Source organism: Vogesella sp. AC12 (genome assembly GCF_024437575.1).
In the GTDB taxonomy this organism is placed as follows: domain Bacteria; phylum Pseudomonadota; class Gammaproteobacteria; order Burkholderiales; family Chromobacteriaceae; genus Vogesella; species Vogesella indigofera.
Genome location: NZ_JANFNU010000006.1, coordinates 154,527 through 195,641 on the forward strand (window position 1 = coordinate 154,527; position 41,115 = coordinate 195,641).

The 41,115-nt window shown below is 64.1% G+C and carries 37 protein-coding genes; 18 read left to right on the forward strand and 19 right to left on the reverse strand.

What is annotated here, in order from left to right; genetic code table 11:
• The first annotated feature begins 121 nt into the window (after positions 1–121).
• Positions 122–1,789 carry an energy-dependent translational throttle protein EttA gene (gene ettA / locus NOM55_RS11480; RefSeq protein WP_047966222.1) on the forward strand — a complete coding sequence of 556 codons (1,668 nt, stop codon included), beginning with the start codon at positions 122–124 and terminating at the stop codon, positions 1,787–1,789.
• A 71-nt stretch (positions 1,790–1,860) separates the two neighbouring features.
• Here the strand turns inward: ettA and NOM55_RS11485 are convergent, their stop codons facing one another.
• Together NOM55_RS11485 and NOM55_RS11490 are read right to left on the reverse strand one after the other, a co-directional pair.
• The gene (locus NOM55_RS11485) at positions 1,861–2,232 is read right to left on the reverse strand and encodes a hypothetical protein (RefSeq protein WP_255908668.1); all 372 of its coding nucleotides are present in this window, start codon (positions 2,230–2,232) and stop codon (positions 1,861–1,863) included.
• Positions 2,233–3,055: 823 nt separating this feature from the next.
• Positions 3,056–3,628: a phasin family protein gene (locus NOM55_RS11490; RefSeq protein WP_047966224.1), complete on the reverse strand. Its 573-nt coding sequence runs from the start codon at positions 3,626–3,628 to the stop codon at positions 3,056–3,058.
• 372 nt (positions 3,629–4,000) lie between these two features.
• Here NOM55_RS11490 and minC point away from each other — a divergent pair, with 372 nt between their 5' ends.
• Genes minC through NOM55_RS11510 form a run of 4 tightly spaced genes read left to right on the forward strand, consistent with a single transcriptional unit; the run spans position 4,001 to position 6,750 of the window.
• Entirely contained in the window at positions 4,001–4,711 is a 711-nt protein-coding gene (minC, locus tag NOM55_RS11495; RefSeq protein WP_255908669.1) for a septum site-determining protein MinC, read from the forward strand.
• 29 nt (positions 4,712–4,740) lie between these two features.
• Positions 4,741–5,553 (forward strand): septum site-determining protein MinD, encoded by an 813-nt coding sequence (minD, locus tag NOM55_RS11500; protein ID WP_047966226.1) that lies wholly within the window; start codon positions 4,741–4,743, stop codon positions 5,551–5,553.
• A 2-nt stretch (positions 5,554–5,555) separates the two neighbouring features.
• Positions 5,556–5,816 (forward strand): cell division topological specificity factor MinE, encoded by a 261-nt coding sequence (minE, locus tag NOM55_RS11505; RefSeq protein WP_047966227.1) that lies wholly within the window; start codon positions 5,556–5,558, stop codon positions 5,814–5,816.
• A 4-nt stretch (positions 5,817–5,820) separates the two neighbouring features.
• Positions 5,821–6,750, forward strand: a complete 930-nt coding sequence (locus NOM55_RS11510) for a LysR substrate-binding domain-containing protein (RefSeq protein ID WP_120812156.1) — start codon at positions 5,821–5,823, stop codon at positions 6,748–6,750.
• Between the two features lie 93 nt (positions 6,751–6,843).
• Here NOM55_RS11510 and fabG read toward each other — a convergent pair whose 3' ends face one another.
• Positions 6,844–7,584, reverse strand: a complete 741-nt coding sequence (gene fabG, locus NOM55_RS11515; RefSeq protein ID WP_120812159.1) for a 3-oxoacyl-ACP reductase FabG — start codon at positions 7,582–7,584, stop codon at positions 6,844–6,846.
• Positions 7,585–7,881: 297 nt separating this feature from the next.
• Positions 7,882–9,513: an ABC-F family ATPase gene (locus NOM55_RS11520; RefSeq protein WP_047966230.1), complete on the reverse strand. Its 1,632-nt coding sequence runs from the start codon at positions 9,511–9,513 to the stop codon at positions 7,882–7,884.
• Between the two features lie 170 nt (positions 9,514–9,683).
• On the opposite strand from NOM55_RS11520, the gene dapA reads away from it, so the two are divergent.
• Both dapA and bamC read left to right on the forward strand, forming a co-directional pair.
• A complete protein-coding gene (gene dapA / locus NOM55_RS11525; protein ID WP_120812162.1) occupies positions 9,684–10,559 on the forward strand; it encodes a 4-hydroxy-tetrahydrodipicolinate synthase in 876 nt (291 codons plus the stop codon).
• 12 nt (positions 10,560–10,571) lie between these two features.
• The gene (gene bamC / locus NOM55_RS11530; RefSeq protein ID WP_255908671.1) at positions 10,572–11,714 is read left to right on the forward strand and encodes an outer membrane protein assembly factor BamC; all 1,143 of its coding nucleotides are present in this window, start codon (positions 10,572–10,574) and stop codon (positions 11,712–11,714) included.
• Between the two features lie 123 nt (positions 11,715–11,837).
• On the opposite strand, the gene NOM55_RS11535 is transcribed toward bamC, so the two are convergent.
• Complete coding sequence (locus NOM55_RS11535) at positions 11,838–12,032, reverse strand: hypothetical protein (protein WP_082133648.1); 195 nt, start codon at positions 12,030–12,032, stop codon at positions 11,838–11,840.
• Positions 12,033–12,295: 263 nt separating this feature from the next.
• Positions 12,296–13,423, reverse strand: a complete 1,128-nt coding sequence (locus NOM55_RS11540) for a cupin domain-containing protein (RefSeq protein WP_255908672.1) — start codon at positions 13,421–13,423, stop codon at positions 12,296–12,298.
• Between the two features lie 128 nt (positions 13,424–13,551).
• On the opposite strand from NOM55_RS11540, the gene NOM55_RS11545 reads away from it, so the two are divergent.
• Complete coding sequence (locus NOM55_RS11545; protein WP_047966234.1) at positions 13,552–14,031, forward strand: peptidylprolyl isomerase; 480 nt, start codon at positions 13,552–13,554, stop codon at positions 14,029–14,031.
• 31 nt (positions 14,032–14,062) lie between these two features.
• On the opposite strand, the gene NOM55_RS11550 is transcribed toward NOM55_RS11545, so the two are convergent.
• From NOM55_RS11550 to NOM55_RS11575, 6 genes are all read right to left on the reverse strand, one after another.
• Positions 14,063–14,767: a phosphatase PAP2 family protein gene (locus NOM55_RS11550; protein ID WP_255908673.1), complete on the reverse strand. Its 705-nt coding sequence runs from the start codon at positions 14,765–14,767 to the stop codon at positions 14,063–14,065.
• 29 nt (positions 14,768–14,796) lie between these two features.
• Positions 14,797–15,612 (reverse strand): peptide chain release factor N(5)-glutamine methyltransferase, encoded by an 816-nt coding sequence (gene prmC, locus NOM55_RS11555; protein ID WP_255908674.1) that lies wholly within the window; start codon positions 15,610–15,612, stop codon positions 14,797–14,799.
• 3 nt (positions 15,613–15,615) lie between these two features.
• Positions 15,616–17,058: a magnesium transporter gene (gene mgtE, locus NOM55_RS11560; protein ID WP_047966236.1), complete on the reverse strand. Its 1,443-nt coding sequence runs from the start codon at positions 17,056–17,058 to the stop codon at positions 15,616–15,618.
• A 205-nt stretch (positions 17,059–17,263) separates the two neighbouring features.
• The gene (gene mtgA / locus NOM55_RS11565) at positions 17,264–17,947 is read right to left on the reverse strand and encodes a monofunctional biosynthetic peptidoglycan transglycosylase (protein ID WP_120812173.1); all 684 of its coding nucleotides are present in this window, start codon (positions 17,945–17,947) and stop codon (positions 17,264–17,266) included.
• 3 nt (positions 17,948–17,950) lie between these two features.
• Positions 17,951–18,772 (reverse strand): shikimate dehydrogenase, encoded by an 822-nt coding sequence (gene aroE / locus NOM55_RS11570; protein ID WP_255908675.1) that lies wholly within the window; start codon positions 18,770–18,772, stop codon positions 17,951–17,953.
• 100 nt (positions 18,773–18,872) lie between these two features.
• Positions 18,873–19,322: a rhodanese-like domain-containing protein gene (locus NOM55_RS11575; RefSeq protein ID WP_047966239.1), complete on the reverse strand. Its 450-nt coding sequence runs from the start codon at positions 19,320–19,322 to the stop codon at positions 18,873–18,875.
• A gap of 316 nt (positions 19,323–19,638) precedes the next feature.
• Between NOM55_RS11575 and glnA the strand changes: the two genes are divergently transcribed.
• From glnA to NOM55_RS11600, 5 genes are all read left to right on the forward strand, one after another.
• Positions 19,639–21,057, forward strand: a complete 1,419-nt coding sequence (gene glnA, locus NOM55_RS11580) for a type I glutamate--ammonia ligase (RefSeq protein WP_047966240.1) — start codon at positions 19,639–19,641, stop codon at positions 21,055–21,057.
• A 266-nt stretch (positions 21,058–21,323) separates the two neighbouring features.
• Entirely contained in the window at positions 21,324–21,791 is a 468-nt protein-coding gene (locus NOM55_RS11585) for a DUF4124 domain-containing protein (protein ID WP_255908676.1), read from the forward strand.
• Between the two features lie 120 nt (positions 21,792–21,911).
• Entirely contained in the window at positions 21,912–22,976 is a 1,065-nt protein-coding gene (glnL, locus tag NOM55_RS11590) for a nitrogen regulation protein NR(II) (RefSeq protein ID WP_255908677.1), read from the forward strand.
• 22 nt (positions 22,977–22,998) lie between these two features.
• Complete coding sequence (gene ntrC, locus NOM55_RS11595; protein ID WP_255908679.1) at positions 22,999–24,450, forward strand: nitrogen regulation protein NR(I); 1,452 nt, start codon at positions 22,999–23,001, stop codon at positions 24,448–24,450.
• The gene (locus NOM55_RS11600) at positions 24,447–24,959 is read left to right on the forward strand and encodes a GNAT family N-acetyltransferase (RefSeq protein ID WP_255908680.1); all 513 of its coding nucleotides are present in this window, start codon (positions 24,447–24,449) and stop codon (positions 24,957–24,959) included. The genes ntrC and NOM55_RS11600 overlap by 4 nt, the downstream gene beginning before the upstream one ends.
• A gap of 71 nt (positions 24,960–25,030) precedes the next feature.
• Here NOM55_RS11600 and NOM55_RS11605 read toward each other — a convergent pair whose 3' ends face one another.
• Positions 25,031–25,876 carry a universal stress protein gene (locus tag NOM55_RS11605; protein ID WP_255908681.1) on the reverse strand — a complete coding sequence of 282 codons (846 nt, stop codon included), beginning with the start codon at positions 25,874–25,876 and terminating at the stop codon, positions 25,031–25,033.
• 218 nt (positions 25,877–26,094) lie between these two features.
• Between NOM55_RS11605 and NOM55_RS11610 the strand changes: the two genes are divergently transcribed.
• A complete protein-coding gene (locus NOM55_RS11610) occupies positions 26,095–28,779 on the forward strand; it encodes a cation-transporting P-type ATPase (protein ID WP_255908683.1) in 2,685 nt (894 codons plus the stop codon).
• Positions 28,780–28,846: 67 nt separating this feature from the next.
• Here the strand turns inward: NOM55_RS11610 and NOM55_RS11615 are convergent, their stop codons facing one another.
• Positions 28,847–29,773: a LysR family transcriptional regulator gene (locus NOM55_RS11615; protein ID WP_305118907.1), complete on the reverse strand. Its 927-nt coding sequence runs from the start codon at positions 29,771–29,773 to the stop codon at positions 28,847–28,849.
• Positions 29,774–29,870: 97 nt separating this feature from the next.
• Here NOM55_RS11615 and metE point away from each other — a divergent pair, with 97 nt between their 5' ends.
• Positions 29,871–32,156, forward strand: coding sequence for a 5-methyltetrahydropteroyltriglutamate--homocysteine S-methyltransferase (gene metE / locus NOM55_RS11620; RefSeq protein WP_255908684.1), 2,286 nt, complete (start codon positions 29,871–29,873; stop codon positions 32,154–32,156).
• Between the two features lie 13 nt (positions 32,157–32,169).
• On the opposite strand, the gene NOM55_RS11625 is transcribed toward metE, so the two are convergent.
• The 5 genes from NOM55_RS11625 to NOM55_RS11645 form a co-directional block, all read right to left on the reverse strand.
• Positions 32,170–33,387, reverse strand: a complete 1,218-nt coding sequence (locus tag NOM55_RS11625) for a 6-phosphofructokinase (RefSeq protein WP_255908685.1) — start codon at positions 33,385–33,387, stop codon at positions 32,170–32,172.
• A gap of 144 nt (positions 33,388–33,531) precedes the next feature.
• A complete protein-coding gene (parE, locus tag NOM55_RS11630) occupies positions 33,532–35,499 on the reverse strand; it encodes a DNA topoisomerase IV subunit B (protein ID WP_255908686.1) in 1,968 nt (655 codons plus the stop codon).
• A 19-nt stretch (positions 35,500–35,518) separates the two neighbouring features.
• Complete coding sequence (locus NOM55_RS11635) at positions 35,519–36,097, reverse strand: DUF2238 domain-containing protein (RefSeq protein WP_255908687.1); 579 nt, start codon at positions 36,095–36,097, stop codon at positions 35,519–35,521.
• Positions 36,098–36,145: 48 nt separating this feature from the next.
• On the reverse strand, positions 36,146–36,685 hold the full coding sequence (locus NOM55_RS11640) for an RNA pyrophosphohydrolase (RefSeq protein ID WP_047968362.1): 540 nt from the start codon (positions 36,683–36,685) through the stop codon (positions 36,146–36,148).
• Positions 36,686–36,704: 19 nt separating this feature from the next.
• A complete protein-coding gene (locus tag NOM55_RS11645; RefSeq protein WP_255908688.1) occupies positions 36,705–37,004 on the reverse strand; it encodes a hypothetical protein in 300 nt (99 codons plus the stop codon).
• Here NOM55_RS11645 and NOM55_RS11650 point away from each other — a divergent pair.
• The 3 genes from NOM55_RS11650 to pssA all read left to right on the forward strand — a co-directional run bounded on the left by NOM55_RS11650 (position 37,003) and on the right by pssA (position 40,952).
• Entirely contained in the window at positions 37,003–38,295 is a 1,293-nt protein-coding gene (locus NOM55_RS11650) for a glutamine synthetase family protein (protein ID WP_255908689.1), read from the forward strand. The two genes, NOM55_RS11645 and NOM55_RS11650, sit on opposite strands and share 2 nt — an antisense overlap.
• Before the next feature lie 131 nt (positions 38,296–38,426).
• Positions 38,427–39,524 carry a polyamine ABC transporter substrate-binding protein gene (locus tag NOM55_RS11655; RefSeq protein ID WP_255908690.1) on the forward strand — a complete coding sequence of 366 codons (1,098 nt, stop codon included), beginning with the start codon at positions 38,427–38,429 and terminating at the stop codon, positions 39,522–39,524.
• 87 nt (positions 39,525–39,611) lie between these two features.
• Entirely contained in the window at positions 39,612–40,952 is a 1,341-nt protein-coding gene (pssA, locus tag NOM55_RS11660) for a CDP-diacylglycerol--serine O-phosphatidyltransferase (protein ID WP_255908691.1), read from the forward strand.
• Positions 40,953–41,115: the final 163 nt, after the last annotated feature.

Sequence of the window (41,115 nt, forward strand, 5' to 3'; positions counted from 1 at the left end):
GGGGCGCTGGTGTAGGGCGCCGGGGCGCCCAAGGGGCCCCCCACGGCACGGACACGCCGAATTTGCTACACTTCCCCGGTTAATCTCCCTATCGCAATCCAGCAGGAATCAAGCACACCCTATGGCTCAATACGTGATGTCCATGCTCCGCGTGAGCAAGATCGTTCCCCCGAAACGCCAGATCATCAAGGACATTTCGCTGTCCTTCTTCCCCGGTGCCAAGATCGGCCTGCTCGGCCTCAACGGCGCCGGCAAATCCACCGTGCTGCGTATCATGGCCGGTGTCGACAAAGAATACGACGGCGAGGTGCAGCATCTGGCCGGCGTCAAGATCGGCTACCTGGAGCAGGAACCGAAGCTCGACCCTGACAAGACCGTGCGCGAAGAAGTGGAAAGCGGCATGGGCGACGTGATGGGCGCGCAGAAGCGGCTGGAAGAGGTATACGCCGCCTACGCCGAAGAAGATGCCGATTTCGACGCACTGGCCGAAGAACAGGCCAAGCTGGAAGCCATCATCTCCGCCGGCGCCGGCGACAACGTGCAGCTGCAGCTGGAACTGGCTGCCGACGCGCTGCGCCTGCCGCCGTGGGATGCCAAGATCGGCCCGCTGTCCGGCGGTGAAAAACGCCGCGTGGCACTGTGCAAGCTGCTGCTGTCGCAGCCGGACATGCTGCTGCTGGACGAACCGACCAACCACCTCGACGCCGAATCGGTGGAGTGGCTGGAGCAGTTCCTGGTGCGCTTCCCCGGCACCGTGGTCGCCGTCACCCACGACCGCTACTTCCTCGACAACGCCGCCGAATGGATCCTGGAGCTGGACCGCGGCGAAGGCATCCCGTGGAAAGGCAACTACTCCAGCTGGCTGGAGCAGAAGGAAGCGCGCCTGGAACTGGAAAGCAAGCAGGAAGGCGCGCGCATGAAGGCGATGAAGCAGGAGCTGGAGTGGGTACGCCAGAACCAGAAAGGTCGCCAGGCCAAATCCAAGGCCCGTCTGGCCCGCTTCGAAGAGCTGTCCAGCTTTGAACACCAGAAGCGCAACGAGACCCAGGAAATCTTCATCCCGGTGGCCGAACGCCTCGGTAACGAAGTGATCGAATTCGACGGCGTGTCGAAAGGCTTCGGCGACCGCCTGCTGATCGACAACCTGTCGTTCAAGGCGCCACCGGGTGCCATTGTCGGCATCATCGGCCCCAACGGCGCCGGTAAGTCGACGCTGTTCAAGATGATTGCCGGCAAGGAACAGCCGGACAGCGGCACGGTGAAGATCGGCCAGACGGTGCAGATGGCCTTCGTCGAGCAGCATCGCGACACGCTGGAAGGCGACAAGACGGTGTTCGACGACGTCTCCGGCGGCCTCGACATCCTCAACGTTGGCCGCTTCGAGATGTCCAGCCGCGCCTACCTCGGCCGCTTCAACTTCAAGGGCGGCGACCAGCAGAAGAAGGTCGGCATGCTGTCCGGCGGCGAACGCGGCCGCCTGCACCTGGCCAAGACCCTGCTCAAGGGCGGCAACGTACTGCTACTCGACGAACCGTCCAACGACCTGGACGTGGAAACCCTGCGCGCGCTGGAAGACGCGCTGCTGGAATTCGCCGGCACCGTGTTCGTGATCTCCCACGACCGCTGGTTCCTCGACCGTATCGCTACCCACATCCTGGCAGCCGAAGGCGAATCGCAGTGGACCTTCTTTGACGGCAACTATCAGGAATACGAAGCCGACAAGAAGAAACGCCTCGGCGAAGAAGGTGCCAAGCCGAAGCGCATCCGCTACAAGCCTATCGTGCGCTAAGCGCGATTTCGGCTGGCAGCAGTCGCAAAAAAACCCCGGTTGCAACAACCGGGGTTTTTTCATGTTGTGGCTTACGCCACCATGTACGGTGCATCACCACCTTCGCGACGCGCCACCATGTACGGGGCGTCACCGCCTTCACGACGGGCCACCATGTACGGGGCGTCACCACCTTCACGACGGGCCACCATGTACGGTGCGTCACCACCTTCGCGACGAGCCACCATGTACGGGGCGTCACCGCCTTCGCGACGAGCCACCATGTACGGGGCGTCACCACCTTCGCGACGCGCCACCATGTACGGGGCATCACCGCCTTCGCGACGGGCCACCATGTACGGGGCGTCACCACCTTCGCGACGCGCCACCATGTACGGGGCGTCACCGCCTTCTCGACCTGCAATCATGTATGGAGCATCGCCGCCATCACGTTTCGCAGTCATCTCTACATCTTGCTGCTGCACAGCAGCAGGGGCAGCGTAAACCGGAGCAACAACACTAGCCAGCACAACAGCGATAGAGGTAATTAGCAGCTTTTTCATGATCAATATCCTTTTATTTAAATTGGTAGCTTTGATTGTTTCAGCATTTGATTCGAATAATTTGTACAGCTATTTTGTGGTGCTAGTAACAACGGGCTTCAGGTCAACCAGCAACGGCAACGACAACAGAAGCAATGCTGTAACTATACGACTGGTCTAATTCGATTAATAGCGAAGTAAACTGAATGTCTTGTTCAGATTTTGCGAACTAGTCGGATCTGGCATCAGCAGGCAGCAGTGGCCCGCTTTGCAATGCAGCAACGATGATATTAAGGAAGACGGTAGAAGTAGCTGGGCGAGTGCTTGCCGTCGCGTCGGATACGCGAAACCGCAACTGAAGAGGCGGCACTGTGGCCAACGTTGGCCGCAATGCAAAAAGCCCGCGCAGCGCAGCACGGGCTTATGGCAGACAAAAAAAAGGGGTACGGCCCACCACCGTACCCCAAACACACACATCAAGAGGAAAAGCGTCGTTTGTCTGTCAGCGCCAAATCATCCCTGATCCGACACCTTGCTTGCTCGCCACAGGCAAACTCAGATCAACGGCGCCGCTTGCCGGCACCGCTCATCTCATACCGAGAGCATAGCCGGTGGTGGCAATCGTGCTTTGACGCACGTCAAGCACGGCACAGTGCTGCCGCCAGCGGCCAATAGAAAGGCAGAAACGAAAAAACCTCCCGTGCTAGCACGGGAGGTTTCACTCAAACAGAATGATGCGTGTCGATCAGGCAGAAGCGGACGGCGTCGCCTTGCGGGTGCGGCTGACCGCAGCACTGGCTGCCTTGGCCGAGGTTTCGGCCGCTTCAACGCTGGCTTCGGCAAACTCGGAACCGACTTTCTTGGCGGTCTTGGCAGCGCTTTCGAAGGCGGCGTTGCTGGAAGTCACGATGTTCTTCAGCGCCTGTACCGCAGCGTCGGAACCGGTCGGCGCGTTTTTCGCCAGACGGTCGATCACATCCAGGACGTTCTTGTTGGTTTCGGCAACCTGCTCTTCCACGAAGGAAGTCAGCTCGGTCTGGGTCGCCAGCGTGACATCGTAGACTTCACGCGCCGCGGCGAAGGCCTTGTCCAGGCTAGGCTGGGTCAGGCTGGTCTGGAATTCGGCCAGCGCTTTCGGATCCTTGATCGCCGACAGCTGTTTCAGCGTCTGGGCGTTCTCGGCCAGCAGCTTGCGCGACATTTCCAGCTGCAGGGTTGCCAGGCGCTCGGCGCTGGCCAGCAGGATGCCGGAAAAACGGACGGCTTTGTCGAACTGCGACTGACCGAAAGCGGAAAACTCTTGTGCAGTAGTAAACATGATTAATCCTTTTCGAAAAATGAAACACTCAGCAGCAATATCGTCTTGAAACTCGCCGTTGCCGCATTGCAACAGATTGCATTATTGTGTTGCGCCGCAGCAATGTCAATCATTTTGTTGCAACGCAACATCGCTAAGTCGCTATTTTTACAACAGCAAACACATTCAGCATGGCAGTCATGCATTGCAGCAGTGTGTCCGCCCGGTGACAGCCGTGCGCACCGGCGAGCATCGCCGGCCAGCACGGCACCGGTGTGCCAGCCGTGATGATCTCCGGCACCGGCAATGACACCAGCCTTTGATTGAAAGGCTCAGGACAAAGCGATACACTCCAGCCATAAAATAAATCTATCTATCCGGCGATAAAATCCAATGAGTTCTGCGGCCAACCTTTTCGATATCAAATCCGCCAGTCTTGACCTGCTGGCCATCGTGCTACGCAGCACCGACCTGCCCGCCCTGCAAGCCGCCATCCAGCAACGTTTCAACAGCCACGAGCCCGAGCCGTTCGTGCTGGACATCGAGCAGCTGCCGGCGCCGGATAGCGACACGCTGGCCCCGGTCTGCGCCATGCTGCAGCAGCACGGCCTGCGCATCGCCGCCGTCCGTCACCGCGACGCGCAATACGCCGCCCTCGCCCATCGCCTCGGTTTGCCGTTCATCAGCGGCAGCGGTGGCGGCAAGAGCAGCGCGGAAAGCGTCAGCGCGCCGGCAGCGGCGGCACGCGTCGCGGACAGCAGCCTGCCGACACCGACCATGATCATCGACCGCCCGGTGCGTGCCGGACAGCAGATCTACGCCAAGGGTGGCGATCTGGTGGTACTGGAAATGGTCAGCGCCGGCGCGGAACTGATCGCCGACGGCAGCATCCATGTCTACGCGCCGCTGCGCGGCCGGGCACTGGCCGGCGCCCGTGGCAATACCGCGGCGCGCATCTTCGTCAAGAGCATGGAAGCCGAGCTGGTTTCCATCGCCGGCGTGTACCGCACCATCGAACAGGACTTGCCCCAGAGCATCAAGGGCAAGCCGACCCAGATTTATCTCGAACAAGAGCGCGTGGTCATGATCCCGCTCGACAAGTAACCAGCATCGTTATTCCAAGGATCGATATCGTGGCAAAAATCATCGTTGTGACCTCCGGCAAGGGTGGTGTCGGCAAAACCACCACCAGCGCCAGCTTTGCATCCGGCCTCGCCCTGCGCGGCCACAAGACCGCCGTGATCGACTTCGACGTCGGCCTGCGCAACCTGGACCTGATCATGGGCTGCGAGCGTCGCGTGGTGTACGACCTGATCAACGTGATCAATGGCGAAGCCAGCCTCAACCAGGCGCTGATCAAGGACAAGCACTGCGACAACCTGTATGTGATGCCGGCGTCGCAGACCCGCGACAAGGACTCGCTCAGCCGCGAAGGCGTGGAAACGGTGCTGAAGAACCTGGACGAGATGGGCTTCGAGTTCATCGTCTGCGATTCGCCGGCCGGCATTGAAAAAGGCGCGCTGATGTCGCTGTACTTTGCCGACGAAGCCATCGTGGTCACCAACCCGGAAGTGTCGTCGGTACGCGACTCCGACCGCATTCTCGGCATCCTGTCGTCGAAATCGCGCCGCGCCGAAGAAGGCCGCGAGCCGGTGAAGGAACACCTGCTGATCACCCGCTACTCGCCGGCCCGCGTCGACAAGGGCGAGATGCTGTCGGTGGAAGACGTGAAGGAAATCCTGCGCATTCCGCTGATCGGCGTGATCCCGGAATCGCAGGCCATCCTGCAGGCGTCCAACTCCGGCACCCCGGCGATCCACATCAAGGGTTCCGACGCCGCCGAAGCTTACGGTGACGTGGTGGCCCGCTTCCTTGGCGAGGACCGTCCGATGCGCTTTGTCGAAGCGGAAAAAATCGGCTTCCTGAAACGACTGTTTGGAGGCTAGCCATGTCCCTGATCGATATGATTTTTGGCAAGCGCCAGAAAACGGCCTCCATCGCCCGTGAACGCCTGCAGATCATCCTGGCGCACGAACGCGACGGCAAGACCGGCGCGCCGGACTACCTGCCGGCGCTGCAGCGCGAGCTGATGGAAGTGATCTCCAAGTACGTGGCGGTGAACCAGGACGACATCAAGGTGCACCTGGAGCGCCAGGACAACTTCGAGGTACTGGAAGTGAACATCGTCCTGCCGGAACACCAGCGCTGACACCATGACTCTGACCGAACTGCGTTATATCGTCGCGGTGGCGCGCGAGCGTCACTTCGGGCGGGCAGCCCAAAGCTGCTTCGTCAGCCAGCCGACGCTGTCGATCGCGATCAAGAAACTGGAAGACGAGCTGGGGGTCACCCTGTTCGAGCGTGGCGGCCAGGAGGTGAGCGTCACCGAAATCGGCGAACGCATCATCGAACAGTCGCAACGCGTGCTGGAAGAGGCGGAGACGGTGAAGCGCCTTGCCGGCGAGCACCAGAACGAGCTGGCCGGGCCGCTGAAGCTGGGGGTGATCTTCACCATCAGCCCCTACCTGCTGCCCAAGCTGATCCCGGCGCTGCGCATCCTGGCACCGGAAATGCCGCTGATCCTGGAAGAAAACTACACCGCGCGACTGGCCGAAATGCTCAAGCGCGGCGAAGTCGACGCCATCATCGTCGCCGACCCGTTCGACGAGCCGGGCACGGTGGCGGTGCCGCTGTACGACGAAGAATTCGTCGTCGCCACCCCCAAGGGCCATCCGTGGGAGAAGCGCGACGCGGTGCGCTCGTCCGATCTGGCCAGCGAAAGCGTGCTGCTGCTGTCGCAGGGCAACTGCTTCCGCGATCACGTGCTGCAGGCCTGCAGCGAGGTCGCCAGCCGCCAGCACCAGAACAACGGCCTGGCCGCATCGCTGCAGGGCAGCTCGCTCAACACCATCCGTCACATGGTGGCCAGCGGCATGGGCGTCACCGTGCTGCCGCAGACCTCGGTGTCGGCGGCGGACGAAGGCCTGCTGTCGATCATCCCGTTTGCCGCTCCGGTGCCGCAGCGGCGCGTGCTGCTGGTCACCCGCAAGCAGTTTTTCCGCAAGCAGGCGATCCACACCTTGCAGCAGGCAGTGTTCCGCTCCGGCCTCAACGGCGTCACCATGCTGGAGCACGAAGCCTGAGCCGCTTCCCGTAATGGCAACAGGCATGAAAAAAGGTTGGCCGCAATTGCGGCCAACCTTTTTTGCGTGCAGCAAGCTGCCGCAGCAGGCTGCTTACAGCGTCAGGCCACCGGTCACTTCGATGGCGGCACCGTTGATGTAGCTGGCTTCGTCGGAAGCAAGCCAGGCGTAGACGTTGGCGATTTCTTCCGGCTGCGCCATGCGCTTCATCGGCACCTTGTCTTCCATCGCCTGGATCACCTTTTCCGGCATCGACTTCAGGATCGGGGTGGCGACAAAGCCCGGGCACACCGCGTTGGCGCGAATGCCCTTCTTGCCCAGTTCCTTGGCCCAGGTCTTGACGAAACCGATCACGCCGAACTTGGAGGCGGCGTAGTTGGTCTGGCCGAAGTTGCCGTACACACCAACCACGGAAGACGCGTTGAGGATCACACCGGCACCCTGCTCGATCATGGTGTCGACCACGGCCTTGGTACAGTTGTAAACGCCCTTCAGGTTGATGTCGATCACCTTGTCGAACTGGTCTTCGCTCATCTTGATCAGCTGCGCATCCATCACGATGCCGGCGTTGTTGACCAGCACGTCGATGCGGCCGAACTGCGTTTTCAGGGCGCCAACCATGTCGGCGATCTGCGCCTTGTTGGTCACGTCCACCTGATAGCCGACGGCTTCGCCACCCAGCGCTTTCAGCTCTTCCACCACGGCATTGACGGCATCCATGTTGATGTCGCAAACCGCTACGATGGCGCCTTCCTTGATGAATTTCTCTGCAGTAGCCTTACCGATACCACTGGCACCACCGGTGATGATGGAGACTTTCCCTTTCAAGCGCATGATTTTTCCTTTGCTAGGTTGCAGGCAACCCGATTGTCGAACGGATATTCCTCCACCACCGACCTTCGAGATTCAAGTCCCTGTTTTTCTCTGTCTTTTGTTATGGCTTTGACATTGCACTGCGGCATCCTGTTTTGCAACGCACAACATCTTGCGCTGCAATATAGCGCAAGGCTGTCGCCAACGTAAAGCAATCGCTCTAAGAAGCTAACGTGGGCGGCAACGGCTGTTGCGGCCAACCTGCATATAAAAAAACAGGCAGCGCTAGCTGCCTGTTTTGTATGGGATTGTGGGGAATTACTCCAGGCCCTTGCTGGACAGGTATTCCTCGTAATCGCCGGTGTAGTAGTCGTAACCGCCCTTGCCGTCCAGTTCCAGGATCTGGGTGGCCAGCGAGCTGACGAACTGGCGGTCGTGCGACACGAAAATCAGCGTGCCCTTGTACTTTTCCAGCGCCATGTTCAGGGCTTCGATGGACTCCATGTCCATATGGTTGGTCGGTTCGTCCATGATCATCACGTTCGGCTTCTGCAGCAGCAGCTTGCCGTACAGCATGCGGCCCTTTTCACCACCGGACAGCACGCGCACCGCTTTTTCCACATCGTTGCCGCCGAACAGCAGACGACCGAGGGTACCGCGGATCACCTGCTCGTCATCGCCTTCCTGGCCCCACTCGCGCATCCACTCCGTCAGCGTGCGGTCGCTGTCGAACTCGGCTTCGTGATCCTGGGCAAAGTAGCCGATCTGCGCCTTTTCTGCCCATTTCACCGTGCCGTAATCCGCGGTCAGACCTTCCGCCAGCACCGGATCGAAGGCGCCGGCCAGCATTTTCACCAGCGAGGTTTTACCGGCGCCGTTAGGGCCGATGATGGCCAGCCGCGCGCCGGCCTCGAGGATGAAGTTCATGTCCTTGAACAGCACCTTGTTGTCGTAGGCCTTGCTCAGCGACTGCACTTCCACCGCCTGACGGTGCAACTTGAAGCGTTCGTCCATCTCGAAGCGGATGAACGGGCTCTGGCGGCTGGAAGGCTTCACTTCCACCATTTCTGACTTCAGCTTGTCGACCTGTTTCAGGCGCGAGGTGGCCTGACGGGCCTTGGACTTGTTGGCGGAGAAGCGGGCTGCGAATTCCTGCAGGTCCTGGATGCGCTCCTTGGCCTTGGCATTGGAGCTGAGCTGGCGTTCGCGCGCCTGGGTGGAGGCGATCATGTAGTCATCGTAGCTACCTGGGTAGATACGGATGGTGTTGTAGTCCAGATCCGCCATGTGGGTGCAGACCGAGTTCAGGAAGTGACGGTCGTGCGAGATGATGATCATGGTGGAGTTGCGCTCGTTCAGCACATGCTCCAGCCAGCGGATGGTGTTGATGTCCAGGTTGTTGGTCGGTTCGTCCAGCAACAGGATGTCCGGATTGGAGAACAGCGCCTGCGCCAGCAGCACGCGCAGCTTCCAGCCCGGTGCCACTTCGCTCATCGGGCCGAAGTGCTGCTCGGTGGCAATGCCGACCCCCATCAGCAGTTCGCCGGCACGTGCCTCGGCGGTGTAGCCGTCGTATTCGGCAAACTTGGCTTCCAGTTCGGCCGCGTGCATGTAGTCGTCTTCGGTGGCTTCCAGGTTGGCGTAGATGGCATCACGCTCGCTCATCGCCGCCCACATCTCGGTGTGCCCCATCATGACCACATCAATCACGCGCTGGTCTTCATAGCCGAACTGGTCCTGGCGCAACTTACCCAGGCGCAGGCCGTTCTCAATGGCGACTTCGCCACTGGTTTGCTCGAGGTCTCCCCCGAGAATTTTCATGAAAGTCGATTTGCCGGAACCGTTGGCGCCGATCAGGCCATAACGGTTGCCTTCACCAAATTTGACGGAAACCTTCTCGAAAAGCGGCTTGGCGCCGAACTGCATGGTAATGTTGCTTGTCGTAATCACTCGATCATTCCTCAGCCAGTCACTGCATGTACCGGAAAACCCTGCATTTTACCACAAACACCCTCTGCAATCAGGGTGTTGCGGCCGGTACATCTTTGCTTTCGCAGCTGCCTCGGAATTCCGCTACAATCGAACACCATTTAAACCCTTAACCAGAATAGGCAGATCTTATGCTTACCGGTAGCCTCGTTGCGCTGGTCACCCCGATGTTCGAGGACGGCCAGGTCGATTTTGAATCGCTGAAACGTCTCGTAGATTTCCACATCGATAACGGTACCGACGGCATCGTGGCCGTGGGAACCACTGGCGAATCCGCCACCCTGGGCGTGGATGAACATATCAAGGTCGTGGCAGCCGTGGCCCAACACGCCGCCGGCCGCATTACCGTCATTGCCGGCACGGGTGGCAACTCCACCAGTGAGGCCATCGAACTGGCAGCCCTCGCCAAGCAGGCCGGCGCCAGCCATTCGCTGTCGGTAGTGCCGTACTACAACAAGCCGACCCAGGAAGGCATCTACCAGCACTTCCGCAAGATCGCCGAAGCGGTGGAACTGCCGGTCATCCTCTACAACGTACCGGGCCGTACCGTAGCCGACATGAGCAACGACACCGTGCTGCGCCTGAGTGAAATCGGCAACATCGTCGGTCTGAAGGACGCTACCGGCGACATCGGCCGCGCCTGTGACCTGATCAAGCGCGTGCCGCAAGGTTTCGGCCTCTACTCCGGCGACGATCCGACCGGCATGGCCTTCATGCTGTGCGGCGGCCACGGCGTGATCTCGGTGACCTCCAACGTGGCTCCCAAGCTGATGAGTGCCATGTGCCAGGCCGCCATCGCCGGCAATGCCGCCGAAGCGCGCCGCATCAATGACAAGCTGCAAGGCCTGCACAAGTTCCTGTTCGCCGAGCCGAACCCGATCCCGGCAAAATGGGCGATGCACCGCCTCGGTCTGATGCCGGCCGGCCTGCGTCTGCCGCTGACGCCGCTCACCGCCGCCAGCGCCCCCCTCGTCGAACAAGCGATGCAACAAGCAGAGGTGCTGTAACCCGTGAATGCCATGATGAAAAAAGCCCTGCTTACCGGTGTCGTCTCCTCGGCACTGATCTCCGGCTGCGCCAGCAGCGGCCCGGACAGCGCCATCGCCTACAAGTCCGATGCCCCGGCAGCCAAACGCTCGCTGGAAGTACCGCCGGACCTGAGCGCACCGCAACAGCAAGACCGCTACCCGCTGCCGGTGGTCAACAGCAACGGCAACAGCACCGCCCCCGCCGATGTCGCCCTCAACAACAAGGTTGCGGCCAACGTGGTGGTCAGCGCCGACCAGAAAGCCAAGGCGCAGATCGAACGCGCCGGCAGCCAGCGCTGGATCAGCGTGGAAGGCAAGAGCCCGGCCCAAGTCTGGCCACTGCTGAAGGCCTTCTGGCAGGACAACGGCTTCGTGATCCAGACCGAAGAACCGGATGTCGGCCTGATGGAAACCGACTGGGCGGAAAACCGCGCCAAGCTGGGCCGCGACCCGGTGCGCAACCTGCTGGAAAACATCGGCCTGGGCTCGGTACTGTCGACCCCGGAACGTGACCGCTTCCGCATCCGCGTCGAACAGTCCGCCACCGGCACCGACGTGTTCTTCACTCATCGCGGCATGTACGAGATCTACATCAACGAAGCGAAGGATGCCACCCGCTGGCAACCCCGCCCGGCCGATCCGGAACTGGAAGCGGTGTTCCTGTCGCGCTTCCTGGTCCGTCTTGGCGTGGATGAAGCCACCGTCGCACAGAACGCCCGCAAGCTGGAGGCCAGCGCCAATCCGGTCGCCAGCAGCAAGGTTCGCAGCGAAGGCGGCGATATCATTCTTGCCGACAGCTTCGAGCGCAGCTGGCGACGCGTCGGCCTGGCACTGGAACGCCAGGGCCTGGCCATCGTCGACCGCGACCGCTCGATGGGCGTCTACTTCGTCAGCCCGGTGCAGGACGAGGCACTGAAGGCGACCGAGAACAGCAGCAGCGGCATCTTGTCTTCGCTGGCTTTCTGGCAGGACAAGGAAAAAGCAGCCGAGCCGCTGCGCGAGCAACTGCGCATCGAACTGAAGCCGGCCGATGCGGAGCAGACCCGGATCAGCATCCGCAACAGCCAGGGCACGCCACTGTCGGCCAAGCAGCTGCAGACACTGCAGCAGAAACTGCTCAACGAACTGCAGTAAGCCCCACCCGGCAAGCAAAAAGCCCGCAATCGCGGGCTTTTTTCATGCCAGCCAGCGGCACAGCAGCTGGCGACAGACGTAAAAAAACCGGCGCTAGCGCCGGTTTTTCTTGCTAACTCAGAATTACTGAGCAGCGGAAGCAGCTGGAGCGGACGCGTCAGCAGCGGAAGCGTCAACTGCAGGAGCGGAAGCTTCAACAACTTCAGGAGCGGAAGCTTCAACAGCTGGAGCGGAAGCTTCAACTGGAGCCTCTTCTTTTTTGCCGCAAGCGGACAGAGCAACGGCCAGCAGGGCAGCAACGAGGAGCGACTGTTTCATTTGTAAATACCTTTGAAAGCGAGTGTTGAACAAGACGTTTAAACTACTACTTTCTCAAGCAAGAAAAGTGTGATGAGGAAGTAGTGCAGATTTAATCAGTGCGCGAATTGTAGCATGAAAAAATTTGCTGAAAAGGGGGTAAACAATAATTTATTGCGAATATCGGACATGATTCTGCGGCAATGCAACAACAGAATAATTTAGGGTCAAAACAATATACGCACCCCATCCGCCATCCGCAACATTGTAGACAATGTCCTTTTTCAGTTTTCGCCGGCCGGCTGCCACCAGCCAGCAAGGTAACCCTCTAATAATAAAGGCATCATTGACGACGACAGCTGCTGCGGCGACATACGGCGCCGGTTGGCCAACTGTTGCCACGCCGCGACATCGTCCGCCAGCACCGGCAGTGCTTCTCCGTTGCAGTACAGCATGTCATCGGCGTAAAGAATCAGCGTCTTCAGATCCAGCTCTACTCCTGTTGCCGCCACCGCAGCAGCGAACTCGTCTTCGTCCAGCTCCTCTTCCGGCGCCTCGTAGAACACGTGCGGCTTCGGCTCCGTCAGGTAATGGCCGAGAAAATCGGTCACCGTGTGGCGATCCCAGCTGATCTGCGACAGGATGCGGCCAACCTGCTCCACCATGCTGTCGTCCAGCCGTGCCGGCTCCTGCGGCGGCCGCAGCTCGGGGTCGGCATATCTGCCATCAATACAAATTCTGTCCTGCAGGTAAACCAGGAATTCTGTCGCCAACTCCTGCGCGGATGGCGCCCTGAAGCCGATCGAGTAAGTCATGCCCGGCTCCAGCGCCACGCCGTAATGGGCGTAGCGCGGCGGCAGGTACAGCATGTCGCCATGCTCCAGCACGAACTCCTCTTCCATGCGGAAGTCCTTCAGCACCTTGATCGGCGCATCCTCGATGAAGGCCTCATCCTGCTGCGAGGAGATCTGCCAGTGCTTGCGACCGCCGACCTGCAGCAGGAACACGTCGTAGGAATCGAAATGCGGGCCGACTGTGCCGCCGGGCGGCGCATAGCTGATCATCAGGTCGTCCAGCCGGGCATAAGGCATGAAATCGAAACGCCACAGGATGTCGGCAATATGCGGCAGGTGATGGTTGACGTTCTGCACCAGGATGGTCCAGTCGCTTTCCGGCAGGCGCCGCAAGCGGCCGGGGCGGAACGGGCCGCGCTCAAGCGACCACTTGCCCTGCTTGAACTCGATCAGCCGCGACTCGACATCCTCGCTGCGCGACAGCTCGGTCAGCCATGCCAGATCAACCGGCGCCCCGACATCGGTCAGCGCACCGCGGATCAGCAGCGGCTTCTTGTGCCAGTAGTCCTGCAAAAAGGTTTCGGCGGTCATGCCGCCCAACAGATCAATCGCTTTCATGTCAGAATCTCGTTGTGCCATCTGGCAATGGTTTACAATAGGGGATGCCGATTATGACCCTTCATGCCGGCAGCGCCCGGCTCTGGGTCAAACATCGTTATTATTCTTTATCTTTACGGTACCGCCACATGCAAATCGTCAAAAACTCCGTTGTCACCATCCACTACGAAATGTACGACGCTGACAACAACCTGCTCGACAAGACGGAAGAGCCGATCGCCTACCTGCATGGCGGCTACGATGGCATTTTCCCGATGGTGGAAGAAGCGCTGCACGGCAAGAACGTGGGCGAGTCCATCACCGTCACCATGACGCCTGACGACGCATTTGGCGAACCGGAAGAAGAGCTGGTCCGTGTCGAGCCGCTGGACGTGCTGCCGGAAGAAGTCGAAGTCGGCATGATGTTCGAAGCCGACGATCCGGAAACCGGCGACGTGATCCTGTTCCGCGTGACCGACGTTGCTGACGGCAAGGCGGTACTGGATGGCAACCACCCGCTGGCCGGCCTGACCATCCGCTTCGTTGCTACCGTGGCCGAAGTACGCCCGGCATCGGCAGAAGAAGTGGCCCACGGCCACGCCCACGGCGAGCACGGTCACCACCACTAAGCCGTTGCTGACGGACACGACAAAACGGGGCTCAGGCCCCGTTTTTCATTGGCCGCAACAACTGCAATGCGGCCAGCAATGCCAGCAGGTTGAACAGCACGTAGGCCTCGTTCGGTGGCTGGCGCCACAGTTTCCAGCCACTATACAGCAGCAGCACCAGTCCCAGTCCGCGCAACAGCTGCGGCGTCCATGTCCGCGGCCAAGCCGGCCACTGCCGTCGCACGCAAACCCGTGCAATGACCCAGCCCAATGCGGCGCCGACCAGCACATCCAGCGGCCAGTGCACGCCGATGGCGATACGCGACCAGCACACCAGCAATACCAGAGCCATCAGCCCCGCCTGCCACCACCAGCGCCGCCCCTGCGCCAGCACCCCCGCCAGCACCCCCGCCAGCAGCGCGCTGGCCATGGCATGGCCGGAGGGAAAGGCACCATTGGCCGGCAACACGTCCAGCAACTGCACGCTGCCCGCCGGCAATACCAGAAACGGACGCGGCACGGCGAACGCCGCCTTGAGCAAGATGGCGCTGCCGATGCCAAGCAGCACCGCCGCCACCAGCGCCGGCAACAGCTGCGGGCGCCGCTGCGCCAGCAGCAGCAAGGCCGCGATCACCAACGACCACTCGCCGAGCATGCTGAGAAAACGCCACAGCGGCGCCGGTAATACCGCGCCGGCGTGGTGCAACAGCAAAAACAGCGCCTGGTTGCCGCCACTCAGCAATAGCAGCAGCGCCAACAGTGTGCATGTGGCGACAAAGCCGCGACTCACGCGCGGCAGCCCAGCGTCACACGGTCATTGCCGGCCAGATCCGGCAGCGTCGCCACCTGCTGCAGCCCGGCCGCGGCAAACAGTGCACGGCAGGCCGCGCCCTGGTCGTAGCCATGCTCCACCAGCAGCCAGCCGCCGGCGACCAGCCGCGCCGGTGCCTGCGCCGCAATCTCGCGCAGGCAATCGAGGCCGTCGTTGCCGTCGGTCAGCGCCATGCGCGGCTCGAAACGGACATCGCCCTCGTCCAGATGGTGATCCTGTGCATCGATATACGGCGGATTGCTGACGATGGCATCAAACACCGCATCCGCCGGCAGCGGCGCCAGCCAGCTGCCCAGATGGAAGCTGACCGTGGCGCCAAGGTTGGCCGCATTGTGCTGCGCCACCGCCAGCGCCGCCGACGACAGGTCCACGGCACTGACTTGCCACAGCGGCGCCTCCAGAGCCAGCGTCACCGCGATGGCGCCGCTGCCGGTACCGAGATCGACCACCCGCGCACGACGGTTGCGGCCAACCTTGTGCAGTGCCGCGTCGACCAGGTGTTCGGTTTCCGGACGCGGGATCAGCACCGCTGGGCTGACGCGGAACGGGCGACCGTAGAACTCGCGCTCGCCGAGCAGATAGGCCACCGGCTCGCCGGCCAGCCGCCGCTGCGCCAGCGCGGCAAACGCCTGCCACTGCTGCAAGGTCAGCTCGTCGGGGGCGAACGACACCAGCTCGGCGTGACTGAAACCGGTCACCGCCGACAGCAGCAGCCGCGCCTCCAGGCGGGGCAGTTCGAAATGGCGCAAGGCCTCGTTGATCGTCTTCATGGTCTAGAGCAGGAACAGGCTGGCGAGGCCGAGAAAAATGAAAAAGCCGCCGGAATCGGTACAGGCGGTAATCAGCACGCTGGAACCGACCGCTGGATCCTTGCCGAAACGCTCCATCATGGTCGGGATCAGCACCCCCATCGACGCCGCCAGCATCAGGTTGAGGGTGGTGGCCGCCAGCATCACCAGCCCCAGCGAGAAATTGCCGTACAGCAGCCACGCCAGCACGCCCAGCGCCGAGCCCCACACCAGGCCGTTGATGACGCTGACGCCCAGCTCCTTGCGCCACAGGCGCTGCGCCTGCCCCGGCTGCAACTGCCCCATCGCCAGCGCCCGCACGATCATGGTGATGGTCTGGTTGCCGGAGTTGCCGCCGATGCCGGCGACGATCGGCATCAGCGCCGCCAGCGCCACCAGCCTCTCGATCGAGCCTTCGAAGGCGCCGATCACGCGGCTGGCTACGAAGGCTGTACACAGGTTGATCGCCAGCCACGCCCAGCGGTTTTTCACCGAGTCGATCACCGGCGCGAACAGGTCTTCCTCTTCCTTCAGGCCGGCGAGGTTCAGCGCCTCGGTCTCCGACTCCTCGCGGATCACGTCCACCATCTCGTCGACGGTGAGGCGGCCGACCAGCACGCCGTGCTCGTCGACCACCGGCGCGGTGACCAGGTCATAGCGCTCGAACGCCAGTGCGGCATCGGCGGCGTCCTCGTCGGGATGGAAGCTGACCACCTCGGTCGCCATCACCTCCTCCACCAGCCGCTCCGGATCGCACACCAGCAGGCGGCGCACCGGCAGCACGCCCTTGAGCACGCCGTCTTCGTCGACCACGAAAATCTTGTCGGTCTGGCTCGGCAATTCGTCGAAACGGCGCAGGTAGCGCAGCACCACTTCGCAGCTGACGTCCGGGCGGATCTTGACCAGCTCGTAGTCCATCAGCGCGCCGACCTGTCCCTCTTCATAGGAGAGTGCCGATTGCAGCTGCTGGCGCTCTTCTTCGTCGAGGCCGCCCATCACCTCGTACACCACCTGTCGCGGCAGGTCCGGCGCCAGGTCGGCGAGGTCGTCGGCGTCCAGCTGTTCGGCGGCGGCGACCAGCTCGTGCTGCTCCATCGACTCGATCAGCGATTCGCGTACCGCATCCGACACTTCCAGCAGGATTTCGCCTTCATCCTCGCTGTCGACCAGATCCCACACCAGCAGGCGGTCGTCCAGCGGCAGGGCCTCGAGGATGTAGGCGATATCCGCCGGGTGCAACGATTCGAGCTTGTGTTCCAGCTCGACCAGGTTCTGCTTGTGGACGAGCGATTCCACCAGATCATGCTTGGGCATGTCCTGGCGATGTACGAGGTCCTCGACCAGTCGCTGGCGCTCGATGAGGCGCTGTACCTGGTTGAGGTTATCCTGCAGACGATCGGTTGGTTGTTTTTTGTCGATAACCGTCATGCACGTCTCCTGCCGCCCGTGGCGGAGTGAGTGCAATCCGGTAGCAGGCGGGGTTATTGACTAGCCAAAAAGGTAGTGGTGGTTATGAGATAACTGGGTAAGTCCATGCGTTTCAGCTGCGCGTATCGCAGCGATCACGAAAGAAGCCGAAATTGTAGCATGCGAATGTGACAGCCAGCCACCGCGACGGCCGGCCGTCACCGGCTCAGGGAGCGAGCGCCTGCGACATGCGGCGCTGGATGATGCGGGTCTTGCGGGCCAGACCCTGGGCATTGCGGTGGCTGTCGTAGTAGCGCGGATTGGGCACCATCGCCGCCAGCTTAGCCGCCTGTCCGCTCGACAGCCGGGCGGCAGAAGTGCGGTAGTAGTGACGCGCGGCGGCCTCAGCGCCGAACACGCCGTCACCCCACTCGATCACGTTGAGGTAGATTTCCAGGATACGGCGCTTGTCGAGCACCGCCTCCAGCATCACGGTAATGAACGCCTCGTCGATCTTGCGCCACGGTGTCTTCTTGCTGGACAGGAACAGGTTCTTCGCCAGCTGCTGACTGATGGTGGAGCCGCCGGCGACGATGCGCCCCTGCTTCAGGTTCTTCTCGAAGGCGACCTCGATGCCTTCCCAGTCGAAGCCTTCGTGGTCGACAAACTTGGCGTCCTCGGCCGCGATCACCGCCCGCTTCAGGTTGCCGGAGATGCGGTCATACGCCACCCAGCGATGGCGCAGTTCGGCATCGGGATCGTCTTCCTGCAGTCGCGACAGCTGCGCGTCCATGAACGAGCTGCTCGATGGATTGGCATGCCGCCAGTAGACGATATGGCCGAAGATCCACAGGTAATACAAAAAAAGAGCGGTCAGCACGACCGCTCCGATCTTAAGGAACCAGCGCATGACTCAGGCCAGTACCTCGCGCAGCATATTGGTGACCTTGCGCGTGGCCGGCTGGATGTCGCGCCAGATGCGGAACGATTCCGCCGCCTGCTCCACCAGCATGCCGAGGCCGTCGGCCAGCATGCCGGCATTCTCGGACTGCGCGCGACGCAGGAACGGCGTCAGGCCGCGGCTGTACACCATGTCGTAGGCCAGCGAGCGACCGCTGAAGATGCCGGCAGGGATCGGTGGCAGCTCGTTGGACAGGCTGGTCGAGGTGCCGTTGATGACGATATCGAACTGGCGGCCTTGCAGCGCGTCGTAACCGACCGCCTCGATGTCGCCCAGCGCGCGGAACTGGTAGGCCAGCGATTCCGCCTTGATCACGGTACGGTTGGCGATGGTCAGCGCCTGCGGCTGCTGCGCCAGCAGCGGCTGCAGCACGCCGCGCACCGCGCCACCGGCGCCCAGCAGCAGCACCCGCTGGCCGCTAACCGGTACGTCGAGGTTGTCGACGATGTCGCGCACCAGGCCGGTGCCGTCGGTATTGTCGCCATAGATCCGGCCGTCGCGCAGCGTCAGGGTATTGACCGCCTCGGCCAGACGCGCCGCCTCGGTCACCTCGTCGGCAAAGCGGAAGGCGTCGCCCTTGAACGGCAGCGTCACGTTGAGGCCCTTGCCGCCGTTGGCGAAGAAGGCCTGCACCACCGGCACGAACTGGCCGAGCTCGGCAAACAGCTTTTCGTAATTCATGTCCTGCCCGGTGGCCTGGGCGAATTCGGCATGAATGAACGGCGACTGGCTGTGCGATATGGGATTGCCGATCACGGCGTAACGATCAGTCATGATTTACATCTCTTCAGGATAGGAATAAGGCAAAGCCGGTGGCAGCCGCTCGACCAAAAACACACTTTGCCTTGTCAGGCCGGAAACTGCAAGCCGTGGCTCACCCCTGAATCCACGGCAGGCCGTGCGCCTTCCAGCCATTGACGCGGCCGCGATGCTGCTCGGCATCGCGATCGCCCTCGAAACCTTCCAGAATATTGTAAACCTCGGCATAACCTGCCTCTGCGGCCAACCTTGCCGCCTCGTCCGAGCGCGCGCCGGAGCGGCAGATGAACAGCACGGTCTTGTCCTTGCCGACCTGCTGCTGCAGCTGGCTGACAAAGGCGGCGTTCGGCACCATGCCGGGGTAGGCACGCAACTCGACGCGCACCGCCTCCGGAATCACGCCGACAAACTGCCATTCCGCCGCGCTGCGCACATCGACGATCACCGCCTGCGGCAGCGACTGGCGCACCGCCCACGCCTCCGGCGGCGTCAGCGCGCCGCTGTAGGTCAGCCCCAGTTCACTGCCGCGCGACTGTGCTGTTGCCAAAATGGTTTCTACTGTCATGGGGAGGCTCCTGTGTAACGCGCTAATAATGATCAGACCGTTACAGTAATGCAGTGTTCAACGACTGTCATCACGCGGCCGGCACCGCAAGCGCGGTCCAAAAGCGGGCATCGGCGCCATCAGGCACCAGCTTGGTGCGATTTGCACAATAATGGCACCACTGTCGTGCAACAGCGGCACGGCAGGCGCCGGCAAATGTGGCAAAATGGGCTTTCCCACGCCCGCTTACGGCTGGCACGCTTCATGCTTTTACCCCGGTACATAAATTTGTGCCATCCAGATTGATGCACTTAGCTAGCTCATTTAGGAGATCACCATGGCGGTTGCAGACGTAGTCAAGCTCATCACCGAAAACGACGTAAAATTTGTCGACCTGCGCTTTACCGACACAATGGGTAAAGAACAACACGTGACCATTCCTGCTCACGTGCTGCTGGACGATGCCGACGCATGGTTCGAGAACGGCCACGCGTTCGACGGCTCCTCCATCGCCGGCTGGAAAGGCATCCAGGCCTCCGACATGCTGCTGATGGCTGACCCTGCCACTGCCAAGATCGACCCGTTCTTCGACGAACCGACCGTGTTCATGTCCTGCGACGTGATCGACCCGGCCGACGGCAAGGGCTACGACCGCTGCCCGCGTTCGGTGGCCAAGCGCGCCGAAGCCTACCTGAAGGCATCCGGTATCGGTGACACCGCCTACTTCGGTCCGGAACCGGAATTCTTCATCTTCGACAGCATCACCTGGGGCACCGACATGTCCGGCTGCTTCGTGAAGATCAAGGCCGAAGAAGCGGCCTGGGCTTCCGCTGAAGAATTCGAAGGCGGCAACACCGGCCACCGTCCTGGCGTGAAGGGCGGCTACTTCCCGGTACCACCGGTTGACTCCTCGCAAGACATCCGCTCGGCCATGGTGCTGCTGCTGGAAGAACTGGGCGTACCGGTTGAAGTTCACCACCACGAAGTAGCGACCGCCGGCCAGAACGAAATCGGCACCAAGTTCAGCACCCTGACCCAGCGTGCCGACTGGACCCAGATCCTGAAGTACGTGGTACACAACGTGGCGCACAGCTACGGCAAGACCGCGACCTTCATGCCTAAGCCTATCGTTGGCGACAACGGTTCCGGCATGCACGTGCACCAGTCGATCTGGAAAGACGGCAAGAACCTGTTCGCCGGTGACGGCTACGCCGGCCTGTCCGACATCGCCTTGTACTACATCGGCGGTATCATCAAGCACGCCAAGGCACTGAACGCGATCACCAACCCGGGCACCAACTCCTACAAGCGTCTGGTTCCGCACTACGAAGCACCGGTAAAACTGGCCTACTCCGCCAAGAACCGTTCCGCTTCCATCCGCATCCCGCACGTGGCCAACCCGAAAGGCCGTCGTATCGAGGCGCGCTTCCCGGATCCGCTGGCCAACCCGTACCTGTGCTTCGCCGCGCTGATGATGGCCGGCCTGGACGGCATCCAGAACAAGATCCACCCGGGCGATGCTGCCGACAAGAACCTGTACGACCTGCCGCCGGAAGAAGACAAGCTGATCCCGACCGTGTGCGCGTCGCTGGACGAAGCACTGGCCGCACTGGACGCCGATCGCGAGTTCCTGACCCGTGGCGGTGTGTTCTCCAACGAGTGGATCGACGCCTACATCGAGCTGAAGATGAAGGAAGTGAACCTGACGCGCATGACTACCCACCCGGTAGAATTCGCGATGTACTACTCGCTGTAAGCTGACACCCGTTCCGGCGCAATCCGGAACCGTCGCACCGACCCGCAGTGCCATCGGCGCTGCGGGTTTTTCATTGCGGCGGTCAAGGCGTGCGGCCAACGTTGGCCGCCCGCCGCGACCCCCCGCCCCCCCCCCCCCCCCCCCCCCCCCCCCCCCCCCCCCCCCCCCCCCCCCCACCGCCGCCGGCAATTTAATGCGCCGCAGCGCTGACGCGACGCGCAACTTTCACTATCATCGGCGCTGGTCCGTTCTTCCCTGGTGACGCCATGCTGCGCCCGCTTCTCGCTTCCCTGCTGCTGTGCAGCGCTGCCACGACGGCCAGCGCCGCCACCATCTACAAACACGTCGACAAGGATGGCCACGTCACCTTCACCAACGTGCCGATGCGCGGCGCGCGCGCGGTACTGGTCACCCCCGCCAGCGACGACGCGCCACCGGCGACGCCCCGCGCCAGCAGCCCGCGCCCGGCCAGCGCCGCCGCCCCGGCGCACATTCCGTCGGTCGACAGCGGCACCCAGCGCCAGCGCGACGCCGGCCGCCGCCGCATCCTGCAGACCGAGCTCGACAACGAGCAGCGCGCGCTGGGCGAGGCGCGGCAAAGCCTGCAGGACGCCGGCAAAAAAGCCGGCACCACGCCTGCCCAACTTCAGCGCCTGCGCGACGCGGTCACCGACCGCGAGCGCAATATTGCGGCGCTGAAGCAGGAGCTGGGCAACGCCGGCGACGGCAACTAGCACCAAAGCGACACGAACGCACCAAAACAGGGCAAACTATTCCGCATTGCGGTCGCCAGACCGCGTCCATCCGGGCTTGTTTCTTGCTAAAGCCAGTACAAGCAACGTGGAATGCCCACCATGACCTACCAAAACTATCCGCAGCAGTACGCCGGTCTGGAATTGCTGGAAACGCCGGTGATGATCGTCGAGCGCAACGGCCAACTGCTATTCGCCAACCCGGCCTGCGAAAGCCTGCTCAAGGTTGGCCGCAAGGAGCTGCAGAAGCACTCGCTGTACGCGCTGTTCCATGACGCGCGCGCACTGAAGAACGCGGTGCAGATGGCGCTGGATCATGCCGGCAGCTATATCGAGCACGACCTGGAGCTGATGCCGGAAGGCGACATCCCGCTGCACATCGGCCTCACCGTGACCCCGATCGACAGCCCGCCGCGGCTGGCACTGGTCGAGTTGCGCCCGATCGACCAGCAGCTGCGCATCGCCAACGAGGAACGGCTGCTGCTGCAGCAACAGGCCAACCGCGAGCTGATCCGCAACCTGGCGCACGAGATCAAGAACCCGCTGGGCGGCATCCGCGGCGCGGCGCAATTACTAGAGCACGAGATCGCCGACCGCCCCGAGCTGCTGGAATACACCGGCGTGATCCGCGAGGAGGCGCTGCGGCTGCAGCACCTGGTCGACCGCCTACTGGCACCGCACCGCCGCCACATCGCCAGCGACGTCAACATCCACGAAGTGCTGGAGCGGGTACGCAGCATCCTGCTGGCCGAATACCCGCAGGGGCTGACGGTGCGCCGCGACTACGACGTCAGCCTGCCGATGCTGGCCGCCGACAAGGAGCAGCTGATCCAGGTGGTGCTCAACATCGCCAAGAACGCGGTACAGGCGATGAAGGGCAGCGGCGAGATCATCCTGCGCACCCGCGTCGCGCGCCAGGTCACCCTCGCCCGCAAGCGCCACAACCTGGCACTGAAATTGCAAGTCATCGACAACGGCCCCGGCATTCCCGACGACATCCGCGACCACGTGTTCTACCCGCTGGTCACCGGCCGCGCCGAGGGCACCGGCCTTGGCCTGACGCTGGCGCAGACCTTCGTACACCAGCACGGCGGCACCATCGAATTCGAGTCCCGTCCGGGCAACACCTGCTTTACGGTACTGATGCCATTCGGCCCGGACCAATAAAACTACTTCAAGGCGAACAAGCATGACGCAAGCGGTCTGGATCATTGACGACGACAAGGCGATCCGCTGGGTACTGGAAAAATCGCTGGCGCGCAGCGGTATCGCCTACCAGAGCTTCTCCAGCGCGGACGACGCACTCAACGCGCTGTACGACGCCACCCCCAGCGTGATCATCAGCGACATCCGCATGCCGGGCACCGACGGCCTGAAATTCCTCGGCAAGGTCAAGCAGGAGCATCCGGCACTGCCGGTGATCATCATGACCGCGCATTCCGATCTCGACTCGGCGGTGGCGGCGTTCCAGGGCGGCGCCTTCGAGTACCTGCCCAAGCCGTTCGACGTCGACCAGGCGGTGGCGCTGATCGAGCGCGCGCTGGCGGAGAGCCGCAGCAGCGAGGCGGCCAGCGAGGACGCCGAGGCGATGCCGGCGCTGCTGGGCCAGGCACCGGCGATGCAGGACGTGTTCCGCGCCATCGGCCGCCTGTCGCAATCCAGCGTCACGGTGCTGATCACCGGCGAATCCGGTACCGGCAAGGAGCGCGTCGCCGAGGCGCTGCACCGCCACTCGGTGCGCTCGGCCAAGCCCTTCATCGCGCTGAACACCGCGGCCATTCCGAAGGACCTGCTGGAGTCGGAGCTGTTCGGCCACGAGAAAGGCGCCTTCACCGGCGCGCTGGGCACCCGCCGCGGCCGCTTCGAAGAGGCGGAAGGCGGCACCCTGTTCCTCGACGAGATCGGCGACATGCCGACCGAACTGCAGACGCGACTGCTGCGCGTGCTGTCCGACGGCCACTTCTACCGCGTCGGCGGCCACACCCCGATCAAGGCCAATGTGCGCGTGATCGCCGCCACCCACCAGCACCTGGAGGAGCGCGTCAAGCTCGGCCAGTTCCGCGAGGACCTGTTCCACCGCCTCAACGTGATCCGCCTGCGCCTGCCGCCGCTACGCGAGCGCAGCGAGGACATCCCGCTGCTGGTGCGCCACTTCCTGGCGCGCAGTGCGGCCAACCTTGGCGTGGAGCCGAAGCGGCTGTCCGAGGCGGCGATGGCGCTGGTGCAGCACTACGCCTTTCCCGGCAACGTGCGCCAGCTGGAAAACCTGTGCCAGTGGATCACGGTGATGGCGCCGGGGCAGTCGGTAGAGATGCAGGACCTGCCGCCGGAATTCCGCCCCGAGCTGGTCGCCGGCAGCGGCGGCGCCATCGAGCTGCCGCCCGCCGGCGATGGCAGCGGCGTGCTGCCGACGCTTGCGGGCGACTGGACCATGCTGCTGGCGCGCGAGGTGGCACAAAGGTTGGCCGCAGGCGAAACCGGCATCATCGACGACCTCACCGCCCGCTTTGAAAGCACCTGCATCAGAAGCGGCCTCGCCCACACCGGCGGGCGCAAGGTAGAAGCGGCCAACCTGCTGGGCTGGGGCCGCAACACGCTGACGCGCAAGATCCAGGAACTGGGGCTGGAACACGGCGAATGATCATCCGTGAATGGCAGGTCGGTGAAACAGCGGACCCGGAACAACTGGCGGGGCTACTGCTAAGTTGTGTGCAGGGCGGCGCGTCCATCGGCTTTCTTTCGTCGCTCCATCACGCCGAAGCCGAGGATTACTGGCAGGCCCTTGCGGCCAAGCTTGGGGGGGAATTGCGCTGCTGGCTGGCCATCAGCGAGGGATGCATCATCGGTAGCGTACAGCTTGCACCCTGTGGCAAGACCAATGGCCGCCACCGTGCCGAAATCCAGAAGCTGATGGTGCACCCGGACGCTCGCGGCCAGGGGGTGGCAGCGAAACTGATGCAGCAGGCGGAGGCGGCCGCCCAAGCCGATGGCCGGCTGCTGCTGGTACTGGATACCGATGCCGACTCGCTGGCGGCACGACTCTACCCGCGCTGGGGTTGGCAGCACGCCGGCGACATCCCCGGCTATGCCGCAAGCCCGGATGGCCGTCTGCACGCCACCCGCTATTTCTACAAGCAATTGGCCAGCTAGCACGCCATCGGCAAAAACAATGCGGCCAACCTCAAGGTTGGCCGCATTGTCATCCAGGGTGCGCCGTCGGCTCAGTGGAACATCAGCAGCGGCACGTGGCAGTGTTTCATCAACGTGCGGGTGGTGGAGCCGAACAGGCGCTCCTTCCAGCTGTTGTGGCCGAAGGCACCCATCACCAGCAGCGCGGCACCGTGGCTGTCGGCGGCGGCGATCAGGACCTGCGAATTGGAGCCGCGCGCGGTCAGCGCCACCGGCTCCGCCGGCAGGCCGTGGCCGGCGAGATAGGCGGCGCCTTCGCAGGCCAGACGCTCGGCTTCCAGCGGATCGGTGTGGTTGGCGATCACCTTGCGCGGCAAATCATGCGCGAGGCCGAGGAACACAAACTGCTGCAGCGCACGGGCGGCGCACGGGCTGCCGTCATAGGCCAGCACCACGCAACGCGGATGCTCGGGCAGCACGGTATCGGCCGAGAACAGCAGCATCGGCCGCGCCGGGTTCAGCAGGTAGTTTTCCAGCCAGCGGCTGTCGTGCGGGCGCTCGCTCTCGCCGAGGTGACTGTCGGTGGACACCACCAGCAGATCGTGCAGCGGCGCATGCCGGACCAGCTCGTCTTCCGGGTGGCCGTCCTCGGCCAGCACGCTGGCCAGTGCCACATCCAGCTCGCCGGCCTGCGCGCGCATGTTGTCGAGCAGGGTGCGGGCATTGTCCAGCCAGCGCTGCTCCATGCTGGCGTCGCGCGCCACGCGATAGGCGAACGCCCCCGGCGGCATCGCCTCGCCTTCCAGCAGCGGGGCACCATCGATCAGCGCCAGCGCCGTCAGCGCACACTGGTGCCGTTTGGCCAGCTGCAACGCATAGTCACGCGCCAGCAGCGCGCTGTCGCCGCTATCCAGCACCAGCAGAATTTTCTTCATCATCACCGCGTTCCTCTTATTCGATACGCCGACCACGGCCGGCGTTAACATGCCATCAGCAAACAGCATGCCCAAGCGGGCAGATCATCGCACTGACGCCGCCGGCTGCGCAAAGTTTTGCGGCAATCTTTGCGATCCGTCAAAACATGTCCCAGCATGGAAACCATGCACCGGCCGCGCCACTCTACACTGCGTGCAGTTCACTCAAGGATAGCCCGCCCATGAAGCCTGCAACACCCGCCCCGCACTGGCATGCCGAAGACACCGCCCAGGTGATGCAGCACTGGCAAAGCAGCGACGACGGCCTCAGCCAGCAAGTCGCGGCGGAGCGGCTGCAACGCTACGGCCGCAACAGCCTGCCGCAGCCGGCCGCGAAGAGCCTGTGGCTGCGCTTTGTGCTGCAATTCCACAACCTGCTGATCTACGTGCTGCTCGCCGCCGCGCTCGGCACCCTGCTGCTGGCCGACTACGTCGACAGCGCGGTGATCTTCGGCGTGGTGCTGATCAATGCCGTGATCGGCACCATCCAGGAAGGGCGCGCCGAGAGCGCGCTGGCGGCGATCCGCAACATGCTGGCGCTGCAGGCGACGGTGATCCGCGACGGCGAGCGCCACGATGTCGACGCCAGCACGCTGGTGCCCGGCGACATCGTGCTGCTGCAAAGCGGCGACAAGGTGCCGGCCGACCTGCGCCTGCTCGACGGCCGCTCGCTGCGCCTCGACGAGGCGGCGCTGACCGGCGAATCGCTGCCGGTCAGCAAGGATTTTGCCGCGCTGCCGGCGGCGACGCCGCTGGCCGAGCGCCGCAACATGGCCTACGCCGGCACCCTGGTCAGCTACGGCCAGGCGCGCGGGCTGGTGATTGCCACCGGCCGCGACACCGAGCTGGGCCGCATCAACGCGATGCTCGACGAGGTCGGCGACAACGTCACGCCGCTGATGCGGCAGCTGGACCAGTTCGCGCGCTGGCTGACCGGCGCCACGCTGCTGGTGGCCAGCGTCACCCTGCTGCTGGGCGTGTACTGGCGCGGCCACAGCTGGCCGGACATGTTCATGGCCGGTGTCGGGCTGGCGGTGGCGGCGATTCCGGAAGGGCTGCCCGCCATCGTCACCATCACGCTGGCGATCGGCGTCGAGCGCATGGCCCGCCAGCGCGCCATCATGCGCAAGCTGCCGGCGGTGGAGACGCTGGGCGCGGTGACGGTGATCTGCTCGGACAAGACCGGCACCCTGACCTGCAACGAGATGACCGCCGGCCGCATCGTCACCCGCGAGCGCCAGCTGCGCGTCAGCGGCGTCGGCTACGCGCCGGAAGGCGGCCTGTTCCACGACGACGCGCCGCTACACTACGGCCAGCACGCCCCGCTCGACGCGCTGCTGCGCGCTGCGGCACTGTGCAACGACGCCAGCCTGCAGCACGTCGCCGGCCAGTGGCAACTCAGCGGCGACCCGACCGAGGGCGCGCTGCTGACGCTGGCGCACAAGGCGCAGCTGCCGCTGGCCAGCCTGCAGCACAGCCTGCCGCGGCAGGACGCGATCCCGTTCGAATCGGAACACCGCTTCATGGCCACCCTGCACCACGACCACGACGGCCACCGCCTGATCCTGCTCAAGGGCGCGCCGGAGGTGCTGCTGGCACGCGCCAGCCACCAGCAGCTGGAACACGGCATTGCCGGGCTGGAGCTGGCGTTCTGGCAGCAGCAGGCGCAACAGCTGGCCGGTGACGGCTACCGCGTGCTGGCCATCGCCGAACGCCGCCAGGCGCACTGCAGCAGCGAGCTGGATTTTGCCGACACCGAGGACCAGCTGCTGCTGCTCGGCCTGGTCGGCATGATCGACCCGCCGCGCGAGGAAGCGGCGCGCGCGGTGGCGCTGTGCCAGAGCGCCGGCATCCGCATCAAGATGATCACCGGCGACCACGCCGGCACCGCCGCCGCCATCGGCGGCCGTCTCGGCATCGGCGACGGCCTGCGCGCACTGAGCGGCAGCGACATCGACGCGCTGGACGACGCGGCGCTGGCGCTGGCGGTGCGCGACATCGACGTGTTCGCCCGCGCCAGCCCGGAACACAAGCTGCGCCTGATCGCCGCGCTGAAGCACAACGGCGAGGTGGTGGCGATGACCGGCGACGGCGTCAACGACGCCCCGGCGCTGAAACAGGCCGACGTCGGCGTCGCCATGGGTGGCAAGGGCACCGAGGCGGCCAAGGAGGCAGCGGAGATGGTGATCACCGACGACAATTTCACCACCCTGGCGTTGGCGGTGCGCGAGGGGCGCACCGTGTACGACAACCTGAAAAAGGCCATCCTGTTCATCCTGCCCACCAACGTCGGCCAAGCGCTAATCATCATCGCCGCCATCCTGTTCGGCGTGGCGCTGCCGATCAGCCCGGTGCAGATCCTGTGGGTGAACATGGTGTCGGCGGTGACGCTGGCGCTGGCCTTCGCCTTCGAACCGACCGAGCACGGCGTGATGCGGCGCCCGCCGCGACCGCCACAGGCCGGGCTGATCGACGCGCTGTTCGTGTGGCGGCTGGCCTTCGTCGGCGCGCTGATGGTGGCGCTGCCGTTCGCGCTGTACCTGTGGGCGCTGGACGGCGGCCACTCGCAGGCGCTGGCCAGCACGCTGGCGGTGAACAGCATGGTGGCGATCGAGATCGCCTACCTGTTCAACAGCCGTCACCAGCACAGCAGCGCGCTGACGCTGCGCGTGCTGGGCGGCAACCGTATCGCGCTGTGGTGCGTGGCCATCCTGCTGCTGCTGCAACTGGCGTTCAGCTACCTGCCATGGCTGCACACCCTGTTCGGCACCGCCTCCCCGGCGCTCTCGCACTGGGGGCTGATCGCGGCCAGCGGCGTGCTCGCCTTCCTGCTGATCGAGGCGGAAAAGGCGCTGCTGCGGCGTTAACGAGCTAACGCCTTGCGGCCAACCTTGCGCCCGGTGTGCAAGGTTGGCCGCAGGCATGCCAGTAATATCAATCCAGCACACTCAGCCCCGGCAGCGTGGCGAAGCTCTGCTCGCGCACCGTGGCGAGGAAGTCGTGCATATAGGCCAGGTTGGCGTCGTCGCTGCGCAGCGCGGCGTACAGCTCACTGTGCAGGCCGGCCTCGCCGATGCGCGCGGCGCTGACGTAGCCGCGCTCCAGATACGGTTTCACCGCCCAGAACGGCAGCGCCGCCACGCCGCGGCGGCTGGCCACCAGCTGGATGATGGCGATGGTCAGCTCCGAGGTGCGTCGCGCCGGGTTGATGCCGGCCGGCTTCAGCACCTTGCGCACCAGGTCCAGCATCGCGTCCGGCACCGGGTAGCTGATCAGCGTCTCGGCGGCAAAATCTTCGGCATGCCACACCTTCTGCGCCGCCAGCGGGTGATCGTGGGCGGCGATGGCCACCATCTCGTAACCGAACAGTGGCTGGTGCGCGACGCCGGGATGCGCCTCGGCCTCCGACACGATCGCCAGATCGGCGCGCCCGGTCAGCAGCAGGCCCACCGGATCGGTATGGAAGCCGGAGACGATGTCCAGCTCCACCGCCGGCCAGTGCTGGCGGAAGCTGTCCATCGCCGGCATCAGCCAGTCGAAGCAGGTATGGCACTCCACCGCGATGCGCAGCTCGCCGGCCTCGCCCTCGCGCAGTCGCGCCAGATCGCGCTCGGCGGCGCTGATGCGGGCGTGCACCTCGCGCGCCAGCAGCAGCAAGCGCTCGCCGGCCGGCGTCAGCCGTAGCGGCTGCGTCTTGCGCTCGAACAGGCTGAGGCCGTAGTGCTCCTCCAGCGCCTTGATCTGGTGCGACAGCGCCGATTGCGTCAGGAACACCCGTTTCGCCGCCTGCGACACGCTGCCGGTTTCGGCCAGCGCCAGCAGCGTCTTCAGGTGGCGTAGTTCCAGCAGACTCTGGTTCATGAATCAGCCTCATGTGAAGTAGCAAAATAATGAATTTGTCTCATGTCGATGATTATCGCATGATCAATGCACAAATTTCATACAGAAAGACACCAACATGAGCACTATTCATCTTGCCGGTTTCCCCCGCATCGGCGCCAAGCGCGAACTGAAATTCCTGGTCGAGAAGTTCTGGAAAAACGAGATCGACGACGCCGCGCTGCAGGCCGGCGCGCGCGAGCTGCGCCAGAAGCACTGGCTACTGCAAAAAGGCGCCGGCCTCGACATCAGCCCGGTCGGCGACTTCTCGCTGTACGACCACGTGCTCGACGCACAGGTGCTGGTCGGCGCCATCCCTCGCCGCTTCGGCTTCGATGCGGCCAAGCTTTCCAGCGCGCAGTATTTCCAGCTGGCACGAGGCAACAGCAGCCAGCACGCCATCGAAATGACCAAGTGGTTCGACAGCAACTACCACTACCTGGTCCCGGAGTGGCACGCCGACACCGCCTTTGCGGCCAACCCGGCGCCGCTCTTGGCACAGATCGCCGAGGCGCAGGCGCTGGGCATCAAGAGCAAGCCGGTGCTGATCGGGCCGCTGACCCTGCTGTGGCTGGGCAAGTGCAAGGGCGCCGCCTTTGACCGCCTGACACTGCTGCCGGCGCTGCTGCAAACCTATCAGGACCTGCTCGCGGCCCTCAATGCCGCAAAAGTAGACTGGGTGCAGCTGGACGAACCGATCCTGGCGCTGGACCTGCCGGCCGAGTGGCTGGCGGCGTTCGCCCCCGCCTACGCCGAGCTGGCGGCCAGCCCGCTGCAACTGCTGCTGGCCACCTACTTCGGCAGCGTGGCGGAGCACGCCGAACTGCTGAAGGCGCTGCCGGTGGCCGGCCTGCACCTGGATCTGGTGCGCGCGCCGCAACAGCTGGCGACCTTCGTCCAAGGTTGGCCGCAGGACAAGGTACTGTCCGCCGGTGTCATCGACGGCCGCAATATCTGGCGTGCCGACCTCGACGCGGTGCTGCAGCAGGCCGAGGCCTTGCACGCGCAGCTGGGCGAACGGCTGTGGCTGGCGCCGAGCTGCTCGCTGCTGCACAGCCCGTTCGACCTGGCACAGGAAGGCCAGCTCGATGTCGACCTGAAGAGCTGGCTGGCGTTCGCGGTGCAGAAGCTGAACGAACTGAAACTGCTCAAGCGCGGCCTGCAACAGGGGCGCGCCAGCATCGAGAACGAGCTGGCGGCCAGCAACTACGCCCGCGAGCAGCGCCGCAGCAGCCCGCGCATCCACCGTGCCGAGGTGGCACAAAGGTTGGCCGCACTGCCGGCCGGCAGCGACCGCCGCACCAGCCCGTTCGCACAGCGCGCGCCGTTGCAGCACGCGTGGCTCAAGCTGCCGCTGCTGCCGACCACCACCATCGGCTCCTTCCCGCAGACCAGCGAGATCCGCGCCGCGCGCGCCGCGTTCAAGCGTGGCGAACTCGACGCCGCCAGCTACGAAGCGGCGATGAAGGCGGAGATCGAACTGGTGATCCGCAAGCAGGAGCTGCTCGACATCGACGTGCTGGTGCACGGCGAGGCGGAGCGCAACGACATGGTGGAGTACTTCGGCGAGCAGCTGGCCGGCTTCGCCTTCACCGAATACGGCTGGGTGCAGAGCTATGGCAGTCGCTGCGTGAAGCCGCCCGTCATCTACGGCGACGTGGCGCGACCAACGCCGATGACGGTGCGCTGGGCGGTGTACGCGCAGAGCCTGTCGCCGCGTCCGGTGAAGGGCATGCTCACCGGCCCGGTCACCATCCTGCAGTGGAGCTTCGTGCGCAACGACCTGCCGCGCAGCGCGGTGTGCCGCCAGATCGCGCTGGCGATCAACGACGAGGTGCTGGATCTGGAAAACGCCGGTATCAAGGTGATCCAGATCGACGAGCCGGCGGTGCGTGAAGGCCTGCCGCTGCAGCGCGGCGACTGGGATGCGTATCTCGCCTGGGCCGGCGAAGCGTTCCGTCTGTCCTGCGCCGGCGTCGACGACAGCACCCAGATCCACACCCACATGTGCTACTCGGAATTCGGCGACATCCTGCCGGCGATCGCCGCGCTCGACGCCGACGTGATCACCATCGAGACCTCGCGCTCGGACATGGAGCTGCTGCGCGACTTCGGCAGCTTCCAGTACCCGAACGAAATCGGCCCCGGCGTCTACGACATCCACAGCCCGCGCATCCCGACCGAAGCCGAACTGGACAAGCTGCTGGCCAAGGCGCTGCAGGTGATCCCGGCCGAACGGCTGTGGGTGAATCCGGACTGCGGCCTGAAAACGCGCGGCTGGCCGGAAACCGAGGCCGCGCTGCAGGCGATGGTGAACGTCACCAAGCGTCTGCGCAGCAAGCTGGGCGCCACCGCGCAGGCCTAAGCGCCGCGCAACATCAGGGCAGCAGCGGCGGCCACACCGGACAGCGCAGGTCCGGCAGGCCGTCGGCAAAGGCCAGCGCTTGTTCGCCCTGCAGCAGCGGCCGCAGGTAGGCGACAAACGCCGGCGTCACCGACTGGCCGTCGGCGGCGATAAAGTCCGCCGGCAGCGCGCGTTCGCGGTTGGCGACCGCCGCCAGCGGCAGCGGCGACAGTTGCCAGTCGGTGCCGGCGGCGCCCTGCTGCCGTTGCAGCGCCAGCATCACCCCGCCCTGCCCGGCCAGCGCCGTCGCCACCGCCTGTTGCCCCAGCCGGTAAGCCTGCTGCGCATCGACCGCCGACACCAGATGCCGCGCCGCGCGCTGCAGGCAGTCCACCAGCGCCACGTGCGCCTTCACCCCCAGCTGCTGTTGCAGCCGTTGCGCCAGCCACATGCCGGCACCGCCGAGGTGCTCGTGGCCGTACACCGCATCGGCGTGCAGCTGCGCGACGAAACGACCGTCGGCATGGCGCAGCCCTTCCGACACCGCGATCACGCAGCAGCCACTGGCCGCCAGCCGCTGCCGTACCGCCGCCAGCAGCCGCGCCTCGTCGAACGCCACCTCCGGCAGCAGCAACAGCGGCGCCGCCTCGCCCGGCAAGGCCGCCAGCGCGCAGGCCGCGGTCAGCCAGCCGACGTGACGGCCCATGGTCTCCATGATGAACACCCGCTGCTGCGCCATGCTGCGCACGTCGAGCGTCACCTCGCGCAGGCTGCTGGCCAGATACTTCGCCGCCGACGGATAGCCGGGGCTGAAATCGGTGCCTTCCAGATCGTTGTCGATGGTCTTCGGGATGCCGACCACCTGCAGCGGCAGCGCGAAACGCTCGCCCAGCTGCTGCAGCAGCCGTGCCGTCTCCATCGAGCCGTTGCCGCCGTTAAGCAGCAGCTGGCCGATGTCGAAGCGACGCAGCACCTCGGCCAGTTGCTGCCAGCCGGCGGCATCGTCCGCGAACGGCGCCAGGATGTCGCGGCTGCTGCCGAACGCGGCGCCCGGCAGGCTGCCGAGGCGGGCGATATCGGCGGCGCTGGCGGCGTCCAGATCCAGCAGCCGCCCGGCACGCAGCCCGGCGAGGCCGTCGGCGGCGGCACACACCGCCACGCCCTGCGCGCGCGCGGCTTCGATCACGCCCTGGGCGGAGCGGTTGAGCACGGCGGTGGGGCCGCCGGACTGCAGGTAAAGCAGACGGGACATGATGCTTCTCGTGGGTGGCTATAGCCGAATTGTAGCCAGCCCCGCCGCCGCTAGCACCAAGCCGTCGCCACACAAGGTTGGCCGCAACAAAAAGGCCGCAAGCCCGGACGGGGTTGCGGCCAACCTTGGCGATGTACGACCGGCTCAGATGTCGGCTTCGACCTCGTTGCCCTTGGCTTCCATCCAGCTGCGGCGGCTGGAGGCCTCGCCCTTGCCCATCAGCATCACGAACATGTCACGCGTTTCGGCAAAGGCACCGGCGCGCACCCGTACTCGCGACAGGCGGCGGGTATCCGGGTTCATGGTGGTGTCCTTGAGCTGTTCCGGGTTCATCTCGCCCAGGCCCTTGAAGCGCGAGATGCTCCACGCGTTTTCCTTCACCCCCTCGCTGCGCAGGCGGTCGAGGATGGCGGTCATCTCGCCTTCGTCCAGCGCGTACAGCTTGCGCGGCGGGCGGTTCTTGCCCTGACCCGGCACGTCGACGCGGAACAGCGGCGGCTGCGCGATGTAGATGTTGCCGTTGTCGATCAGACGCGGGAAGTGGCGGAAGAACAGCGTCAGCAGCAGCACCTGGATGTGCGAGCCGTCCACGTCGGCATCGGACAGGATGGCGATCTTGCCGTAGCGCAGGCCGGACAGGTCCGGCGTGTCGTCCACGCCGTGCGGATCGACGCCGATGGCCACCGCCATGTCGTGGATCTCGGCGTTGGAGAACAGCTGGTCGCGGTCGGTCTCCCAGCTGTTGAGCACCTTGCCGCGCAGCGGCAGGATGGCCTGGTATTCCTTGTCGCGCGCCAGCTTGGCGGAGCCGCCGGCGGAGTCGCCCTCCACCAGGAACAGCTCGTTGCGCTCGATGTCCTCGCTCTCGCAGTCGGTGAGCTTGCCCGGCAGCACCGCCACGCCGGAGCCTTTTTTCTTTTCCACCTTCTTCACGGATTTGAGGCGGCTCTGCGCCTGGCGGATGGCCAGCTCGGCGATCTTCTTGCCGGCTTCGACGTGCTGGTTCAGCCACAGCTCCACCGGGTCGCGGGCGAGGCCGGAGATCAGCTTCAGCGCGTCGCGGCTGGTGAGCTTGTCCTTGGTCTGGCCCTGGAACTGTGGATCGAGCACCCGTGCCGACAGCACGAAGCGCACCCGGCTCCACACGTCTTCCGCCATCAGTTTGACGCCGCGCGGCAGCAGGTTGTGGTGGTCGATGAAGCTCTTCACCGCCTCGAACACGCCGGCGCGCAGGCCGGCCTCGTGAGTGCCGCCGGACGGGGTCGGAATCAGGTTGACGTAGCTCTCGCCGCTGGCGCCGTCCTCGAACCACGCCATCGCCCACTGCACGCCCTCGCCGCGGGCGAACTGCTCGTGGTCGTCACCGATGAAGGCCTCGCTGGCGAACAGCGGCGCCACCGGCTCGTCGCCATTGCACAGCTCGGCGAGGTAGCTTTTCAGCCCTTCCGGGTATTGCCACACCTTGACTTCGTCGCCACCCGGGCGCTCCACCGTCAGCGTCACCGCCACGCCGGGCAGCAGCACCGCCTTGGCGCGCAGCAGGCGCTCCAGCTCCGCCAGCGAGTAGCGCGGCGTTTCGAAATACTTGCCATCCGGCCACACCCGCACGCGGGTGCCGCTGGTGCGCGGGCCGCAGTCGCCGACGCGCGCCAGCGGCTCGATCACGTCGCCGCCGGCGAACACCAGGCGGTGCACGCCGCCCTCGCGCTTGACCTCGACTTCCAGCCGCGTCGACAGCGCGTTGGTCACCGACACGCCGACGCCGTGCAGGCCGCCGGAGAACGCGTAGGCGCCACCGTCCTTCTTGTTGAACTTGCCGCCGGCGTGCAGGCGGGTGAATACCAGTTCCACCACCGGTACGCCTTCCTGCGGGTGCAGCCCGACCGGGATGCCGCGGCCGTCGTCTTCCACGCTCAGCGAGCCATCCTGGTGCACGGTGACCGCGATCTTGCGCGCGAAGCCGCCCAGCGCCTCGTCGGCGGCGTTGTCGATCACTTCCTGACAGATGTGGGTGGGGTCGGTGGTGCGGGTGTACATGCCGGGCCGTTCTTTGACCGGCTCCAGCCCCTTGAGTACCCGGACCGAGGATTCGTCGTAATTCTGTTGTGTCATGGCTTGTCTATTCAGAGATTCAGTAGCGCGCCGCGCGCAACGCGGCCAGCTGCCGGTTGTGGGTCGGCGTCAGAATGAGTTGCGCCAGCACGGCGCCGCACAGGGCCAGGAACATGTCCCACTGCGTATCCCACGGGTCGCCCTGGGTGGCGAGAAAGGCATCGGCACCGGCGCCCAGCGCCAGCGCCGCCCACCATTCGATCAGCTCGTACAGCGCGGAGAAGGCCAGGCAGAAGCAGGTGGCGAGAAAGGCCAGCCAGCCGCCGCGCAATGGCGTCTTGCGGCTGAGCACCTCGCGCGCCAGCAGCGCCGGGAAGAAGCCCTGCGCGATATGGCCGATGCGGTCGTAGTGGTTGCGGCTGAAGTCGAAGGCGTCCTGCAGCCAGAAGCCGAGCGGGGTTTCGGCATAGGTGTAGTGCGCGCCGACCAGCAGCACCACCGCGTGCAGCGCCATCGCCCATGCGGCCAACCTTGTCCACGGAAAACGCGACCACAGCAGCCAGACCAGCGGCAGGCCCAGCACCGCCGGCAGCGCCTCCATCCACCACACCGCGACGTCGGCCGGCTGCCATGCCGACCAGGCAGCAACAACGGCCACGCCTGCAAATGCAGTGCGTGGCCGCGAAGGCATCGGATTGCTCAAGGATTAGCTCCCGTCCGGTTGCCGGTGCCGGCTGCCGGCCACCCGCCCCAGATATTCGCCACGGCTTTCCACGCCCTTAATGAAGCGCATCAGCTCGGTGAGCGCGCGCTCGTACACGTCGCGCTTGAATTCGATCACGTTGTCGATCGGTTCCCAGTAGTCGCTCCAGCGCCAGCCGTCGAACTCCGGATGATTGGTGGCGCGCAGGCACACGTCGCAATCGCGGCCGGTGAGCCGCAACAGGAACCAGATCTGCTTCTGGCCGCGATAGCTGCCGCGCCACTCGCGGCGTACCCAGTTGGTGGGCACGTCGTAGCGCAGCCAGTCGCGGGTACGCCCCAGAATCTTGACGTGCTGCGGCAACAGGCCGACTTCTTCTTCCAGTTCACGATACATGGCGGCTTCCGGGCTTTCACCCGGCTTGATGCCGCCCTGTGGAAACTGCCACGAATGCTCGCGCACGCGTTTGCCCCAGAACACCTCGTTATGATGATTGACGAGGATGATTCCGACATTGGGGCGGTATCCGTCCCGGTCCAGCATGACAAAACCTGCAATATCGTTAGTTGACCGGATTTTTGCACATTTTGCCGGTAGCCGCCATGAGCAAGGTGTGGCGCCGGCGCTCACCACCAGCGACCATCGTTAAATAAAATTGACGTTTTTGCGATTTTTGGGTTAAAAAAATAGACACACGACCCGCCACCCGGAGTCCACGATGCCCTATTGCTGCACCACGCCCGTTGCCGGCAGCCAGATCCGGCTGCCGCTGGGCGTCTTTGAGCAGCCGCTCAGTACCTACGGCCGCCCGCGCTGAATTGTCCGCCTCCCGACAACTCACGCAGCAAAGGTATCTGAACATGTCCGATCTGCAGCAATGGCTGAGCGCCCAGCGCGTCAGCCACATCGAATGCCTGTTTCCCGATCTCAACGGCCAGGCGCGCGGCAAACTCATTCCCTGCCACAGCTATCTCGACAGCGCCGAGCAGCGCTTCCCGCAAGTCAGCCTGATCCAGACCCTGGACGGCGACCCGCAACAGCAACTGGTCGCCGACAGCGACCCCGACATGCGCCTGCGCGCCGACCCGCGCACCCTGTGCCTGAAGCCGGACAGCGGCAACGGCCAGCGCATCGCGCAGCTGATCCACGACTGTGTCGACTCCGATGGCGAGCCGATCCCGTTCGCGCCGCGCAACGTGCTGCAACGCGTCTTGGCTGCCTACCGGCAGCGCGGCTGGCAGCCGGTGGTCGCGCCCGAGATCGAGTTCTACCTGCTCCCCGCCGACGGCCAGCCCGTCAGCCCTACACGTCAGCCGTACAGCGTGGATCAGGCGCCGGCCCACGCCGCCTTCTTTGCCGAGCTGGAGCAGCTGTGCGCGCAGCAGCACATCGCCAGCGACACCATGCTCAGTGAAGTCGGCAATGGCCAATTCGAGATCAACCTGCAACACGGCGACGCGCTGGCACTGGCCGACCAGGTGTTCCTGTTCAAGCGCAGCGCCAAAACGTTGGCCGCACGCCACGGCCTGCTGGCCACCTTCATGGCCAAGCCGTTTGCCGACGACGCCGGCAGCGCGATGCACATCCACCAGAGCCTGGTCGATGCCCACGGCCACAACCTGTTCAGCCTGCCGGACGGCAGCGCCGCTCCGCGCTTCGGGCATTACCTGGGCGGCCTGCAGCGCTACCTGCCGGCGGCGATGCTGCTGCTGGCGGCCAACCCCAACGCCTACCGTAGGCTGAGCCCGCATAGCGCGGCGCCGATCAATGTCGAGTGGGGCATCGACAACCGCAGCTGCGGCCTGCGCGTGCCGGACAGCACCCCGGCGGCGCGGCGCGTGGAAAACCGCCTGCCCGGCATGGACTGCAATCCCTACCTCGCCATGGCCGCCACGCTGGCCTGCGGCTTGCTTGGCATGGAGCAGGCCATTGCGCCCAGCGCACCGCTGTCCGGCAGTGCCTACGGCATGGCGGCCACCCTGCCCGCCAGCCTGCCGCAGGCGATCGCTGCCCTGCGCGACGAACCGGCGCTGCACCCGTTGCTGCATCCACAGTTCGTGGCCAGCTTTTGTGCACTGAAAGAGGTTGAATGGCAGACATTCGCGCGTACCATTACACCATGGGAACGCCAGCAGTTACTGCAGCAGGCCTGAGCCGGCAGCCGCATGTCGCGGCTTGCCTGCCGGCCGGCGGCGGGGGTTTAATAAGCACTGGTTTTAAGTAGCGTTTTGCCGTCAAAATAACGTGTTCGATTACCTGAACCGCATCGCCAGGAGAAACTTGAATGAAACGATTTGCCCGCACCCTGCTTCTGGGCGCCGTCAGCGCCGCCTACGCCGGTAGTGCCGTCGCTGCCAGCAACGAACTGAACATCTACAACTGGTCGGATTACATCGCGGAAAGCACCATCCCCGGCTTCCAGAAGGCAACCGGCGTCAAGGTCCGTTACGACGTCTACGACAGTAACGAAATCCTGCAAGCCAAGATGCTGACCGGCAAATCCGGCTACGACATCGTCGTGCCGTCCAACACCTTCCTTGCCAAGCAGATCCAGGCCAACCTGTACCTGCCGCTGGACAAGAGCAAGCTGCCGAACTACAAGGACCTGGACCCGGAGCTGATGAAGCTGATGACCAAGTTCGATCCGGGCAACAAGTTCGCGGTACCGTACTTCTGGGGCATCAACACCATCGGCATCAACACCGACCGCGCCACCAAGGCACTGGGCGGTAAGCTGCCGGCCAACCAGTGGGACATGCTGTTCAAGCCTGAACACGCGGCCAAGCTGAAAAGCTGTGGCGTGAGCATGCTCGACTCCCCGGCGGAAGTGTTCCCGATCGTGCTGCACTACATGGGCAAGGACCCGGCCAGCAAGAGTGAAGCAGACTACCGCGCCGCAGCCGATTTGCTGAAAAGCATCCGTCCGCACGTGACCCGCTTCTCCTCCTCCGGCTACATCAATGAACTGTCCGGCGGCTCGCTGTGCCTGGTGCTGGGCTACGGCGGCGACATCAACATCGCCCGTACCCGCGCGGTGGAAGTGAAGAGCGGCGTCAAGGTGCAGGCACTGGTGCCGAAAGAAGGCGTCGGCATCTGGATCGACAGCATGGTGATCCCGAAGGACGCCAAGAACGCCGACAACGCCTACAAGTTCATCAACTATAGTCTGGACGCCAAGGTGGCCGCGGCCAACGCCAATGCAGTGACCTACGCGCCAGGCAGCCTGCCGGCACGCAAGTTCATCGACAAGGCCAACCTGACCAACCCGTCGATCTTCCCGAGCAAGGAAGTGATGGCCAAGAGCTTCGTGATGCTGCCGATGGATCCGAAAATCCAGCGCCTGACTACCCGCCTGTGGCAGGAATTCAAGACCCGCAAATAAGCGCCACGCAAGCAAAAAGGCCGGAACATTCCGGCCTTTTTTCATTCACAATGGCAACAGCAACCTTCATGGACACCACTCGCCAGCATGCCGCTTTTTTCCTCCCGCCGTCCGGCCCCCGCCGGCAACGGCTTTGCCGTTGATGCGGCCAACATCCATGTGCTGCACGACGCCAAGAGCTTTCATCAGCAACTGCTGCTGCAGATTGCGCAGGCACAGCAGCGTATCCACCTGTGCAGCCTGTACCTGCAGCACGACGAAGGCGGCGAGTCGATCCTGCTGGCACTGCATCAGGCCAAGCAGCAACGACCGCAGCTGGACATCCGGGTGTTTGTCGATTTTCACCGCGCGCGGCGCGGCCTGATCGGTGCCGGCAAGCAAGCCGGCAATGCGCAGTGGTACCAAGAGCTCAGCGCACGTTTCGGCGGCGAGCAGGTGCCCATCTACGGCGTGCCGGTACAGACGCGGGAGCTGTTCGGCGTACTGCACCTGAAGGGCTTCGTGATCGACGACTGGCTGATTTACAGCGGCGCCAGCCTCAACAACGTCTACCTGCATGTCGGCGAGCGTTACCGCTTCGACCGTTACCACCTGATTCAGGACCGCAACCTGGCCGACAGCTTTTCGTACTACCTGTGCCAGCAGCTGCTGCCCTCCCCCGGTGTGCAACGCCTGGATGTCGCCGGTCTGCCGCGCCCCGGCAAGGACGACATCAAGTCGCTGCGGCAACGGCTGGCCGGCTACGACTACCTGCCGGCGCCGACAACCGCCGAGCGCGGCCGCATCAGCATCACGCCGCTGAGCGGCGTCGGCAAGGACAACCGTTTCAACCAGCGTATCGAACAGCTGCTGAGCAGCGCCCAGCACCGCATCACCCTGTGCACGCCCTACTTCAATCCGCCGAAAAGCATCCTGCGCATCCTGCAAAAACAGATCAGGAACGGATTGCAGGTCGAGATCATCGTCGGCGACAAGACCGCCAACGACTTCTACACCCCGCCCAGCGAGCCATTCCGCGTCATTTCGGCGCTGCCTTACCTGTACGAAAGCAATCTGCGCCGCTTTGCCAAACGCAACCAGAGCGCGATCGCGCAGGGCAAGCTGCAGCTGCGCCTGTGGCAGCACGAGCACAACAGCTACCACCTGAAGGGCATCTGGGTCGACCAGGCCTGGCAGCTGGTCACCGGCAACAACCTCAACCCGCGCGCCTTCCGTCTCGACCTTGAGAACGGCCTGCTGCTGCATGATCCCGCAGGCCAGCTACGGCAGCAAACCGCCGCCGAGCTCGACAACATCCGCCATCACACCAGGCTGCTGCAACACTATCGCCAGCTGGAAACGCTGCGCGACTATCCGGCCGCAGTCAAAACCCTGCTCGGCCGCCTCAAACGCATCCGCCTCGACCGCCTGCTCAACCGGCTGCTGTAGAGGTTCGGGCTGGGTGTTACGATGTCATGGCGGCGCCGGGGCGTAGCAAAATGGCTCGTGGTCGACCTAGCCTCCTCGATAGATGGGCGACGTCCCCCCCATTCTCAGTAGCACTGAGCTTTAGAGTCCGAGGTTAATTTACCTGATTTCTCTGCAAGTGATT

What these genes read in the sequence shown, in the direction of transcription:
- NOM55_RS11625 (WP_255908685.1), bottom strand. Translation starts at nt 33,387, where the DNA reads ATGTCCCGTCTGCTTTACCTGCAGTCCGGCGGCCCCACCGCCGTGCTC.
- NOM55_RS11575 (WP_047966239.1), bottom strand. Translation starts at nt 19,322, where the DNA reads ATGACAGTAGAAACCATTTTGGCAACAGCACAGTCGCGCGGCAGTGAA.
- NOM55_RS11605 (WP_255908681.1), bottom strand. Translation starts at nt 25,876, where the DNA reads ATGATGAAGAAAATTCTGCTGGTGCTGGATAGCGGCGACAGCGCGCTG.
- NOM55_RS11655 (WP_255908690.1), top strand. Translation starts at nt 38,427, where the DNA reads ATGAAACGATTTGCCCGCACCCTGCTTCTGGGCGCCGTCAGCGCCGCC.
- aroE (WP_255908675.1), bottom strand. Translation starts at nt 18,772, where the DNA reads ATGACTGATCGTTACGCCGTGATCGGCAATCCCATATCGCACAGCCAG.
- fabG (WP_120812159.1), bottom strand. Translation starts at nt 7,584, where the DNA reads ATGCGCTTGAAAGGGAAAGTCTCCATCATCACCGGTGGTGCCAGTGGT.
- minE (WP_047966227.1), top strand. Translation starts at nt 5,556, where the DNA reads ATGTCCCTGATCGATATGATTTTTGGCAAGCGCCAGAAAACGGCCTCC.
- NOM55_RS11490 (WP_047966224.1), bottom strand. Translation starts at nt 3,628, where the DNA reads ATGTTTACTACTGCACAAGAGTTTTCCGCTTTCGGTCAGTCGCAGTTC.
- NOM55_RS11640 (WP_047968362.1), bottom strand. Translation starts at nt 36,685, where the DNA reads ATGCTGGACCGGGACGGATACCGCCCCAATGTCGGAATCATCCTCGTC.
- NOM55_RS11585 (WP_255908676.1), top strand. Translation starts at nt 21,324, where the DNA reads ATGCTGCGCCCGCTTCTCGCTTCCCTGCTGCTGTGCAGCGCTGCCACG.
- ntrC (WP_255908679.1), top strand. Translation starts at nt 22,999, where the DNA reads ATGACGCAAGCGGTCTGGATCATTGACGACGACAAGGCGATCCGCTGG.
- glnA (WP_047966240.1), top strand. Translation starts at nt 19,639, where the DNA reads ATGGCGGTTGCAGACGTAGTCAAGCTCATCACCGAAAACGACGTAAAA.
- NOM55_RS11485 (WP_255908668.1), bottom strand. Translation starts at nt 2,232, where the DNA reads ATGACTGCGAAACGTGATGGCGGCGATGCTCCATACATGATTGCAGGT.
- mgtE (WP_047966236.1), bottom strand. Translation starts at nt 17,058, where the DNA reads ATGACGGTTATCGACAAAAAACAACCAACCGATCGTCTGCAGGATAAC.
- NOM55_RS11510 (WP_120812156.1), top strand. Translation starts at nt 5,821, where the DNA reads ATGACTCTGACCGAACTGCGTTATATCGTCGCGGTGGCGCGCGAGCGT.
- NOM55_RS11535 (WP_082133648.1), bottom strand. Translation starts at nt 12,032, where the DNA reads ATGAAACAGTCGCTCCTCGTTGCTGCCCTGCTGGCCGTTGCTCTGTCC.
- mtgA (WP_120812173.1), bottom strand. Translation starts at nt 17,947, where the DNA reads ATGCGCTGGTTCCTTAAGATCGGAGCGGTCGTGCTGACCGCTCTTTTT.
- NOM55_RS11645 (WP_255908688.1), bottom strand. Translation starts at nt 37,004, where the DNA reads ATGTTCAGATACCTTTGCTGCGTGAGTTGTCGGGAGGCGGACAATTCA.
- minC (WP_255908669.1), top strand. Translation starts at nt 4,001, where the DNA reads ATGAGTTCTGCGGCCAACCTTTTCGATATCAAATCCGCCAGTCTTGAC.
- NOM55_RS11610 (WP_255908683.1), top strand. Translation starts at nt 26,095, where the DNA reads ATGAAGCCTGCAACACCCGCCCCGCACTGGCATGCCGAAGACACCGCC.
- bamC (WP_255908671.1), top strand. Translation starts at nt 10,572, where the DNA reads ATGATGAAAAAAGCCCTGCTTACCGGTGTCGTCTCCTCGGCACTGATC.
- prmC (WP_255908674.1), bottom strand. Translation starts at nt 15,612, where the DNA reads ATGAAGACGATCAACGAGGCCTTGCGCCATTTCGAACTGCCCCGCCTG.
- NOM55_RS11650 (WP_255908689.1), top strand. Translation starts at nt 37,003, where the DNA reads ATGTCCGATCTGCAGCAATGGCTGAGCGCCCAGCGCGTCAGCCACATC.
- dapA (WP_120812162.1), top strand. Translation starts at nt 9,684, where the DNA reads ATGCTTACCGGTAGCCTCGTTGCGCTGGTCACCCCGATGTTCGAGGAC.
- NOM55_RS11545 (WP_047966234.1), top strand. Translation starts at nt 13,552, where the DNA reads ATGCAAATCGTCAAAAACTCCGTTGTCACCATCCACTACGAAATGTAC.
- NOM55_RS11615 (WP_305118907.1), bottom strand. Translation starts at nt 29,773, where the DNA reads ATGAACCAGAGTCTGCTGGAACTACGCCACCTGAAGACGCTGCTGGCG.
- metE (WP_255908684.1), top strand. Translation starts at nt 29,871, where the DNA reads ATGAGCACTATTCATCTTGCCGGTTTCCCCCGCATCGGCGCCAAGCGC.
- NOM55_RS11600 (WP_255908680.1), top strand. Translation starts at nt 24,447, where the DNA reads ATGATCATCCGTGAATGGCAGGTCGGTGAAACAGCGGACCCGGAACAA.
- NOM55_RS11540 (WP_255908672.1), bottom strand. Translation starts at nt 13,423, where the DNA reads ATGAAAGCGATTGATCTGTTGGGCGGCATGACCGCCGAAACCTTTTTG.
- parE (WP_255908686.1), bottom strand. Translation starts at nt 35,499, where the DNA reads ATGACACAACAGAATTACGACGAATCCTCGGTCCGGGTACTCAAGGGG.
- pssA (WP_255908691.1), top strand. Translation starts at nt 39,612, where the DNA reads ATGCCGCTTTTTTCCTCCCGCCGTCCGGCCCCCGCCGGCAACGGCTTT.
- glnL (WP_255908677.1), top strand. Translation starts at nt 21,912, where the DNA reads ATGACCTACCAAAACTATCCGCAGCAGTACGCCGGTCTGGAATTGCTG.
- ettA (WP_047966222.1), top strand. Translation starts at nt 122, where the DNA reads ATGGCTCAATACGTGATGTCCATGCTCCGCGTGAGCAAGATCGTTCCC.